Here is a 57030-nt window from a genome sequence, read left to right on the forward strand (position 1 = left end):
GCGGTGAAGGCTCGGCAGATCGAGCCGGATCAAAAGGAACTGGAACTAATCGACGGATTGGCGTCGCTTCAAAGCGACTACATCACGTTCAACCTATGGAATGTGTCGCTCGGCGGTAAGGTCCCTGGAGGCGGTGGCGTAATCACCCAAGCGGACGGTACGAAGTGGACCGTGCAGAGCGTGAAGAAGGCTCAGTGGGGAGCGCAGCATCGCTGTCTTTGCATTAAGCAGGTAACGTAAATGGCGACGACGACGGAAACAATCGAGGCGAGCGATTTGACGGCGGCGCTCAACACCTCGCTGGATCGAATGATCGCTGACGACTTTCGCTCGCCGCTCGAGGAAATGCTCGACATCTTCCACAAGGGCGTGGAGGAAAACTTTCGTAGCGAGTCGTCGCCAGACGGAGTCAGCTGGGCGCCGCGAAAATACGCCGGCGACGGTCACCCGCTGCTCTTCCTGACAGGCGCCATGTTCAAAGAAGCGATGTTCGGCACACTCAACTTCGCCGACAAGGCGGCCCGCCAGATCATTGACCGCGAAGACGTTCCATACGCCGGCGTTCACAACTTCGGATTCCCCGAACGCAACATTCCGCAGCGTGAGTTTTTTGGCGCCAGTGAAGAGCGACTAAAGGAAATGGACCCAGTTATCGCCGACTACGGCCTGGAGTTTTTCTAGTGGCTAGTTCTCTGGAAACGATTTGGGACGCGGTTTACGCCGACATCTTGGCGATGGGGCTGACGGGGATTACGTCGGCCAACATCAAGCAGCAGCAATTTCCATACAACCCAATCGCCAAATCGCTATCGTCGGGGATATTCGTCTGCCCCGAAGATGAGGTTCTGCCAAACTTCGGCAGCAACGAACGCATGGAGATCCGCTACGGCGTCAGCATCACGATGATCCAGGCGTCGAATCAGGCTCTCGGCAAAGGAGCGCTGGGAACGCTTCTCACCTGGCGCGAAGCGATTCGAGGCCGCTATCACGATCGCCTGCCGATCAACGTCGCGGGGGTTCATCGTTTTTATTGCGAACAAGGCATGACGGTCTTGCCTGGCGCTTTTCTGAAACAATTCGACGCATCGGCGCTGATCATTCGCGCCGTCACCTACGAGGGCTAAACAATGGTCACCAACGTCTCCGGATTCCAAACTCAGTTCGGTCTCGGTCCGCAGCATGCCAGCAACTTGGCGACGCGACAGTTCGAGCACTTTGGTTGCTCGATCGACAAGCAGGAAAACATCGTCATTACCGATGGCATGATCGGCAAGCGGTCTCCGGTCGGCGATTCGGCCCAGTTCGGCGTCTATACGGTCGGCGGTTCGGTCAGCCTGCAACCTCGCCCTGACGAGCTGGATTTCCTTCTTCCGTATATTCTGGGCGCCGCCGAGGGGACCGACGCCCTGGCCGACGTCTTCGCCCTAGCTGACACGCTTCCTGATCTGGTCGCAACGGTCGACCGAGAAATCAAGGTCCAGACCTACCGCGGACTGAAGGTCAATCAAGCCACGTTCCGCAGTTCGGCCGGCGGCACGCTTGGGCTTGATCTCGACCTGCAGGGAAAGCTGGCCGACGCCGATGCGAATCAAGGCACATTCCCCGACATCCTGTCGACCATCTCGGCGAAGCGTCCGTACATCCACCACCAATCGACCATCACGGTCAACGATGTTGAGATCGAGGTCGACAACTCGGTGATCACGATCGACAACGCCCTGGACCTCGGCCAGTTCAACAACAGCCAAGCCCGGAGCCTGATCGTCGAGGGCCCTCGCGTCATCACCTGGGCGTTCGACACCGAACTGGACGACGCCGCCCTGGCGAACCTGATCGCCAACGCGGCCCGCGGCGTCACCGGATCAACCAGCTACACCAACGGCACCGACACGCTCACGTTTACGTTCGGCCTGTTGCAAAAACCCCGCACCCAAATCCCGATCCAGGGCAAGGGCGTGATCCGGCCGAGTCACCAATTCATCGCCTACGAAGACCTGGCGAACAGCGAACCGCAACTGGTCGTCACCAACACCAACGAATAGGAGTCACCAACCGCCATGAGCGAACAATTTTTCATCGACGACGGCTACGATCAGGAAGGCTTTATTGCCCAAGTCGCCGGCGTTCACGGTCCGATTGAGTTCACCTATCGGCCGATGATCCAAGCCGATCGCCAATCTCACTACGACTTAGTGATCAAGAAGAAGCTGCCGGCCGATCGCGCCATGGCAAAGACGGTTTCCAAGCACTTACAAAGCTGGTCGCTCGAACGTGACCCGACGCCGGAAAACCTCGCCAAGCTGCGATCGCCGATCCTGGAAAAGCTCCACGCGATTATCAGCGGCGAAGCTCCGAGCGAAGCGGGTGAAGGGGATGGGCTCACCTCTGCCGAGCAAGACGAGGACGACGTAAAAAACTCCGGGTCGGCGTCGCCCTGATCCTTGCCCATCCTAGCGCCGCCGTGATTGATTGTGACGACTGCCAGCAGTTCGTCTACGACCTAGAAAAGGGGGAGCGAGCTACGGTGGCGATGGGGCCAGATCGGGTGCAGACGCCACAGCGACGACTACCAGGCATGAAGCTGCAGTGCGGCCAATGCCCAAAGAAGTCGCCGCAGAACGCCAAGCGGCTCGAGTTGTCGGTCAAAAACTGGAAAACCTACCAATTGTGGAGAGAGGTGAAAGCGACTCACGGCCGCTGTCTCACCGACGAAATGGCGAGGGATTCGATTATTCGCCGCAACCTCGCGATCCTGGACGCTCTTCACGAAGTCCATGAACGCAACACGCAGCAGAACCAAAGTCTGCAAACGCTCGCCCTCCTGGCACTGAACAAGGCCCACTGATGACCGCGCCCAACGCTGAACGATTCGTCCGCTACACCCTGACCGCCATGGTGGACCCATCGGCGAAGAAGACGGTAACGGAATTCGGGGCGGCGTTTGAGCGAACCCAGAAGGGCATGACGGCAACGGCGAAGATGGAGGCGAAGAAGCGGGCCACGAATGAGGAGAAAGAACGCCAGGCCAAACTCAAGGCCGAAGAGAAGGCGGAGAAAGACCGCCTCAAAGTGGCCGAGCGCGAGGCGAAAGAAAAGAAGCGACAGGCCGACAAGGAGGCCCGCGACGCCGAGAGCGCCACCGCCAAGCGGCTAAAAGACGAAGCGCGCGCCGCCAAAGAGGAGGCGGAGATTAACGCCCAGCGAGCCCGAGAAGCGGAGCGGGTCGCACAAGCGAAGATCCGTGCCGAGCAGCAAGCCGCCGCAGCGGCCGAGCGGGAATCACTTCGCATTGCTCGCATCAATTTTCGAGCAAACGAGGTCGCGAAGAAGCAGGCGGCCGATCTGGCGCGAGCGAGAGAGGCGGCCGAGCGCAGGATCCGGCGAGAGCACGAAAGCACCGTGGCGCTGTCTGGCGAACTCAGCAAGCGGATGACCGACGGTTTCCTTAAGGCCGGTGAAGGTATAGCGACAATGGGCCGTGGCCTGGTCGCCCTCGGGATCGCTGGCGAGGAGGACCTTGAGAAGCTCGTTAAGACTCTAGCGCGCGTGCAAGGAATTGTTGAGCTAACGAAGGGAGGAATTGAGACCTATCGCGGGCTCCGCGAAGGGGTCGACGTCTATCGGCGGTCTGTCGAGGCGGCGGCCAAAGCCGAGGCGATTTTGGCTGCGATTCGTGGCGCTAACAGCCGTGGCGGCAAGATGCCGCGCGGCGCCGGCTGGGAGTCGATGGGATGGCGAGGAATGATGGGGAGCGGTGGCTTTGGTGGAATGGCGATCGGTGGTGGTGCAGCAACTCTCGCCGGTGCTGGCGCCGCTGCTATTGCCGGCGTTGGTTTCGCAGGCGCCCAGGCGGCTCAATCATTTAACATCGGCGGATCCGCGGACCGACTGGCGGAGGCTGGATGGTATGACCCTGGGACTTTGACGGGATGGCTTACCGCTCAACGTGACGCGATGTCGATCTCCAGCACCTTTATGGGCGACAACTACGATACGATCGATGCTCAAAATCAAGCCCGTCGATCCGTCGCAAGAACGGGACGTTTGCAAAAAGCCCGAGAGGCACTAATCGCCCAGCAGCAGATGGACCAACAGAGAGCGGTTCGCCTTCAGCAAGAGTACGACGTCGAGCAACAACTGCGACAGAATCGATCAAGCAGCGAAGATCTACTCTCCCAGCTAGGCGGCCCCAGTCCCGATGCGGTCATGAATCGCGCTCAATCGGCAATGCGTTACGCCGATCAGCAGCAAGCCGAACTGGCCAGAATGCGGTCCGGCAACATCGTCGGCCAGCGACAGCAATTCAGCGATGGGGAAGTTGCCGTTCAGGAGCAACGGACCCTGCAGGCGATCAATGATGCGGTACGGCTACGCCGCGAATCGCTCGAAATTGCCAAGCAGACCAATCGCGAAGAACGCGACGCCGCCGAGCAAACAATTCGCAAACTCAACACGCAGATTGAAAAACAGCGGCAACTACAGAAGGAATCGGAAGACAGGTTGCTATCGGCTCGCGAACGCTTCGGGCAACTCTCTGAGGGCGAACAGAAGCGGGCGATCGCGATCAAGCAAAAGGCGGACGCCAGCGGCTATGCGGCACTGACCCGCGAAGAACGAGCAGTTCTCCGTGGGATCGGAACCGAGGGGGCGGAATCGATTGCCCGACAGGGCGACGTAGCGGCGGCCAATGCGGCCGGGTTTGATCAGTTCTTTGGCGGCGCGGAACGCAAGAAGATCAAGGATGCGATCGCGGAGCAAGCCAAGCTGGAAGTTGAGGTCAAGGCTCAGCGGCAAGTGGTCGTCAAGCTCGAGGCTGATGATGAACGACTTATTGAGGTAATCCGCGAACAGTTCGGAACGCTACTAGAAGCCCAGGAACAAATCACCGAAGAGAAGATCAAGCGAGCCCTGACCGACTTACGAGCGGAACAAAACAAGACCCTGAAAAACTCCCTTCCACCGATCAACTAGCCATGTACCTAAAAATCGGCAACTACACGCACCCGATCGGCGAACCGGCCTTGCAGATTGGCAAGCGTCCGGTTTTGTCCGAAGGCGGAATTCCGTTGTCGATCATCGAAACATGGTTGATCAATGGCCTCATCGTCGGCAGCGGCCAGGCGGACATTGACGCCAAGGTTGCCGCCCTGGTCAGCGCCTACAGTCAGCGAAACTTCGACGCTGTTCTGTTGCTCTCTGATGGCGCAACAGCCAGCCAGCACGTGATGCGCCATCGTGACTCGATGGGCGGCATCCGGGTCATTGCCGGCCCCAGCTTCCCTAACGGCGGTGGCGCTGAATACGCTACAAAGCGAACTTTTTCCGTCACGCTCGAAGCGGAATTTCCCGAAGCCGCAGCGACATCCCTACTCAGCTTTCGCGAATCGGTCACATTTGGCGGCGGCGGCCCGCGAACCGCTTGGACCGAAACGAAGCTCGGTCCACCTCGACCGCAGCTGGTGCGACGCCAGACCATCTACCGAGCAACCCAAAGCGGCCAGGCGGTCGGCTATCGCGTCTACCCGACTTTCCCCGGTCTACTGCTGCCGGAACGCTACGCCCTTGAGCCTCCATCGCTGACCTACGGCGGCGGCAAGAATCGCGGCAACGGCCTCTTTACCGACTACACGCTCAGCTGGGAGGTCCGCTATCAATCGGATCGCCCCTTGGTGGCAACCCCTCATTTACGATAACGGAGCATAGGCGATGGCACTATTTGTTTGGCGCGGCGACGCGCAGGGGAGAGCCCAGGTCTCGAAGATCGTGGCGGAATTCGTCGAAGCTGGCGACATCGTGACGCTGACAATCAACCGGAAAGACATCGCCTTCACGGCGCTGAGCGATTCCCTGGCGCCGATCTACGAAGGATTGATCGCCGCGATCGAGGAAGCGGATCTGCCCGAATTGGCCGACATCACGGCCGAGGTGGTGACAGACGATTCCACTCCCTACCTGAAGCTGACCGGCGCCGCAGACGGTCGCCCGTTCACGATCACCACCGACGCGTCGAACGGTTCACTCGGCGACGTCGCGATCAGCACGACCACGTCAGCATTCGCGGGCTCGAACGAAAAGCAGACGGTGACGCTACCGGCCGGCGTCACCGGCGGTACGTTCACCCTGACGTTTGATAGCCAGGAGACCGGCAACATCGCCTACAACGCCAGCGCGGCCACGGTTCAGACTGCTCTGGAGGCATTGTCGAACATTGATAGCGGCGACGTGGAGGTCAGCGGAGCGGCCGGCGGACCGTGGACGATCGAGTTTAAGGCGACCTACGTCAACACCGACGTGCCGCTTCTCCTTATGGACTCGTCGAGCCTGACCGCCGGTACGGTGAGCATTGCCGAAATTGCCAAAGGCCAGGCGGGCACGAACGAAATCGTTCGCGTCACGATGACCTACTCAGCATCAAAGCCATCTGGAACGCCTACCGAGTACGCGATGACATTTGGAGCATCGAACCATATTTTTCGGTGGATCGACTTTAGCGATCTCGACACCGCCGCGAAGTTTAAAACCCAGATGGAGACGCATCCAGATATTAATTCGTCAAATGTCACGGTAACGCTAGTTTCGTCAGCATTTCGCGAACGCGTTTACGATGTCGAGTTCACAGGCTCGCTTGGCGGGTTCAACTGGGATATCACCTTCTTCGAAGCGTCGGGCTACGGCATCGGCAGCGGCGCAACCACGCAGCAAGACGGCAGCGCAACCGGCACCAACGAACGCCAACAAGTCACGCTGACCGGATCGCCAGGCGGCGGCACCTTTACGCTCACCTACAACGGGCAGACCACCGGCAACATCGCCTATAACGCCAGTGCGGCGATGGTTGAGACGGCGCTAGAGGCGCTCTCGAATATTACCAGCGGCGACGTTTCGGTGTCGGGTGCGGTCGGCAACTGGCTGATCGACTTCGAGAACAACCTGGCGGCTACCGATGTTCCCCTGATGACTGGCGACGGAGCAAATCTTACTGGTGGCGCCGGGGCGATTTCGGTCACCCAGTCGGCGGCGTCGCCGGTAAATGAGCGGCAGACCGTCAGCCTTTCCGAAGGCGTCACCGGCGGCACATTCACGCTCACCTATGCCGGCCAGGAGTCGGGCAACATTTCCTACTCGGCGGCGGCGTCGGCGGTCGAGACGGCGCTGGAGGCGCTATCCAACATCGGCGCCGTGGGGGTGACTGGCCCCGAAGGCGGCCCCTGGATCGTCGAATTCCAAGGCGGCCTGGCCGCAACGAACGTCGCGCTCATGTCGGGCGATGGCGCCAACCTGACCGGCGACAACTCCCAGACGCTCACGATCTCGTCTTTGACGACGCCGACCGGACCGCACCACTGGAGCGAACCGGAAAACTGGGATCAGAATAGCGTCCCGGTCAATGGTTCCGATGTGCGGATTGAAAACACCGATTCCAGCATTCTCTACGGCCTGGGACAATCGGCCGTGACGCTCGACAGCCTGGACGTGCGGGCGAGTTTCACCGGCTCGATCGGGCTGCCGAACTACAACGAGGCGGGATTCTATGAATACCTGCCGACCCATCTGGCGGTTGGCGCGACTGTGGCCTCGATCGGCAAGGGGGAAGGAAGCGGGTCGTCATTGGTTCGACTCGACACCAGCAGCGCTCAGACCGCCGTGACGGTACATTCCACCGGGGGCACATCGTCAACGAACGGCTACGCGGTCGAGTGGGTCGGGACGAACGCCAGCAACACCATGGTCGTTTACAAAGGGTCGGTCGGGGTCGCGATTGACGCCGGTGACGTCGCGGTGCTGGACTCGCTCAACGTCAGCTTTGTCGACAGCCGAGACTCGGATGCTCTGGTTGCACTTGGCGACGACGTGACAGTCGGTGACATCGTCAAGAACGGCGGCGAATTGACGATCGGGGGCAAGAGCGGAACCGCGATCGATTCGATTCAAAACACAGCCGGGGTCTTGCGCATCGAAGGAACCGACGCGGTCAGTCAACTGTACGTCGAAGGAGGCGAGGTCTACTACTGGACTAGCGGCACACTCGGTGGCGATACGGTGGTCGACACCGACGGCCAGCTGATTTTTGACGGCGACATGCGTGACAAAGTCGTCACTAACATAATCATTGTTCGCGGCGACTCGGCGAACGTGATCGACACCAACGAAGTGGTGCAGATTCTAACGCTTCGCTTCCAAGGCACGACGCGACTATCGGATCTCGGCAACGACATTATCGTCACGCGCGGCGCTGACGTAACCACTCTTAACGGATTCCGAACCGTGGCATCAACAGTCCAACAGCAAGAAGTCGATGTAACCAGCACGCTGCAGTCGATTGGCGATTTGCTGGATGACGAGAGCTACACTCATCCAGCGGGCAAAACGGCGGCCGATATCATCCAGTTCGACGTTTCGCACGCGACCGCCGATGTGGATGTGCACGACGCCAGCAACGATATAGACGGCACGACGACGACGGCGACCACCGGCGTCACCTACTGGCCGATTCTCGGCGCTGCGGCGCTCGCGATGCGGCTCAAAACCGCGTCAACAGCAACCTGCCTGATTCGCATCTGGTACGCCTAGGAGTCAAACGTGGTAATTCATCTCGGCGAAATCGACAATGGCGGCAGCGGTGGCGGCGGGGCCGTGACCAAGACTGGCAATCAGGGGCTTGCCGTCACATGGACGTCAGTTACCGAAATTACGATTGGCGTTGGCTGGTGCAACGACAACGAAGGCAACTTGATCGAGGTCACGACGCCGATCGTGCTGGACGTATCGGAGAGCGGCGATTACGCGAGCGGCGATTCACGAGCAACCAACACCTGGTATCACGTTCTTCTCGGGCTTGATGGCGGGTCCGTGGTCGCCTGTCTGTCGGAAACGCTAGAACTGCCGAGTGGCTGGGATACATGGCAGATGCGAATCGCGATCCGTCTCAATGCGACGAGCGGCGGACAAATTGAAGATTGCGAGTTTATCGGAAGCTACGTGCATCGTGGGCCAGATGACTACGCCAACGACTTGTCAAACACCTCGCCAGGAACATCGCAAACTATTCGCGCCTGGTGCCCTCCAATGGTTTGCCTCGCGAATATTGCAATGCGATTTAGTAGATCCAGCGAGCAGGTTTACACCGGGATAGTAGACGTGCCGCCTTACGCCAAAGCGGTTTTTCGCGAAAGCATTAACATCGAGCGCGCGGCAGTTATAAATTCGAGTGGACAATACACCGTTGTTCAAAATGTGGCTGCGTCGTGGGAAAATTTTCAGACCGGAACAGCTGGCTTTTACTATCCTGCTTTCCAGGCGGTGAATTATGAATAAGACAATCAGCAACAGTCGAGGCATCGCCAAAGTGGCCGACGGCATTGCGACCGAATGGGCAACATTGCACGAGAGGAATCACTGCAACCAATTCTTTGGTAACAACGTGGTCGCCGATCCACTGCCTGATGGCTACCTGTTCGCCGACTCGCTTGATGAAGCGCAGCAGCTACTTGACGCCGCTAACGACACCAACCACGCCGCTATTGCGACCAAGCTGACGGAGATCAACGACGCCTACGATCAGCGTCTCAATGCAGGTTTTCCGGTCGTGGTGGGCGAGACCGACTACGGTTTCTCACTACGGATCGACAAAGACGCCCGCAACGAATTCGACGCGCTGTTGACCGGCATCAACACGCAGCTGCTGCTAGGAATCCCAGCTTCCAGTATCACGGAGACGATCTACGGCATCGACGAAGATTCGCCAGATGGTCTCGATGACGGCCACCAAGTCACCGCAATCGAGTTCGTGGCGATCTTTTCCGCCGGCAAGGCCTACTACCAGAGCTTGCTCAAGGCTCGAAAGAGCTATCAGCAGCAGGCCCGCAGCGGCGACGTCGACTTCACGCCTTGGGGAGAGCAATAGTGGGCTACCCTGAAGCGACATTTACTTACCCCGGAATCAGCAACTTCAACGAAGTTCGCTACACAATGAGCCACGGAATCAGCCCTGGTCGCATCACCGTGCGCGGAACTTTAGAAGACATCACGCCGCGAACGGAGGGAACCGCCGTTTTCCGTTACGCCGGGACCGCGATCCAGATTCCCGGCTGTCGTGTCGACTCGCTTCAACTTGAAACCGGCGGCGACGGCAAAACGATGATACGGGCCGAGATTTTCGACCAGCGATGGCGGTGGCGGTTTGGTCACATCAGCGGCGAATACAACCGCCGTCGGCGCGGGGGCGACGAAAACGACCCGATCGCGATTGAGCCCGACACCAAAAAGACGCCGCAGGATCTCGCCAGGCTTTGCCTAGAGGCGATGGGGGAGCGGCGCTATGACGTTTCCAAGATGCCGAACGTGTCGCGGCCCTATGTCAACTGGGATTACAAGCTCCCCGCCGTCGCGCTGAGCGAACTGGTCGACGCTTGCGGATGTCGCGTGGTGCTGAAGCATGGCGGCCAGGTCTCGATCGAGCAGGCGGGCGTTGGAGCCGGGCTGCAAATCAATCAAGCGGCGATCAGCGGCGAGGCGGTCTACGATCCGCCCGAACTGCCGGCCGCGCTGAAGTTCGCCGCGGCGCCGTCGAAGTATCAATACGACTTTCGCCTAGAGCCGATGGCAATCCAGCCCAACGGCGACGTCGTCAGCTACGTCGAGGCCGATTACATTCCGCCCAGCGGCTGGGAGACCGAGCCGGTCTTGGAAATGCCGAACGTGGAGAAAAAATACCGCGATCTGGCGAAGTCGTGCATTTGGAAGGTTTACCGGATCATGGCCGGCTTTCAGCTGAATGGCGAGCCGAAAACCCCTGAGAACGTCATTGAGTCGATCGAGGAGATCCTGCTGCTTAACGAGCAACTCGAAGTCGACGAGTTCCCTGGCGGGTTGAAGGAGCGACGGCTACCGTGGGTCTATGGGCAATACGACGATGGCGCCAGCACGCTCCCGCCTCCGCCGCGCAACAAGGTTCCGAACCCGAATCTGAACAAAGAACCCAAGACGCTCTACCGTCGCGGCTTCACGGTCGACACGGAACGGGGGCTGGTGATCTTCTCCGAACCGGTTCACCAGTGGCAGTTCGACAAGGCGTTGAACACCAATATCGCCATTCCGCCGGTGATCCGGTTGCGGGCCGCTTTTCATCGGCGTGACATAATGACGCGGGGGCTGATTCGCTTTGAGCACATGCGGGGCAAGCCGGCGCGAGTGAAGGATACGCAGGTCATCACGCGAAACGACATCGGCCGGGAAGCTTACGTGCTCTATCAACCAAGCGGCGGCGAAAAGCTGATCACCAACGAGACGGAAGTCAAAAAGCAGGCGGAATATTACCTCGATGCCGCCCAGAAGGAACTGGAGGCCAAGCAGCCCGGTTCGCTTACCTATGATGGTTTCGCGGCAATTCAGCCCGATGGAGCAATCCAGCAAGTCACCTGGTCGATCGGCAGCGATGGCCGCGGCGCCACGACCGCCAGCCGAAATCAGGAGCTGGAAAACGCCGACATGAGCTACCGCGAAAAGCAGTTTATTCAGCGAACCGTCGAAGGCATCAAGCAGGATCGACTCGCAGCCCAGAAAGAAAAACCGTGACGCTCAAGCCCGTTAACACGAAGATCTTCGTCAACCGCGATCGCTATAGCCTCTTGCCGTTCGCCGTCATGGTTCCCGAGGTCGCGAAGAGCGCCGTAGAGCTGGACGGCGAAAGCGGCGTGCTTAGGCTCGCTCGCCCCGAGGCGTCGCCGATCCAAGACGCCGGCCTGTGCTATCTCAATGGGCCTCAGATCACCGGACCTACGCTATCCGGTAGCTGCTCCCAAGGCGTGATCGCCCAGGCGTTGATTCGACAGGACGACAGCGACGGCGTCGACAACAAGGCTCTGATCGTACCTGGCGCTCTGGTTGGACCGGTCGAGAGTAGTCAGGGCTTGGCGGCCGGCGGCGCCGCGTATCGCTTCCTGGGGTTCGAGGGGTGTCCGATCGACGCGCCGGTTGATCCGCAGCGGCCGAAACACAAGTTTCGCATCGGCTGGGTGGCACCCAGCTTCTCGCAGTCGGCCCGGTTCTTCAAGTGCGAAGAATTGCGACATCAGTACGTTTATCCCTACAGCGGCGCCGGACTAGTCTTTGAGAGTAACCGCGCTTCGTTAGCTGGCGGAGCAACCCGACCGATCGTTAGCGGGTTTAACTACCGCGCGTTCGATCCGTCGATCAGCCCAGAATCATCGCCAGACTTCCGTTCCGTGAAATGGGGAGCACCAAGCTTGCCAAGCGAAGTTTCAGGCGACACGCTTACGCCGATCGATGCAAGCCAGAAGGGGGCGGCGCAGTTGCGGTGCGTCAATGCAGGTGTTTTTCAAATCGGCTTCACCGCCTCGATCAAGCCGGTTCAGGCGGGTAGTGACGTTCGTGGTATGACATTCGGACTGCTGGTCGAGCGATCCGCTTACAAGTACGAGAGCGGCGTCGACTTGACCGACAATGAAAGCGGCATCTTTCGCACTGACTACCAAGAGGGGGTCTATGTTCGGCCCGAAAACTGGGCATGGTTCGAGGAGGTCGACAGCTACTTCTATTCCGTCAGCGGCCAGACGATTATCAATGCGAACGTCGGGGACCGAATCCATGTCGTCAATGCGGCAACAGGGGTTCTGGAGGTCCGCTATTTGAATGTGTGGGGTCACACACTGCCGGCGTCGGGACTCGCGTTTGGCTAAAACGGATCGTCGACACGCGGACCGTCAAAAACAAAAGCTCTTCCCGTTCGTTCACGATCGGCCCCCAGTGATGATTCGGCGAAAGATGGCGACGACTGGCGGGTCTGGTTCGGCGTCCGATTCTGGCGTCGGCTCTTGGAACTTATTGCAGTTGCCACGGGAATTTACATCCTGGCACGCGGGGCTTGGCAAAAGGAACTTGTACTTCTCGAAGCCGCCGCGTTCCACGTAGGCCGTCTTGCCGGTCGCTGGGTCGCGGATCTCGATTCGCTGGTTGCTCGGTTCGGTGCAGAGGTTCATGCCATCGTCAGGGGGGCCAAGGTGAACCCACCACCGGCAGTCGGCGCAGCAGACTTGGTTGAACGGGTCGTATTGGACGGGCTTGGTCATAGTCGCTGACTGTTCGCCATGATGCAATTGCAGGAACCAACAAGGGCCGAGACGACAAAGAACGCCAGGATCATGTAGTAGATCTTGCTTGTATAGTCGACCTTCTCGCCAACGACGCGGCAAGATTCGATCTCGTATTTGTCGCGAAGTTCTTCGGCTAGGGCGTATTCGTCCAACGCCTTGTGCGTAAACACCATCCGCATTCCGGTCACCTTTGAAGTCCCGGTGACCTCATAGGTGATTGTCTTCACGCGAGCCTCGGGAATTTCCAGGCCAAGGAATGTATCCGGACCAATTTTTTCGACCGACTGGACTTCAAGCCCTTTTTGTTGCGCCTCAGCAATCGCGCGGGCCTCGCTCGTCGTTTCGACCCACTGGCGATTCGTTTCGCCAGTTGATTTATCACGCACCATTAAGTTGAATTTTGGCATACTGGTTTCCGCAAAAGAGTCGACAAACGCACAACCTATCCAGCGTTTGAGGTCGCCGCAACTCTTTTGGGGCCAGCGCATAAAAAAACGCCGGGGGCAAATTGCTTTCGCTCTCTCTTTTCAGAAAGGGCGCCCCCGGCGATAAAATTGTAGCCTAACGCTCCTCTAGCCGCGACAGGCGGCCGAGAGCTGAAGCGCGCATTTGGCAAGGATCAATTGGTTGATCGACACCCCCTCCGCTTCCGCTTCGACCTTCAGGGCCGCGTGAAGGGATTTCGGCAGCCGCAGCGAAAGAGTCCCCGACGCGTCCGCCGTTCGCTCGATAAATTCGTCCCGATTTCCCCCCTGTCGCGACCGGATCTCCTCCCAAAGCCTTTGCCAGGCGTCGAGATCCTGCAGCTGTGTCCGTTCCGCAGGAGTCGGGAATAATTGGCTGAGTGCTCCGCCGATCCCGCCAACAGCGTTCCAGAGCGATTCCCAGCCTGTGGTCGACTCGATCGCTTGGTCAACAACACGGGTAAAATCTCTCACCTTCTTATCGCTAAGTTTTTTCATCGTCTTCGGCTCCATATCAAAAAATTAAAAAAGGCGGCCGGGGGCTTTCGCCCCCGACCGTCGCCGCTAGTCGACGATTTCCAGAATTTGAACCCCATCGAAAAAGACGACCTCGAAGAACATTGCAAGTTGACCGGTTCGGCGTCCGATGCCGATGACCACTTGCTTCGCTTCCTCGTATTGGCTTCGATCACAGGCGACCGAAACTTTTAGGAGTCGGTCAGAATAAATCTTGCCGGAATCTAACCAGCTGCCATCGACCGTTCCCTCGGAGGTGAACCCTCCGAAGCGAGTCGCGATTTCCGCCAAGATCTCGTTGATCTCGGCTTGGGAAACCTCGGAACCATCGTTCCGATTCAGGGGGATCAAAGTCGTGAATTTCATTCACTTGGTCCTTTCTGAAAAGTTGTCAAACAGCGAAAGCAATTAAGTAATATGGTACCACATGCGGTATTGTTTGCAATACCAAATACGGTATCGCGCTGCGATTTTCAGAAAAGAATTTCGGGGCAGACGAATGACACCTCTGGTCCCCCCACAAAATAATGGGAATCAGTGCTTGCAATCTGAACAACTGCACACTAGATTAAGACCCGCAATCGAAAGAATCGTTACCAAGCCAGCACCGGGTTGCTGCCGGCCGCGTCAGCCGTCGACGACGCCTCTACCGCTCCACTCTTGAGCTATCGCCGTTTTGCTATCACCAAACCATCTGCGCTAGAGGTACGCACGCCAATGATTCACGCTGAAATGATTTCATCCCCTTCGTCTGGGTGCCGCAAGATCACTCAATTTCCCTGTAATTTCCCGGACGCCAGGATTACCGCCGTCGAAATCTGGAACCGCGACGTACTGGTCGAGCGGCTCGAGGTGGATGGAACCTTCACCTGGCCGCGCGAGTGCGTCGAAAGGTTCAACCGGATTCACGCGGGGGCTGAGTCTGGGTCGGTGGCGTATGCGATTGTCAGTGACGTTGACGAGCTGTAGGGAGATTGGGCAGATGAAAGATAAAGTCTGGCAAATGATTGTCATTCGCGATGGTCGGGCCGCAGCAACAATGCTTGGATGCTCTCGCGAAATGATCTACTCCAGCGTCAGGGCATTTAACGAGGAAAGCGAGCGGCTCGAGAATGGAGCGAAGGCATTTCCATGCATGGTGTCAGTGACACCGAGCTTGCTCATAAGCAAGAATAAGCGAGCGCTTTTAGAGGTGGCATGATTTCTCGTAACCTATTGCAAGACAATGCATTTGCGAGAAATTGCATCAACAAAAGAAAGGGCGGCCGGACATTATGAGTCCCCTGCTCTAACCGACTGAGCTACTGGCCCACGGCGATTGCGCCATGATGGGCAATCTGCGATAATCCGGCAAATACGTCTTGGCGTTTTTGCGACATTCGTTTCGCCGCCAGGCGTTCGCTTTGCAGGGAGGTCTTCCGCATGTCTTCTGCGGCCGCTTCGATTCAACAGTACTTTGCCGACCTGACCGATCCGCGCACGCGGAAGGTGACTTATCCGCTGGTCAACATCGTCACGATGTCGCTCTGCGCCGTGCTCGGCGGGGCGGATGAATTTGTCGCCATCGCCGATTGGGCGGAGGATAAGAAGGAGTGGCTTTCGCAGTTTCTCGACATGAGCAGCGGCGTCCCTTCGCATGATTGTTTCAACGCGATTCTCGGTGCGCTGAAGCCGGCCGAATTCGAGAAGTGTTTGCTGAGTTGGATCACGGCGCTGCAGGACATTACCGACGGACAAATCATCGCGATCGACGGCAAGACGTTGCGGCGCAGTTTCGACGCCGCCAGCAGCAAGGCGGCCATTCACATGGTCAGCGCCTGGGCGACCGCTAATCATGTGAGCCTGGGTCAGGTAGCGACCGACGCCAAGAGTAACGAGATCACGGCGATTCCGAAATTGCTCGAAATCATCGAGGTTTCCGGCTGTTTGGTGACGATCGACGCGATGGGTTGTCAGAAAGAGATCGCCGCCAAGATCGTCGACGCAGGGGGCGATTATTGCCTGGCGATCAAAGGAAATCAGCGTTATCTGCATCAAGCGATTCGCGATCACTTCGTCGCCGCGATGGAAGTCGACTTCAAGAAGCTGAAAGTTCATCGTCACGAAACGCACGAGAAAGGGCATGGCCGCGAAGAGTCGCGCTACTATTATCTCTGCCCGATCGATGCGGATGATTTTCCGTACGCCAGCAAGTGGAAGAAGTTGAAAGCGATCGGCATGACGATCAACATCGTGACGCAAAACGGCAAAGAGACGAGCGACGTCCGCTACTATATCGTTAGCAAATACCTCACGGGCAAACGCTTCGTCGAAGCGGTCCGCGGTCACTGGGGTATCGAGAATTCGCTCCACTGGCAACTCGACGTAACGTTCGGCGAGGACCAAAGCCGCATCCGAAAAGGAAACGCCGACATCAACTTCAGCCTGCTGCGAAGAACGAGTCTGAGCCTCTTGAAGAACAACAAAACGGCCAAGGTGGGCGTGAAGAACAAGCGGCTAAAAGCGGGGCGGAACGACGCCTATCTGCTGGAAGTGTTGCTGGCGACGTGATTTATGGTGCGATCGCCGTGGCTTGAAGGGCTGGACGCTCTACAAATCCTCAAATCCAGGGTTTGAAATGTATTTCCCCGACAGAAATGTCTCGAAAATGCTGATCGGCGGTACGTTTTTTACGTGGGTGCGGCCCGCGTCGGGGCCGAATGGCCTCGAGGATTTCGCCTACTTGGCCGTCAGTTACTTTTCGCGCCGGCAGGGAGAATCGGACCTTGATGCACTTCATCGCGTCGAACGTCAAACGAATATTGGAATCGACGGCACCTCGCGAAACGGAATTAGCGTTTCGTCGCAAGAAACGACGTTTCAAGGCATGGTCGCGCTGGAACGAACGTTTCATGGAGATTTGAGGTCCATGAATATCGTTTCGACGATTGTGGCTCATAAGAGCGGCATCTTCGCCATTTCAGGCGTCGGCCACAGCTCTCGCTATCGCCTGACGCAACTCCGCGCCATGCGCGACTCCTTTCGGATCGTCGAGCAAACGGATTCGGACGACAAGATGAATGAGCCGGCGCTAATCGACTTTACGTCGATGTCTGGAGCCTCAGGGCGCATCGGGTCGCAGCTGTTTAGCCCAGAAGGAGAGCCAATCTCGTTACAGCTTCCGAGCGGTGAGATCCATGCGGAAGAGGTGGGCGGCTTTCGTCAATATCGTTGGACCGGACCGCTGCGTCAGGGACCGATAAAAGGCGTCGCCGCCGAAATCAAGCTGTTTGTGGTTCCGCGTTCGCCCAACCTGAGTGAAATAGAGGCAATTGAAGAGGCGAAACAGCGCATTCGACCAATGCCGCCCGATTCAATTCAAGTGGCGAATGTAAGCGACATAACGACTACGTGCGACGGTCACGAAACTGCAAGTACGACCTTTGAGATTCCCGCCCAGAAGACTCGCAACCACGTGGCCTACATAGCAGATTCGTCGGCAGTCTATGTTCTCTTGGCGGTTGGCGCCGATGACTCTTGGCCGAACCGAAAATGGGACGAAGTGCTCGCTTCGGTTCGATTTTCGAAATAGCAGTCGCGCCGATTAGCTTCGACGCTCCAATGAGTCGATGAACGGCCAGAGCAATAAGTCGGCTGACGGAGACTCGTGAGTGTTCCCGCCTACCACAACGGGAACAACCCCTTCACCGACCCCGGCGAACTCGTCCGGCCCACTTCTTTGCCGTCGCGGACGTAAACGAACGTCGGGATCGAGCGGATGTTGTACTTCATCGCCAGGTCCTGGTCGTTGTCGACGTTGATCTTTTTGATTGGGTAGCCTTCGTCGCGCAGTCGCTGGTAGGCGGGTTGGGCCCGCTTACAGGCGCCGCACCAGGGCGCCGAGAAAAAGTAAACCTTGCCTTCGATTTCGTGCGGCTTGGGGGGCTTTGGCAGCTCGAATTGGTCTAGTTTGTCGGCGTTCATAACGACGACCACGCCAATCGGGGCCAGAAAAGTGAGCAGGGCGAGCAGTAAAACGACCGGTTTGGGCATCAGATCAACACTCCGGCGATGCGAAAACGGGAGATGAGAACTTCCAACCCTAGTATTTCGTTCGCCTCCTGGCCCTTATTGGGAGCGGCCAGTCACCGATTGGGCCGCTTTCTCCTTTCGCCGATCGGTGGAATCGGAACAAGCGGCAAAACCGCGCCGCGGGTTAGCGGCGATTGGTTGTCGAACGAAACGCGATCGCTGCGGATCCCAATCTCGCAATTCAGATGGCAATTTCGCGCCGCGGCGGTCCAATTCGGAGCGACGAAGGGGTGTCGGAAGGGCCCGTTTTCAGATTCTCGCGAACTTTTTTGGCGGCGTTTTCTCCTTGTTTTCTTGGGAAAAACGTAAATCGTGATGAAAAACTTGTTCGGGACGTGCGTGGCCCGTTGACGCCCTGGTCAGTTCTGGTACTCTTTGTCTCTTCCCAGTTGGTTGCTGACGCGGCCAAGGGGGAAAACAAAACCGAGAGACAACGTTTCTCGGACATTGATCTTTGACAATTTGGTTGTGACCTCTGTTGGGTTCGGCGTGAGACTGTGCTTCGCAGAACTGTTCTTCGGAACAGCTTTGTAGAAGCAAATCACAATGAACTTGAATTTGAATTGTTTTGCAAAGAGCAGTTCAAACACTTTAATTTTGCTCATATGCGTGACGCTTCGGCCGACCGCTAAAGCATATAACAATTGAAGGGTTTGATTCTGGCTCAGAATGAACGTTGGCGGCATGGATTAGGCATGCAAGTCGCGCGAGAATCAAGGAAGCTTGCTTCCGAGAGGACAGCGGCGAAAGGGAGAGTAACAGGTAGTTTATCTGCCCTCGGGTTCGGGATAGCGTCGGGAAACTGGCGGTAATACCGAATAACATCTACGGATCAAAGTTCCGGCGCCCGGGGATGAGACTGCTTACTATTAGCTTGTTGGTGGGGTAATGGCCTACCAAGGCTACGATGGTTAGCGGGCGTGAGAGCGTGGCCCGTCTCACTGGGACTGAGATACTGCCCAGACACCTACGGGTGGCTGCAGTCGAGAATCTTCGGCAATGGGCGCAAGCCTGACCGAGCGATGCCGCGTGCGGGATTAAGGCCTTCGGGTTGTAAACCGCTGTCAGAGGGGAAGAAATTTTGACTGATCCTCAGAGGAAGGACGGGCTAAGTTCGTGCCAGCAGCCGCGGTAAGACGAACCGTCCGAACGTTATTCGGAATTACTGGGCTTAAAGGGTGCGTAGGCGGCTCTACAAGTCAGGTGTGAAATCCCACGGCTCAACCGTGGAACTGCGCCTGAAACTGTAGAGCTTGAGGGAGATAGGGGTGAGCGGAACTGATGGTGGAGCGGTGAAATGCGTTGATATCATCAGGAACACCGGCGGCGAAGGCGGCTCACTGGGTCTCTACTGACGCTGAGGCACGAAAGCTAGGGGAGCGAACGGGATTAGATACCCCGGTAGTCCTAGCTGTAAACGATGAGCACTGGATCGAGGGGACTCCCACATCTTCTCGGTCGTAGCGAAAGTGTTAAGTGCTCCGCCTGGGGAGTATGGTCGCAAGGCTGAAACTCAAAGAAATTGACGGGGGCTCACACAAGCGGTGGAGGATGTGGCTTAATTCGAGGCTACGCGAAGAACCTTATCCTAGTCTTGACATGCTTAAGAATCTTCCTGAAAGGGAAGAGTGCTCTTCGGAGAGCTTTTGCACAGGTGCTGCATGGCTGTCGTCAGCTCGTGTCGTGAGATGTCGGGTTAAGTCCCTTAACGAGCGAAACCCCTATCTCTAGTTGCCAGCGAGTAATGTCGGGGACTCTAGAGAGACTGCCGGTGTGAAACCGGAGGAAGGCGGGGATGACGTCAAGTCCTCATGGCCTTTATGACTAGGGCTGCACACGTCCTACAATGGTGCGAACAAAGGGACGCGAACTCGCGAGAGTAAGCAAATCCCAGAAAACGCGCCTCAGTTCGGATTGCAGGCTGCAACTCGCCTGCATGAAGCCGGAATCGCTAGTAATCGCGGGTCAGCATACCGCGGTGAATATGTTCCTGAGCCTTGTACACACCGCCCGTCAAGCCACGAAAGTGGGGTGCACGCGAAGTCGCTAAGCTAACTCGCAAGAGAGGCAGGCGCCGAACGTGAACTCCGCGATTGGGACTAAGTCGTAACAAGGTAGCCGTAGGGGAACCTGCGGCTGGATCACCTCCTTTCTAAGGAAAACTGGTGAACGACATGGAAGACTCACACTTCCTTCTAGATGCGAGTAATCGCGACTAGACGTATCACCTTGGGACAGTCTCACTCAACTCAGCTTGGTCACAACCATTTTTATACGAAACGGACGATAGAGAAATCTATCGTCCGTTTTTTGCATGCGCTGATCATGATGCAACAACATATCGCTCCATCGCTCGATTTCTACGCTCCTAGCGAGCGCCGGGGTGGTTTGTTGGTTTTCGCGCTTCTTTTTGGGCCCGGCTTCGGGCTCCTCGTTTTCGCCATGGTTCGCGACTATCCACTGGACGAGTCGAATCAGTTTGAATGGGCCGGTTATCTTTTTTCCCTGCTGCCGCTCTCGCTTTTCTTCTTGTTGGCCGCTTGGAGTCGCCGTACCGAGTTCGACCCGGTCTTTCAGGTCGTCTGCGTGCGGGACTATCTGTTTCGATTTTTTCCGGTTCCGGTACAGCAGTTTCGCTTAGCCGAGCTGGAGCACATTCAATGCTCCGCTTCTATTAACAGCAGCTATGCCAATAAAGCGAAGCCCGATCGAAAATTGGGTGTCGTGCTGGTGGCGACCAGCGGAAGCGAAGCGTATTTGGCGCTGCGATTGTGGGATCGGAACTTCGAGGCGTATAAAAAAAACGTCGAGGAATTCGCCGCCGCTGTGGGGCTGCCGCTGGAGGATGTTGAACGCCACGAATAGGTGAACCGTCTGTTCTCCCCGCTTTTGGGCTTCTCGCGGCTGATTCGGCAGGTAAAGTTTCTGAGAAGGAGCCATGGTTGGGTTTTTCCGCCGCGGCCAGCGAGTGTTATTCTGTTTGTAGACGAATTGATCTACTCAGGAGCCAAGTCGATGCAGCGACGTAATTTTCTTCAACTGGCCGGCGCCGCTTTGGGCGGCTGTATGTTGCCGAGCCTGGCTCGTGCCGAGCACACGGCCAAACCGTTTCGTTTCGCCCATTTGACCGACATCCACGTCCAGCCAGAGCTTTCGGCGGGCGAAGGTTTTCGCAAATGCCTGGCGTCGGTTAATTCTCTCGCCGCCAAGCCGGAAGTGATCGTTACTGGCGGCGATATGGTGATGGACGTCTTCGCCCACAATCGCGATCGGGCCGACCAACTTTTCTCGCTGTATGGCGACATTACCAAGGGTGAGACCGACATCGCTTTTCGCCCCTGCATTGGCAATCACGACGTCTTTGGCTGGTCGAATCGCCAGGATGTGAAGCCGGAAGACGCGGCGTATGGCAAAGGATTGGTTTGCGAAAAGTTGGGCCTGGAAAAGACTTACTACGCCTTCGACCAGGGTGGCTGGCGGTTTTACATCCTCGACGATATTCAGATGGCGCCCAACAATCGGTACCAGGCTTATCTTGAAGAAGAGCAACTCGACTGGCTGACCAAAGACCTGGAAGCGAAGCCGGCCGAAACCCCCGCCGTCGTGGTTTCGCACATTCCGTTCTATACAGTCACGACTTTCGATGTCGGCCGCGAAGAAGATCTCGCCTATCGTGTTGGTTATAGCGCAATGTGTCGTGATGCAGGAAAGATTGGCAGTCTGTTCTCGAAGTACAACGTGAAACTTGCCCTCTCCGGACATCACCATTTGCTGGAGCGAATCGAGTACAACGGCGTCACCTACATCTGCGGCGGCGCCGTCTCGGGCGGTTGGTGGCGCGGGCCGCGAAAAGGGGTGCAGGAAGGTTATGGCGTAGTCGATCTGAACCCGGACGGAACGTTCAAATACGAGTATGTCGACTACGGCTGGACCCCGGTTGCCTAGTTTTGCCGCCACCGATTGCTGGACAATAGAAAACCCGGTTCGTCGTGAGAACGAACCGGGTCTCTTTTTTACTCCGGCGCGAACTCTTTGACGGGGGCCCGGCGCCGGAGCAAGTTTCAGTAGATCGAATCGACCCGATAGTGGCAAGAAATGAAAAGATCCCATTGCTCGCGTGACCGCAAAACAATGGGATCTTTTTCAGTGGGCTAGACTGGATTCGAACCAGCACGTCCTTAACGGACACTAGGCCCTCAACCTAGCGCGTCTGCCAATTCCGCCACTAGCCCGGCATTGGCATTACTGTCGCCGTAAGCGACCGTAATGGAACACATTAGTCTAGGAAAACCGTGGTTGCGGTCAAGCGGGGGCAAATTACCGGTCCGGACGGCGTTTGACCACGAAAATCGTCTGATCGCACGCGGTAGGACGGTCGAGCTTGGCCAAGAGTTCACGTCCGGCGGTCAAAATTCGGTCGGCCGGCAATTCCAGGTGCTCGCGGAGTTTTTCCGCAAATTGGGCGATTCCCTCCGGTCCCGCTTCGTCGAACAGATATTCTCGCACCCCGGACGACATCATCGTGATCGCCGAACCCGGTTGGAGCAGGCGTTCGACGTATCGCGGGTCAATGTCGGTGCGGGCGCCCAGCAGGAACGACATTTCCCACAATTCTTCCCAGCCGTCGGGCGTAATCAGTAGCCCGCAGGTTTCGCCCGAGTTGGCGATTTCGATCAGCCCGGTGTCGGGATGGATGACGCCATACGAGAGCGACGCGAAACGATCCCCGGCCGAAGCCGACCAGAAAGTGTGATTTACCCGATTGACCAACGTCCGGGCGTCCGCCGCATAGCGACTGTGCGACTTGACGGCGGTCGCCAGTTGTCCGGCCATCATGGCCGCTTCGAGCTGTCGTCCGTCGACGTCGCCGACCGTGATCGCCAAGGCGCCGTTGTCGAGCATCGACCAGTCGTGGAAGTCGCCGCCGGCCTGTTCGGCTTGTTCGGTCCAGCCAGCCAGGTCCCAACCTTCCAGCAGCGGCTTGATGTGGGGAAGCTGGTGATCTTGTTGGGCGGCGACCGCGTGCAACTGTTGCGTCAGCTGATGCGACTCGGACTTTTCCTGCAGGACGACGTCCAGTTCCAGTTCCGACGCGATTCGCCCGGCGATGATCTCCAGCGTTTGCGTCTCGGCTTCGCTGAAGTCGCGATATTCTTCCGAGAAAATCCAGAGGGTGCCCAGCGGATTGGTACTGGTCGAGATCGGGATGCAGCAGGCCGACGGGTAATTCTCTGGGCAACGCCAATGCGGCAATAACGCGGTGTCTTCCAGTACGACGGCGCTGCCAGCCAACGCTTCCAAGTCGGCGACCGCCGCGGCCAACGGACGCGCTGGTTCCAGGAAGCGATCGGGCGGAAGATTGACGGCGGCCCGCAGTTTCAACTCGCTGGTCGCGTCATCCAGCATGTAGATCGCGGCGGCCGAACCGTGGACATTTTCGATCGCCCCTTTCAACACGCCTTGCAATCGGGTGGCGATGAGATTCTTCGAGTCGACGACTGAAACCGGAATGTTGGTCGCTAGTTCGGCTTCGCGTTGTTCGAGCGCCGATTGCAGTCGCTGCACTTCCGACATCATCGCGGCCAGGGCGTCGGCGATTTTCGCCACTTCGCGAGGCGGGGCGAAATCGGGATCGTCCAAGACCGGCTTCACCAGCAGTCGTCCCGACGTTTTTCCATCGAGGTCGACGACCGAATATCCTTTGCCGGCGGCGCCTTCCTGAAATTCTAGTTGACAGCCGAAAGCTTCGACCAATGCTTCACTAGCGGAAGCGAGTCCTGGAAAGAAGGCCTTCTCGGCGTAGGGCCGCGCCGTTTCTTGTCGGTGAATACGAAGGTAGCTGGGAAAGGGCCGAGCCATAGTTGCGCGCCAATTCTGTCTGCATTTGTCCTTTTCCGCCGAAATCCGTGGCGATTTGAATTCGAGACGCCAATCCATAGCGTCCACTAACCTGCGTCGACTTCCTTCGTCGAACAGTTATGGGAATCGGCGTCACAGCTAGCACGCATTAGCTGCTTTTCCTAATTTCACAGGCCTCGTGGAAAGTCGTACCCATTGGGCCGACTTTTCCTAGGCAGAACCGGAGAAATCGTCACTCTCAGAATTTCGTGATGACCAAACGTGTCCTCGCGCTGGTGGACAAAAAGACAGTTCCAAATTCACCAGGCGGCTAACGAGGGCACGACCATGAAATGGCATTACACCAACGGGCGGCGAATTGATTCGATTTTGGGCAGCGGAGTTCTAAAGCCAAGTGCGGATGGATCGGGGCGGATTCGGCCGGCGGTCTGGTTTTCGACCAATGAGCATTGGGAAGAAACGGCGAATCGTTCGGTTCGTCACATCAACGGATCGTATCTGCGCTGCGATCGTGAGCAGACCGACATGTACTGCGACGGGCTATTTCGATTGGAGGTCGACGTCGCCTGCGATGTTCTGCCGTGGCGTGAATTAGCCGCGATGTGTGGTATTCGGCAGGGCGATCTGCTGAAGATCGAATCGCTGGCTCGGCGACTCGGCAGCGATCCGCAACAGTGGTACGCATCGCTTCGCCCGATCGGCCGCCAAGATTGGACAGCAATTGAGCGTTGGAATGGATTTGCATGGGAGCCGGTCGAAGCGTTCGCATTGGCTCAGGCGGTTACCACGCGATTGGCAGGTTAGCCGTTTTCCTTCAGCGCGGCGATGATGTCGAGGATCGCCTCTTTGCCGTCCGAGAAAAACATCAGCGAGTTGTCCGCGGCGAACAGGGGATTCGGAATCCCGGCGAAACCAGGGCTCAAGCTGCGTTTGATCACAATCACCGTACGGGCTTTGTCGACATCAACAATCGGCATCCCGGCGATCGGGCTATTGGGGTCGGTGTTGGCGACTGGATTGACGACGTCGTTGGCGCCCAGCACGATGGCGACGTCGACTTGCCCCATGGTTGGGTTGATAGCATCCATCTCGCGGAGCTTCTCGTAAGGAATATCGGCTTCGGCTAGCAGCACGTTCATGTGCCCCGGCATGCGACCAGCGACAGGATGAATTGCGTATTCGACATCGATCCCTTTCTCTTCCAGGATGGTCGACATATCACGCACGGCATGCTGTGCCTGGGCGACCGCCAGACCGTAACCTGGCACAACGACGACACGTTGCGCCGCATCGAGGATCATCGCCACGTCGTCAGCCGACGTGGAGCGGACGTTGGCGTAGACTTCGTGGGCCGCCGGACCCGACGCCGCCGCGGCCGACTGCATGCCGCCAAAGATGACGTTCACTAGCGAGCGATTCATCGCTTTGCACATGATCTGCGTCAGGATGAGACCGGAGGCGCCGACTAGCGACCCGGAAATGATCAGCACGTTGTTGTCGATCACAAATCCAGTCGCCGCTGCGGCCAGACCTGAATAAGAGTTAAGCAGAGCGATCACCACCGGCATGTCGGCGCCGCCGATCGGCACAACCAGCGTCACGCCCAGGATCGAGGCGATCACGACGATCAAGATGTAGGGAATCAGGCTCCAGCCTGACCCGGCCATGAAAATCGTGAGTAGCAGCAGGATCGCCACCATCACAATATTGACGACCGCCCCGGACGGAATATCAATCGGCTTTTTGAAGATCTGCAGCTCTTGCAGTTTGCCATAGGCGACCAGCGAACCCCAAAAGGTGACCGCGCCAATCAAGCCTGACAATGCCGCGGCCAGCATCACATCGGGGGCGGTGGACGTGTTGGGACGAAGCAGTTCGGCGCCGGCGACAAACACGGTCGCCGCTCCGCCAAACCCGTTGAACAAGGCGACCAACTGCGGCACGTCGGTCATTTGCACGCGGATTGCTAATACAGCGCCAATGATGCCGCCGACCACCAGCCCGATGATCACGTAGGTGGCGATCATTTTGAGCGCCGCCAGCGTCAACACAATCGCCAACAGCATCGCTCCAGCGCTGATCAGGTTCCCTTTAACCGCGGTGCGCGGATGGGACATGTACTTCAGGCCGAAGATAAAGAGGATCGCCGAAACGACATATGCCAGGTTGATCAGGGCTTCGTACACGGGAAGTTCCTTCGTTGAGGCCGACTCTGGGTGTTATCGCTTCGGTTTGAACATTTCCAACATGCGGTGCGTCACCAGGTAGCCGCCGACCACATTGACTGTCGCCAGGATCACCGCGACTAGACCAACGATCGCCGCCAACGGAGCGTCTCCTGCACTGGCTGCGATCAACGCCCCGACGATCGAGATCCCGCTGATCGCGTTCGAGCCAGACATCAGCGGCGTGTGCAGTGTCGGCGGGACCTTGGTGATCAGCTCAAAGCCGATAAAGATCGCCAGGACGAAAATCGTCAGGCTGGCCGCCAGGGCGTCGTACCGGGTGTACTTCTTCTCTAGCGGTTGCGGCTCGCCATCTACGGGCGACGGCGTGTCGTCGGCGGCTAACTCGGCAGGCGTTTCCACCTCGGCCTTGGGAGACGCTTGGGGGGCGGCCTTTTCGGCAGGCGGTTTCTTACTCGCCTCTGCGGCGGCTGGTTTTTCTTCCGCTTTGGGGGCATCGCCATCTTGGGCGAACGCTGGCGAAACGCTTCCCAGCAACAGCAGTAATACGAGCCATCTCATGATGCGTTTCCTTCGGCAGGCGGCGCGGGTTCGTCATCTTCTAGCGGGATCTTCTCGTTCGGTTCTGGCGGGACGATGGGGGGCATGCCAAGCATCTCGCGAATTCGATTGTGGACCACCTCGCCGTCGCGGGCGACCAGCGTTTCGGCGACGATCTCGTCTTCCGGATCAATCGTCAGTTCTTTCTCTCCCTTTTTCACCAGGTTCAACAGGAACTTGGTAACGTTGCCCGAGAACATCTGACTGGCGTGCTGCGGAACTTCGGCGGCAAGATTGGTCGGCCCCAGAATGAGAATGCCGTCCTTCTCAACGCGAACGTCCGCCTCGCTCGGCTCAATATTACCGCCGCGTTCGGCAGCCAGATCGATCAAGACCGAACCGGGACGCATTCCGGCGACCGCCTCGGCGGTGACCAGCAGCGGCGACTTCTTGCCGGGGATGGCGGCGGTCGTGATGATGACGTCGCACTCTTTCACTGTGTCGGCCATAAACTGGCGTTGTTTCGTATAGAACTCTTCGCCCAAGTCTTTGGCGTAGCCTCCTTTGTCTTGGGCGCCGCTCGACTCAAGCTCGAAGTCGACCGCTTTGGCGCCAAGACTTTCGACTTGTTCTTGGGCTTCCTTCCGTACGTCATAGCCAAGGACTACCGCTCCGAGCCGCTTGGCAGTAGCGATCGCTTGTAGGCCTGCTACGCCAGCGCCGATCACAAACACCTTGGCGGGGGAAAGGGTGCCGGCGGCGGTCATCAGTAGCGGAAAAATCTTGTGCAGCTCGGTCGCGGCAATTAAGACCGCCCGATAGCCGGCGATGGTCGCCTGGGAGGAGAGGATATCCATGCTCTGGGCCCGAGTGATCCGGGGGATTAACTCCAGGGCGAACTGGATCGCCCCCTTTGAGGCCATCTCCTGGATCGCGGCGGGATTGCCAAGAGGATCGCAGCCCCCAATAACGATCTGGCCCGACTTGACCAGCTCGAGGTCGACTCTTCCCTCTTCTGGGTTGGATCCTAGGGAGCGGACCTGGCAGACGATGTCGGCTTGGGTGAAGGCGTCGGCCCGGGAAGCGACAATTTGGGCGCCAGCAGCCTCGTAATCGGCGTCGGGAAAACCGGCGGCGACTCCGGCCCCGGTCTCAACCAGGATCTGGGCGTCCAGTTTCCGCAGCGGGCCCAGGGAGGCCGGGATCAGGGCGACACGCTTTTCGCCCGGGAAATTTTCACGCACGACGGCAATAATCATGATGTTTCCCTAGGTCGTGGGGCGCGGCGCCAAGGGATTTCGGAAGCGGGCGAGCAATGAATACCGCGCAGCACAACTTCAATGGTGGGAAATTCTTACACAGCGGGGGGCGTCTGTGAACCCTTTTTCCTGGAGCGACAGGTCGCCGGTTGCGGGTTTTCTCCCTTTCTTAATTTCAGGTCCGTCGCCACTTGCAGACTAGGCGGTAGGCCGGTAATATACGTGTTTCCCCTGACCAAGCTGGGGCCAGATAGTGCGTTTGCCGGCGGGCTCTACCGCATGCAAGCTGTCGCTGGCGGGGAAATCCAGCGACCGGGTCGATACTCTACGAGCCGTGTTGGACTGTTGAGTCAGGATATACTCGAGCCAAGATAAGACTGAGAGCCAGGATTACTATGTCGACATCTACTTTCGTGGCGAAGCCCGGTCAAATCGAACAGCAATGGTGGCTGGTCGACGCGGAAGATCAGGTCGTCGGTCGTTTGGCGAGCGATTTGGCCGTGATCCTGATGGGGAAACACCGCCCCACCTACACTCCCCACGTTGACACCGGCGATTACATCGTCGTCGTGAATGCCGAAAAGGTGAAGTTCACGGGCAACAAGTGGGACAAGAAAGAATACAACTGGTACACCGGTTATCCTGGCCTGCGGACCGAAACGGCCGGCAAGCGTCTGGAACGCCATCCCGATTGGATCCTGCGTGAGGCGGTCCGTCGCATGCTGCCGAAGAACAAGCTGGCGGTCAAAATGCTCGACAAGCTGAAGGTCTTCGTCGGTCCCGAGCACACCCACCAGGCTCAGCAGCCCGAGCCGCTGACCGGCTTGGCTCAAGTCAAACAAAAGAAACGCAAGTAAGCGATCCAGCAATACAGAAGAGTCTAAGGGATAACTAATGTCGACCGACGAAACGAATGTCGAAACCCCGGACGCGGAAGCGCCGGCTACCGAAGCTCCTGCTACCGAAACTGCCACGACGGAAGCCGCGGCTGTCGAAACTCCCGTAGAAGCCGCTCCGGCTCCGGTGAAGAAGTCGAAGCCGGTTGACGGGGTCATTCTGGGCACCGGTCGTCGTAAGACGAGCGTCGCTCGCGTCCGCATCAAGAGCGGCACTGGCCGGATCATGATCAACGGTCGCTCGCTGGAAGACTTCTTCCCGAACGTCCAAGATCAATCCGCCTTCATGGGGCCGCTGGTCGACACCGAATATGCCGACAAGGTGGACGTTCGCGTCCTGGTCAGCGGCGGTGGAACCTCGGGTCAGGCTGGCGCCTGCCGCATGGGTTTGGGTCGCGCCTTGGCCGCGATGGACGAAGCCGCCTTCCCGGCGTTGCGTGAAAACGGTCACTTGACCCGCGATTCCCGCATGAAGGAACGCAAGAAGTACGGTCTGCGTGGCGCCCGCCGAGGAACGCAGTTCTCGAAGCGTTAATCGCTCGAACGGTACTGCCGAAATTCAGAAAGCTCGTCCCATCTGGAGCGAGCTTTTTTCATGCGTCTGGGCGACGGAAACTGCCCGGGTTGGTCGCGATAGGTCTCCCTGCCGGGGCGGCGCAGCCGCAAGAGGCATCAGGCCGAGGTATGCATGATAACGGTGGCCTCGTAGCCGCCGCGGAGTGGGTTTCGCCCGTTCCACCTTGGCCTGCGGATTGATGCTTCCTGCCGACTTCGTCTGCCCAGAAAGCGGAGCTTTCTGGGCTAACCGGTGGGTGGATGATTGATTACGCCAGGATTTTGGTAATCGGCTTCCCTTCGCTGATCGCCATCGGGCGGCCGATCGACGTGTCGTACATGTGATGGAAGTTGATCCCCAGCGACTGGTAGATCGTTGCGTGGATGTCGGCGATGCCGACCGACTCGGGATGGTCGGGCGTCACCTTTTCGCCCGAGGGATCGGTCTCGCCCAACAGCGAACCGCCCCGGATGCCGCCGCCCGCTAAAGCGACGCTGAATCCATGCGGCCAGTGGTCACGACCGCCGGCGGGGTTGATCTTCGGCGTGCGGCCGAACTCGCCGCCACACAGGACGACGGTACTCTTCAGCAGATCGCGCTCTTCCAGAAGGCGAAGCAGAGCCGCGTAAGCCGGGTCGAGGATCTCGATCCGACCGCTTTGCAGTTGATGGTTGTTGGCGTGCGAGTCCCAGCCGCTGAGCGTGACCTCAACGCAGCGAACGCCGGTCTCAATCAGTTGCACGGCACATAGGCAGCCGCGGCCGAACGGCGTGTCGCCAAAGTCGTCGCGGAGCGATTGCGGCGCCTCTTCGATGTTGAACGCCTTGATCTGCTCAGAGTCCATCATCGTGATCGCTTTGTCGATCGTCGCCAGATGAAGCGTCCGGTTCTTTTCGAGATCCGCTCGGCGGCTGCGGGTAAAGGTGCGCTCGAGAATATCGAGATCCTTCCGCCGCTGGGCGAAGCGTTCATCCGTCACCCGCCGCGGTAGATCTGGCAAATCGCCGAGCGGATCGTACATCTTGAAGGCGTCGTATTTGTTCCCCAGGAACCCGCCATGCGCCGGCCATTGATCGGGAAAGATCGAAACGTGCCGCGGGATCTCGACCCCGGCGCGGCCAAGCTCGTGGCACATCACGGCGCCGATCGTCGGATGGATTAACGTTGGATCGGGGCGATAGCCGGTCTTCATGTTGTAGGTCGCCCGTTCGTGATCCCCTTCTTTGCTGGTGACGCCGCGGAGTAGGGCCACGCGGTCCATTACTTCGGCGGTCGCCGGCATCAAATCCGAGATTTCAACGCCGGAAGAACGGGTTGAAATTCGCTTCGCATCGCCACCGATCATCGTACCGGGATGGGGATCGAACGTCTCTAATTGGCTGGGCGCTCCTTGCATCCACAGCACGATCACCGACTTGGCCGGGGCGCCGGTCTTGTCCGTTTCGGCAGCGGCCGCCAACTGCGCGGCGAGCGGGGTTAGCCAAGGCAATCCGCCGGCAGCTTTCAGCAACGTTCGCCGTGAAAAATGATCGGCGCCGCCGCAGCCTGGGTTGTGAGAGCGATTCATCTGCATGGGAAATCCCTCAGCCTCTAGTGGTTCCAGGCGAATTCGGACGAGTTCAGCAGCACCCAAACCAAGTCTTCCACCTGATGGCGGCGAGCCAGCGTCGAATCTTCCATTCGCTGGACGAAGTACTCCGACTCCTCCGACGTCGGCCGTCGAGTCAGCGTCGTCAGGTAGGCGATCTCGATGCGGGTTTCGTTGTTCGGCGAGAGTTGGGCGATTCGCGTCGCCGAATTGCGAATCAGGTCATTTTTGGTTCGCTGTTTGACCAGGTTGCCGTTCATCATCAACAGTCGCTGCGGAATCGTTCCCCCTTGCTCGGCGAACTCATCCTCTCCAGCGTCGCCGTAACGCTTGAGGAACTCATTGTGCTCGCCGTAGTTGATCAACTGCGTCAGGATGTGGCTCTCGGCGTCCAGCGTCTTTAACGCCGCCGTTTGCTGGATGGCGCCGATCACTTGCTCAGGGCGGAGCCGAGTGACTGGATAGGCGGCCCAAGTCTCTTCGTGTTCAGCCGTGACTGCAAAATCGGCTTGGCTGTCGCGCTGGAATGCCTTGGTGGCGGCAATCACCCGGACCAATCGCTGCAGATCGAAGCCGTTCGCGATAAAGTCGTCGGCCAGCGGTTCGAGGCCGGCCGGGTATTCCCCAGTTTCAAACGAGCCTTCCAGCGGAATGCTGTCGACCGGTTCGACGAGCGGCTTGCCGGTGGTGATCGCCCAGATGCGATTGACGATCGCCCGGGCGAAGGGGCGGTTCTCGGGATGAGTGACCCAGTTGGCGAGTCGCTCGCGCTCGGTAGCGGCGTCGCTTAGCAAGTGCTGGTTGAAGGGAACTTGCGACGGGACGGTCGTCGTCTCGTCGGCGTAGAGGTATTGGTGTTCGTACAGCACCTTGTCGTTGTCGCGGATGCCGACGAATGAGTTTTCCGCCTCGCGAAAGAAGGAAGCCAACTCGTGGAAGTCTTGCTGTTTCAGGTCGCCGCCGAGGTTGTCGTCGTGGCACTGCACGCAATCGATCCGGGTTGCCAAAAAGGCGCGGGTGACGCGGCCCGCCAGCTTCACCGGATCGGGGCGTTTGGTCCCGTCCTGGTCGATCGTGGCGGTGACGAAGTTGACTGCTGGCGTATCGGTCCACAGTCCGTTCTCGGCAATCAGGTCGCGGGTTAGCTGATCGTAGGGGCGATTCTCCATCAGCTGGTCGCTGAGCCAGGTCAGGAAGCGGCGCCCGCGATAAACCAGAAACGGGCCATTCTCGACGCCGACGTAAGCCCGACGGAGGCGTTCAGCGACGAAATCGCCATATCGCCGATCGGCAAACGTCTTTGACAGCCACCACGACAGGCGTTCCTCTTCTGGCCGCGACTCAAAGACGCGGATCTCTTCCAGCGAGGGGACCGTGCCGGTCAGGCCGAGCGAAATCCGGCGAATCAGCGTCAGATCATCCGCGGTAGGCGCCGGCTGAAGTCCCGCGTCCGCCCAGGTTTGCTCAAACTGCAGGTCGACCCGATCGGCGACCGCCTGAATGTCGTTCCGCTCGACCGGACCGAGTGGATGGGCGATCTCGGCCACCTGAGGCGGACGCTGCGGAATGACCAACCCGCCGACCACGGCCGAAACCATGACGCCGCAGATTCCGATGAAGAACAGATTTCTTAGCCAGGCCACGGTTCAATTCCTCCCACATTCCCGTTGTACTAAGTACCTTTGTAAAGGGAAAATGGTTTCGCGGCCAAAAAACTACGCGGTAAGAAACCAGCGGCCGCTTTTTCGGGTAGTTCCACCAGAGGGACGCGCATTTCCCACGGGCCTGCTTTTCGCCAACTTTGACCGAGCCCAGCAATCCATGGCGACAATCTCCGAATCTATCGAAGCCGTTAGTCACGACGACGATCTGGTAGAGAGCCTACCGGCGGTCGTCCGAGGTGCGGTGGCCGCAGCCCCCCCAATTCGCGGTTGGTTTCGCTTTGCCTTCGAGTCGGTCTACGGCGGCGTTGAGTGGCTGTTCGGGCTGGTCTCGATCGTTGTGCTGCTGGCGATCTTGGCGACGATCCCGATCGCCAACATGCTGAGCCTGGGGTATCTGCTGGAGGTGAGCGGGCGCATTGCCCGGACCGGCAAGTTCAGCGAAGGCTTCATTGGGATCCGCAAAGCGGCTCGGCTTGGCTCGATCGCGTTGGGAACGTGGTTGCTGTTTTGGCCGCTCCGCTTTCTGGCCGATCTCCGCGACAGCGCTAATTTGATCGAGCCTGGCGGGCCTGTTCCGCAGCGGATGACTGTCGTGCTGGTCGCGCTAACGCTGGCGATCAGCTTCCATATTGCGTGGGCTTGGTTTCGCGGCGGCAAGTTTCGGCACTTTCTGTGGCCGGCGCCGCTGCGACTTTACCGCCGCGTTCGCGCGGGCGGAATGTTCGGCGAAGCTCGGGACAACTGCTTGGCGTTTCTCAGTTCGCTGCGGCTGGGTTACTACTTTTCGCTCGGCGTGCGTGGTTTCTTCACGACGCTCCTCTGGCTGATCCTGCCGGTCAGCTGGATGATCGCCGCTCGGGGAATCCAAAACCCACCGGCTGCGTTTCTAGTCAGCTTGCCAGGGATGTTGGCGTTCTGCTTTGTGTTACTCTATTTGCCATTCATGCAGGCGCATTTTGCCGCCGAGAACCGCTGGCGGGCGATGTTCGAGTGGCGCGAGGTGCGTAAACAGTTCAAGAACGCGCCGCTTGCCTTTTGGTCGGCGCTGTTGATCACATTGCTATTCGCGTTGCCGCTGTATCTGCTAAAGATCGAACTGATCGACCGGGAGATCGCCTGGTTACCGAGCCTGTTTTTTGTGGCGTTGATGTTGCCGGCACGCTTGCTGAGCGGCTGGGCGCTGGGTAGAGCCCGGCGTCGGGGGACGCCGCGCAATTTCTTCTTCCGGTGGGTTGCCCGGCTGGGGGAGATTCCGGTTGTCGCGCTCTATGTCTTTTTCATGTACCTGGCGCTGTACGTCTCTTGGAGCGGCGCCTACAGTTTGCTAGAGCAGCACGCGTTTCTGGTACCGGCGCCCTTTGTCGGCGGCTAGTAGAGGTAGAATTCGCCCCCTTTTTGCTAGCGGCGGCGGTCGCTGCTACCCCAATTCGCCTGGGCGAGTTAGGATGAAACCTGACGTTCGTTCTCGTCGTTTTATTCGTCCCTGGGACCCGCTATGCCGCGACGCAATCTGACGATCATTTTTATCGCCGCGTTTCTTTCGTTGATATGTTACGGCGCCGCTAGCCGCAATCGCTTCATGCGGCTGTTTGGCGAATCGCTCGACATTATCTCGTACCAGTACGTGCGCCCCATCGACGACGAAACGTTGTTCAACTCGGCGATGGACGGCATGACGATGGAGTTGGATCAAAACTCCACCTACATACCGCCGACCGACTTTACCGACTTCCGCGAGGAGCTGGATCAGGAGTTCGGCGGCATCGGCATTCACGTTATGTATGACGAGGAAAAGAACCAGATGCTGGTGGTGACGCCGGTCAGCGGCACGCCTGCTTACCAAGCTGGCGTCCAGGCAGGCGACGTGATCCTGGCGATCGACGACGTGAAAGTCGACGACGTCGGTTTTGAGAAATCGGTGAAGCGGCTACGCGGCGTGGTTGGTACCGATGTGACTTTACAGGTTCGCCACATCGGCCAGACCGAGCCGGTCGACATCGTCGTCGAGCGAGCGCAGATTCAAGTCGCCTCGGTGTTGGGCGACACGCACGATGAAGAAGGGGATTGGAACTTCTTTCTGGAAGAGGATCCGCGAATTGGCTACATCCGGATCGACTCGTTCGGCGATTTGACCGCGGACGAGTTTTTGATCGCTTGGGAGAGCATCGATGGTAAGGTCGACGGCCTGATCGTCGATTTGCGGAACAACCCCGGCGGCTATCTGACCGCCGCCGAAGAAATCTGCGACATGTTCCTGGACAAGGGAGTGATCGTCTCGACCCGCGGGCGAAATGGACGGATTGAAGACATCGCTGAAGCTTCCTCGGCCGGTACGATTATTCCGAAGGATCTGCCGGTGGCGGTGTTGCTGAATCAATATAGCGCCAGCGCCAGCGAAATCGTCGCCGCCTGTCTACAAGACCATGATCGGGCGGTGATCATTGGCCAACGTTCGTGGGGCAAAGGGACGGTGCAAAGCATCTTCCCGCTCGATCGTCAGCAGCGAGCGCTAAAGATCACGACCGCCACCTATTGGCGCCCCAGCGAACAGAACATTCATCGCTTCCCCGATTTTACCGATGAAGACTCGTGGGGCGTCTCGCCGAACGAAGGGTACGCGGTTCCACTGGCCGACGAAGAACTGAAAAACATGCTCCGCTCACGCAGCTTCCGCGACGTCGATCGTTCGAACATCGCCGATCAGGCGGCTATTGACGCGCGGGAAAAATCGGACGAAGAAATCGAGTTGGAGGATTTCGTCGACCCGCAGTTGCAGAAGGCGGTGGAGTATATTCAATCACGTCTGAAAGACTCGGTCGCGCTGCGCTAGGAAGCGGCGTGACCTCGTTGTCGACGGCGCATCGCGGATAGAGGGTATATCTTTTCAGCGATTTACAAACGCGTTTGTAAATTCTCTCAAAGACTTTTCCGCCAGTTCGCGTCTTGCCGGCAAGGCGATCTTTTCCGTAGGACTCTTCTCACCCGAGAGAATTCGGCTCTTTTTTAAAGTCTTCGCGATTTTCGCTCAAGTTGGCGAAAACGGCGCCGCGGTTGCTTAGATGGAAAGGCATCGAGAGCACACGATGGCCTTCTAGCGGAGCACCCCCTATGGTAATGAATATCGACGCGTGGGACCTGGTTGGGAACCGAACGACCTCTCCCAATCGGGCGTTCATTTCGTCCAGCTACGTCTCGCATCTCCTGAAGACGCTCCATGAGATTGAGCGTTGTGGAGAGCTGGTCGCCGAAGAATCGGACGAAGCGGACATGCCGCTGGAAACGACGACGCCCAATTTTGCGCCGCCGGTTCGCTTCGATCGTTGGTTGACCAATCCCAAAGGGGACGAAGACATTTAAGCTTCGTCCGAGACTTAGGGACTAACAGTCCGTTGATTTTCTCAACGGGCTGCTGGATCGCAGGGATGCGATCCCAAAATAGCGACGGAAGTCGTTATTTTGCGAGCCGCGAAGAGCTATGCTCTGAGCCTGGCGAGGTTGGAAAATGCCACGAGGGCATTTTTCAACAGGCGGCTAAGCCATCGCCAGCGTGCCGATCTCACGCAGCTTGCTTTCGATCTGCTCGCTGGTGAACGGCTTGGTCACGTACGACTCGCAGCCGAGCATGAACGCTTGGACGCAACTGCGACTGTCGCGCGACGCCGTGATCATCACCACTTTCGTACCGTCGCTACCGGCCAGGCCCATCTCATCCTCGGCCGAGCGAAGCGCCCGCAGCAGATCTTTGCCGCCGCTGCCCGGCATGATCATATCGACGAACGCCACATCGTAGCGCTTGTGATCGTCGTTGGCGCCCAAGATCATTCGCAGACCCGTATCGGCGTCGGCCGCTTCGTCGCACTCGCCGAACGGAGTCAACATCTCAGCCAGGATCGCTCGCGTGATGCGATCATCGTCGATCACCAGAAATCGCATCGGGCGAACCGGGGTACCAGCAAAAGATTCGTTGTTGGCGGTGGTCATGAGAGTGGTTCCAGAATGAGCGTGCGCAAAAATCGGCCAAAACAATCGTCGCAAGAGGTCATACTCGGCGACAGGGCGATACGCATTCGATCGTTCGGATCATGCAATACTCTCGTCTGTTCTGGTGCGAATCGGCAGAACGCCAACCGAAGCTGACGCATCGAAACTATAGGACAAGAAGCCCCTAGGGGCCCGAAGTTTTGTCGTGCGAGAGTAGTTTCCGCAAATGAATCTCGACCGATTCGGCCAGTTTGTCCGGATTGTAGCCCCCCTCCAGCAAAGAGACCAGTTTTCCGCCGGAATAGGCGGCCGCTGCGTCGAGTACGATTTGCGACAATTCTCCGAAATCTTCCGATTCTAGGCCGAGATTGCCGACCGGATCAGCTGCATGCGCATCGAACCCAGCGCTCAGCAGAATTAGTTGCGGTTGTACCTTCGCCGTGAATTCTTCCAGCGCTTGGGCGAATTTCGTGATAAAGTCGCGCCGCTCGATACCAAATTTCAGCGGCAAATTGCGGGTATAGCCAAGTCCGACGCCTTGGCCGATCTCCATCGAGTCGCCGGTGCCGGGATAAAACGGGAACCGATGACTGGAGAGAAAACCGACCCGCTCACTCTCCCAGAAGGCGTCCTGGGTCCCGTTTCCGTGGTGCACGTCCCAGTCGATGATCAGTACGCGATCGACGTCCAGGTTCGTCAAAGCGTATTGGGCGGCAATCGCCGCGTTGTTAAACAGGCAGAAGCCCATCGGCATCGTCGGGGTCGCATGGTGTCCCGGCGGACGGACCAGGGCGAGGGCGTTTTTCGCTTCGCCGGCTAAAACGCGGCGAGTTGCTTCAATCGCGGCGCCGACCGCCCGCGTGGCGACATGGTACGAATCGTGAGAAACCGCCGTGTCGACCTCAATACGGCCCCCTCCCTTTAGGGAGAACCCTTCGACCGAAGTCCGCATCGCCGCGGTATGCACCAGCTGGATTTCGGCCGAAGTCGCATGACCCCACTCGGGACGCCGGCATTGGTCGATCAGGCCTGATTTTTCGAGTCGCTCGGTCACCGCGACCAGCCGCTGAGCCGATTCGGGGTGGTGTCCGGTTTCGTGCTCGAGGAACTCGTGATCACTGTAGAGTAGGGTCATGCGAATCGTAGGGGGTGAGCAAAAGGCGTACCGCTTGCATTTAAATTGACAGACTCCCCATTCCGCAAGTAGTCTGAATAGAAGCCGGACCTTTTCCGTACTAAACTGCGGCGGGCAAATCGGTTAGGTTAAGCCTAATCTGGCTAGACCTCCTCCTCTTACTTTTCTGGCATTCGCCGACGTATTCGGATCAGGGTGGAAATCATGAAATTGCACGGATTGGCTATCGCTTTTGCGTTCTCTCTCGTCCTATGTGGCAGCGTTGACGCACAGCAATACAAAGTCATCCCCATGAACGTTCCGGAACTAAACCCGGACGAACCCAAAATGCGGGCCGGGGTGACCACCGCGCGGATTGAGGTGCAAGAGTATACCCGCCGCAAGCCGTTGGATGACGCCGGTAAGCAATTGTTGACTCGTTACTTCATGGGGGCGTACTTTCCCAGTTGGACCGTGCCGGCCAATTGGACGACTGTTGATCAGAAACGCAGCGACTTCATGCGTAACTACAACGGTTCGCTCGATACCCAGATGAGCACGCGGAAGGAACTGAACCGCCTGACGTTGCAAGCGATGTCGGAAATGATCAAGCCCGACTACCATCCGGTGGTCCGTTACAACGCGATGATGTTGATCGGCGACCTGAACGCTCAGGAATATAGCCTGGGAGACAACCTTCCGGTTTGTCCCTACCACGCGTCGCTCGACGTGATGTTGAAGACGCTGGAAGACCCGAAGGCGGACGACGTGGTGAAGGTTGGCGCCATGCTGGGCGTGTTGCGACATGCCCGCTTCGCGCAGAGCGTGCCGAAGCCGGCAGGCGAAGCGGTTACGATCGCCGACATCCAGCGCATGACCAAAGCGGTCGAGCAAGTCATTACCAGCAAACCGACCGAAGGACGTTCGCCCGACGCCCACCAATGGGTGCAGCGCCGTGCGATGGACCTGGTGCAGGCGTTCTCTGGCGGCTACAGCAGCTTGCTTTCTCAGGGAGGCAACCAGAGCGCCAGCGGGGAGATTCGCCAGTCGCTCGAAGCGATCGCCAAATCGCTCGGTGAGACGGTCGAAGATGAAAATGCTGACAAGTCGTTGCGAATTGACGCTGCGTTGACGCTGGCTGCGATGCCGACCGACGATGGCGTGAAGAAGAGCTTCGACCCGAACGTGCAAATCGGCCTGGTCGCCAAGTTGGCCGCCAAAGCGGTTGACGACGACGTCACCTGGTTCAACGACAAAATCAAAGAGATGAAGATGGGCGGATCGTATGGCGGTCCTGGCGGCGACATGATGTACCGTCCAGCTCCAGCGATGGAATATGGCGGTTATGGTGCGGAAGAGATGATGAGCCCCGACGGCAGACCATCGAAGCCGAAGAAATTCGTCAACACCAACCCGCCACTGCATAGCCTACAGTTGACCTTCCGCCGACGCGTCAAATCGGACGTCGACGCACTGAAGGTCAGCCTGGTCGGAAGCGACGGCAAGCTGGAAGACCCGCGCAGCCTGACGAGCGGCTTGATCCGCTTCGTGCCGTCGGCCGAAGAGCAAGCGGCGATCATCGACCTCGCCAATGCGATGGACGAAGTGGTCAAAGCGGCCGACGCCGAGACGGATGACAATAGGATGGGTAACGCTGGCCCCGGCGGCTTCCAAACTTCGACCGGTGCGATGGACCCCTATCTCCCGTACGAAGAACTGGCCAAGAACGTTAAAGACAAACAGGCCAAGGTCGAACGGCTAGCCAACAAGTTGGCGGCTGGCGCTGGCGTCGCCGCGACCGATGCCGCCGCCGACGCAGGCGTGCCCAGCGCCGACATGCCGTTTGGCGCCGTTCCTGGTATGGGCCCGATGGGAGCTGCTCCCGCTGGCGGTCCGAAAGGCCCTGCCGCTCCGGCGACTCCGATGGGAGCGAAGCCGTAGCCGGCGATTGCTCTTGCCTACTGGCCGATAGATAGCTATCAACAGCCGCCGAGGTTTCCTCCTACGAGCGGCTGTTTTTATGCTAGCACTGCGCACATTCGCGATTCTCTTGCCGGTAGCCCTGGCGACGACCGGATGCTTCGCGCTGCGCCACACGGCCAAAACGCCGCCGATTGCTCAAGCGGAAGACGACTTCGACGCTCTGCTGGCCGCATCCAAGCAGACTGTTCCAAACAAGAGCGAAGCTGAACCGCCGCCACAGACCGAGATTTCTCGCAAACTAAAAATCGCCAATGCCGAGCGGCGACTAACGGCGACGATTCAATTGCCGTCCAAGTCAGGTCTCCGCGGCAAAGAGGTAGAAACCGACGGCTGGCGGCTAACCGCGACCGACCGGCGATTTCTGAATCCCTTTTTTCGCCAGCCGCATTGGCGACATCGCGAATTAGATTCGGTCCTGGGCGATCCGCAGCGGGACGAAATCTTGCTGGCCGCCGCCGAAGCGGAGATTCCGCAAATCCAGGCGACCGCCGCGATTGGACAGGCGCGGCTGGGCGTTGTCGACGCCGACATCCTGGTCGAGACGGTCGAAAACCGCGAGCTCGCCACGTCGACCCGCTGCGCCGCACTCGAGATGTTGGCCTTGTCTGGTCAGGCTGCCGCAATTGACCAGCTCTACCAGTCGCGCGACGAGTGGATGGCGCCTTTGGAGACGACGCCCGCCGAGCTGATCAACGCCGAGAAGCTGGAGACCGAACTGATGCACGCCCTGGCAATGCGGAAAAATGTTCGGGATGACGACCGTCTGCTCGAAGCGTTGGCGTCCAATTACGACGATGTCCGCGCCGCCGCGCTCGATGCGATGTATCTCGATTGGCACGGCACGTTGCCGCCGGAGGCCCAACTGCTGTTGGAAGACAAGTCCGAGATGGTCGCTTCCGCCGCTCGGCGAACCGCGGCGCCTTTCGATGTGCTTTCCCGCTGCTACGCATCGGCTTCGATGAGCCGCCGACGCGACGCCGTCTATGGAATGGCCCGATTGGGAGATCAGGCCTCACTCGACGCGTTGGGTGGGATCGACGACAACGCGCCGGTGGTCTGTCTGATTGCAGCGATCGACGTCTGGGTGATCCAGGGCGAGTTCGATCGGATCGCCGATTTCGCATTGCACGACGAGCATCGCGTCCGCTGCGCCGTTGCCGAACAATTGGCGCTCGATCGGGATCGGCAGATGCAGGCGATCGCTGCGAAACTGCTGAACGACTCAAGTCCCCAGGTACGTGATAGCGCCCTCGATTCGCTCCAACAATGGCCGCCGCAAGCCGCGACCGAGGTGATGCTCGCGGCGCTACAGACCAGTGAATCTAGCTACGCCAGTAAGGCGATCGCCAAACGACTCGCCACTCTGCTTGGCGAGCCGCTACCGGCAGTCGATGAGACGCCGCAGCAGACTCTCGCCCGGCTTCAGAAAGCGACGCGGTCCAAGTTCGGCGAATCGACCGAAAGTGTCGAGTCCCCCCTGAAGCGAGATATCTCACATCAGGCTGCGCTCGAAATGCTCATGCTCGTCCACCAATACGAACAAGCTGCTGCGCCCGCGGAAGCTTCCGCCATTCGTCGGCAGCTGTTGAATGATCGCGAAACGTTGCTGGAGACGCTCGACTACCTTGCCCCTGAATTGCAGCACGTGCCGCTTCCCCGCCTGCGGTCGACCATTCTGCCAGAGCTGAACGCCGACTTTGCCGACTGGAAACAGGCTCAGGAGCAGAACGATATGCTGCGGGTATCGGCGCTCCGATCGCTGGCTGCAGCAAGTCGCAAGCACAAGCTGAATCAGTACCTGCTGGAACAAATTGCCCTCGCATGTCGCTTGGATGCCGCCGAGGAGGAAATGCACGCCATCCTCGAACTCGTCCAGCAGGACAGTCGCCCAGCGGCGACCCGGATCGTCGGCTTGGCGCTGCACCATCGGGCGGCGACGATTCGCCGTCAGGCTGTCGCCTGGTGCGAGCGGTTTACCAATTACGGCTATGGGGAAATTCTTTCGACCATGGTCAGCGACCAGGATCGTGGCGTTCGTCTGGCATCGGCGATGACGCTGCGGTATTACCCCGGCCCCTCGACCGAGCTGGCGCTGAAGCAGACGCTGGCCGACGACGACGCTGAACTGGCGGTTACCGCGGCTGGATCGCTCGCCTATTTGCATAGTGCGGATGGCGTCGACGCGTTGCACCGCTTCTCGCTCGATCGTGTCGAAAGGACTCGTCGACTCGCCGTTCAGGCGATGGGAACCAGCGGTGAAGAGGCGTTTATCCCGACGTTGATTCGGCTACTAGGCGACTCGAAAAGCGTCCAGCATGCGTCGCTGGAGGCTTTGCCGCTAGTCGTCGGCGAAGATGTCGCCGCCCGAGAAAAAGGGTTCCGCGACGTCAACTCACAAGTCGCCGCCTGGCAGTCGTGGTACGCCGTAACAGTCCGTTGAGAAAATCAACGGACTGCTAACCCAAGAGATGGCTTATTCCGCGGGGATCGCCGCTGCGGTTTCTTTCTGCGGCGCCGCCAGCAACATGCAGCCAAGGGCGTACGTGCCGAAGATCGCTCCACAGAAGACGAGATCACCGGTCAGCGTGTAGCGGAAGAAGGGAAGGGCGGCGACGTAACATTCGACCAGCCCAGCCAGGTTAGGTTCGTACATCGGCAACCCCAAGCCGGCCGCGGTTGCGGTCCAGACGGCGAAGTTGCTCACCAGGAAGAACAGCACTGCGCCGGCAATCGAAGCGCCCCCGACCATTAGGCCAGTCGAAAGTTTGGCCAACCAACTGTTCAACTGCGGCTGAAAGCGGCGGACGGCGATTCCCAGGAAGACCGGCAGCGACAGCCCGGCATACACGGCCAACATCACGGGCCAGGAATAGGCGCCAATGACCAGATCGCTGAAAGTGGTAATCCCGATCGGAACCAGCAGCGCCCAGCGAACGTTAGAGAGCTTGTACCCGGCGAACAGGGCGAGAGCCGCGGTCGGAGCGACGTTCGGATAACCGACCAGCATCCAGCGGAGCGATACCCCAAGGGAGACCAGCAGCAGGACCAACAGCAGTTGTTCAACGGTTTCTTTTTTCATCTTCTGCTCGCATCGACACATGAGTAAGGCCCCATCTTACACGTTTATTCGTATCGCTGAAATCGCCAGAGGATGACGTCGTTGGGCGCGACTTCGACCAGTTCACAGCTTTGTTTCGCCAACTTGTCGTTGATGCGGAGAATCCAATTTCGCCCATTTCCCTCGTTTTTTTGCCTGTCGAGCGAAAAAACGAACCGCGTCGCGCCCGATCCACGACTTTGCAGCGCGAAACCGCGGGGATGCTTGCTGGCCGCGGTGGTGACCGAAAAGGCGTTGGCCTCCTCCTTCCAGGGAATCTGCGTGTACCGTTTTTCGCTGCCGTCGCCGAAATCGAGGACGACCTGGACCGTTTTTTCAGGTTCTGCTGCGAGCGACGCGCCGGAAACCGCGGCTAGCGTCAAGACAAGTCCGAAAAACAGGCAGCGCGAAACCATGCGGCAACATCCTTCTAATTAGGGCGAGTGAGCGACGGGCGATCATTTTAGCCCGAAACGCCGCCGCTCGCGAGACAGTTGGGGCGGGTACACGGCTTGCCTGAAACGCTATAATTCCTTCGATGAATTTACCTTACGTCGCTGCAGTATCGCACCGACGATTTGGATTACTCGCGCAGAAGGACGCCGCTCGATGTTACCGACCGCAACGATTGAGCTTTCGTTTCCCCAGGCCGGTATCGCCCAGCTGATCTTTAACGACCCAACCAAGGGCGCCAATATTCTCAGCCGCTCGGTGCTGGACGAATTGGAGAAGCACCTCGACGAGATCGACGGTTGCGACGACATTTACGGCTTGGTGATCGTCTCGGGCAAGCCAGAGATCTTTATCGCTGGCGCCGATATTCGCGAGTTCGTCGCGTCAGTCGACGCCCCCAAGCAGGAGATCGCCGCGATGAGCCAGCGCGGGCAACAGTTGTTTGCCCGACTGTCTAGCAGCCGCTATCTGAGCGTCGCCGCGATTGACGGCGTCTGCGTCGGTGGTGGCGCCGAATTGGCGGTCTGGTGCGATCGCCGGATTCTCTCGACCGGCCCGAAAACGGAACTCGGCTTCCCCGAAGTCAAACTCGGCATCTTCCCCGGTTGGGGAGGAACGGTTCGTTTACCCCGAATTGTGGGGCTAAGCAACGCAGTCGAAATGATCACCAGCGGCGATTCGGTCGCCGCCGCCGCGGCCGCCAAAATGGGCCTGGCTGATGATGTGACGTCGCCGGATGACCTGGTCGCCGCCGCGATTCGGATGATTGACCAAGAAAAAGAGACGAAGAGCTACCTGCCGGAGCGCGAAGTCCGCAGCGGCGCGATTTCGCTCAGCGAGACGGAGCTTGGCTTCCTGGGAGCGACCGCCTCGGCCTATATCCAAGGCCAAACCAAGGGGCAGTATCCAGCGCCGTTGGCGGCGCTGGAAGTATTGCTCGGCGGCGCGATGATGGATGCGGCTGCTGCGCTGGAAATGGAGGCGACCGGCCTGGCGGGACTGTTCGGCACGCCGGTCAACGCCGCGCTGATGAACGTCTTCTTCCTGACCGATCGCAACAAGAAGGATGTGGGAGTCGAGGACTCGCACGTCGAAAAGACGAAGATCAACTCGGTCAGCGTGATCGGCGCCGGCATCATGGGCGCGGGAATCGCCGCGGCCAACATTCGCCGCGGCGTCTTTACGACGATGGCCGACGCCAACGAAGAGGCGCTCCGCCGTGGCGTCGCCGGCGTGCTCGACGAAGCGTCGTACGATCGCGATGTCGGTAAGAAGACGGTCGCCAAAGCGGTGGAAGGCGCCGCGCTGCTGAACGGTTCGACCAGCGACGCCGAAATCACCTCCGCCAAGCTCGTCATCGAGGCGATCGTCGAGAATCTGGAAGTGAAGCGGAAGATCTACGCCCGGCTAGAACCGCAGCTGGCCGACGATGCGATTCTCGCGTCGAACACGTCGACCCTGCCGATCACCAAGCTGGCGGAAGGGCTGGCCAAACCAGAACGCTTCGTCGGCATTCACTTCTTCAACCCGGTTCGCAAAATGAAACTGGTCGAAGTGATCCGGGGCGAGCAGACCAGCGACGAGACGGTCGCTTCGGCGGTCGCCTACGCCAAGCGGCTCGGTAAGTTCCCGATTGTGGTGAACGACGGTCCTGGCTTCCTGGTGAATCGCCTGCTGTTCCCGTACATGAACGAGTCGCTCGCTCTGCTGCAAGAAGGGGTCTCGATGGAGCGCATCGATAAGTGCGCCAAAAAGTTCGGTATGCCAATCGGACCGATCGCGCTGTACGACATGGTCGGCATCGACACCGCCTTTTACGCCGGCCGCACGATGTATGACGCTTTTCCAGATCGAACGCTCGCCTCGCCGATTTTGCCGGCGCTGGTCAAAGCGGGCCGCCTGGGGAATAAGACGGGACAAGGCTTCTACAACTACGAGAATCGCCGCGGAAAAGCGGAGCCCGATCCGGCGGTGGCCAAGTACATCGATCCCTACATTCGCGGCACGCCTCGCGACGAGACCGACGCTCAACTGACCGACCGCCTGTTCTTGCCGATGTTGCTCGAGGCGACGCGTGCGATCGAAGCGAAGATCGTTCGCGACGTTCGCGACATCGACCTTGGCTTGATCTTCGGACTGGGCTTCCCGCCGTTTAAAGGTGGCCTGATGTTCTGGGCCGACACAATTGGCGCGGCGAAGTTGGTCGAGCGACTCAAGCCTTGGGCCGACCTCGGCAGTCGCTACCAGCCGACCGAACTGTTGTTGGAGTTGGCCAAGAGCGGCAAGAAATTTTACGAACTGTAATCACGATCGATTTCCGCCGTGATCGGCGGTACCCATAGCAAAGGAAGACGGCGATGACGCAAGCCGTAGTGATTGATGGAGTTCGCACGGCGATCGGCCGAGCGCATCCCGAAAAGGGCGTGTATCGCGACGTCCGCAGCGATGACCTGGCGGTCGCTTGCGTGCGGGCGCTGTTGTCGCGGACCGGCGTTGATCCGCAGGAAATCGAGGACGTCATCTTTGGCTGCACGCAGCAGACGCTCGAGCAAGGCTTGAACGTCGGCCGCCTGATTGGCCTGATGGGCGGCGTCGCTCACACTGCCGGCGGCGCGACGATGAACCGCTTGTGCGGCAGTAGTCTGCAGGCTCTTAACCAGGCTGCCCATAGCATCTTGGCCGGGGGCGAAGACGTCCATATCGTCGGCGGGCTCGAGCACATGCAGCACATCCCGATGGATCATGGGCTCGACCTCAATTCGAAGCTGTTTCAGCAAACGTCCAAAGCGGCGCTGATGATGGGGATCACGGCCGAGTTCCTCGCCCAGACGCAAGAGATTTCCCGTGGCGATCAAGACGAGTTCGCCCTGGCCAGCCATAAGAAAGCGACTGCCGCTTTCGCCGCCGGCGAGTTCGAGAAAGAGATCGTTCCGATCTACGGCCGCAACGAGGCCGGAGAGCGAACGCTGATCACGATGGATCAGTGCGTCCGCACCGACGCGTCCATTGAGGCCCTTGCGATGCTGCAGCCAGCCTTCATGCCGGGCGCCGGAACGGTGACCGCCGGCAATAGTTCGCCGCTCAACGACGGCGCTGCGGCGCTGCTGATGATGTCCGACAGCAAGGCGAAAGAGCTGGGTTTGAAGCCGTTAGTCCGCGTGGTGGCGACTGCCGTCGCTGGCGTTGATCCCAGCGTGATGGGAACTGGCCCGATTCCGGCGACGAAAAAGGTGCTGAAGCGGGCCGGGCTGAAGCTAGAAGATATCGACTTGATCGAACTGAACGAGGCGTTTGCCGCTCAGTCACTCTCCTGTATCCGTGGATTGAAGCTCGATGTCGAAAACGTGAACGTCCGTGGCGGGGCGATCGCCATCGGGCATCCGCTTGGCTGCAGCGGGGCGCGAATCGCGACGACGTTGATTCATACGATGGTCGATCGGAGCGCCAAGTATGGACTCGCGACGATGTGCATCGGCGCTGGGCAAGGGATCGCGACCATCTTTGAACGGATCGACTAAACGATGGCGGCCCCGATTCAAGGCGATTCGATGTTCGAGCTGTTTGTTCGCCGCGTGGCGATCAGCGGCGAGGCGCCAGCGCTCTGGACATACGAAGAGGGCCAATTTCGAAGTTGTACCTGGAACGATTTGGCGGCCGATGTCGCTGCCGTCGCCGCTAGCTTACGGCGGCTTGGCGTTTCGCCGGGGGAGCGAGTCGCAGTCGAATTGCCGAACTGCCACGAGTGGATCGTCGCCGATCTGGCGATTGCCGCGATTGGCGCCGTTAGCGTGCCGCTGCACGTGACCTACAAGAGCGAAGAGCGAATTCGCTTGCTTGAGCACTCGGGCGCGAAGCGTTCGATTCGCGCTCTCGGCGGCGAGCTGTTCGAGCCGGCCTATAACAACGACGACGTCAGCCTGGTCGATTTGATTGGCTGCAGCGAAATCGAATCGTGGGAGTTTCTCACCGTCGACGCAGCGCCGCTCGCCCCGTTTTCTTCGCCAAAACCAGAGGACCTGGCGACGATCGTCTATACCAGCGGAACCACGGGGCATCCGAAAGGCGTAATGCTATCGCACCGCAATCTGGCGTTTGACGCGCTAGCGCTGGTCGAAGCGTTTGACGACTCTTCCGAAGATCGTCGGCTGACGTTTCTGCCGTTCAGCCATTTGTATGCCCGGACCTGCGATCTCTACACGTGGATCATTCTCGGTAACGAACTCGTCTTGGCCCGCTCACGCGAAACGATCCTGGACGATTGTAAGCTGATGCGGCCGACGTTGATCAACGGAGTTCCGTACTTCTATCAGAAGGTGGCTGACGCGGTTCGAGCGGAAGGGAAGATCGACCAGCCGGGAACGCTGCAAAAAATGTTGGGCGGGCGAATTAAAATGTTCGCCTGCGGCGGCGCACCGCTGGCGGACTACGCAGCTGATATTTTTGCCAAGCAAGAGTCGCCGGTACGCAACGGTTATGGCCTGTCAGAGTCGGCGCCGGTCATCTCGGCTTCATCGCGCCGGATCTATCGCCCCCGCAGCGTCGGTCGGGCTTTGCCAGGCGTCGAAGTCCGTATCGCCGACGATGGCGAGGTTTTGACGCGTGGCCCGCACGTGATGCAAGGGTATTACAAGGACGCAGCGGCTACCGCCGAAGTGATCGACGGGGACGGTTGGTTGCACACCGGCGACTTGGGGCATCTGGACGACGATCAGTTTCTATTCATTACGGGGCGGAAGAAAGAATTGATCGTCACGGCGACCGGCAAGAAGGTCGCGCCGGCGCAGATCGAATCGGCGCTCGCCTCGGATCCGCTGATCGCTCAGGCAATCGTCGTCGGTGAGGGTAAGAACTTTCTGGCGGCGCTGGTCGTGCCCAATCCCGAGGCGCTGCGAGAGTTCATCCGCCAGAAACGGCTATGGGTGTTCTCGAAGCGGGGCGCATTGCGGCATCGCAAAGTGCTGGCCGTCTATCGCGAGCGGATTGATCGCCTGTTGGCCGACCATCCCAAGCACGAGCAGATCGTGCGGTTCACGCTGTTGGGACGGGGATTTACGCCGGACTCGGGCGAGATGACGCCCAAGCTGTCTTTGCGCCGCGAGCTAATCCAGCAAAACTGCGCGGCCGAAATCGCGGCCCTCTATCGATAGCCGCCGCAGCAGTGTCGTAACGAATAGGAGATTCCTGCCGTTTGTAACCCTATGGAAAATATGGGGTTATGCCGCAAATGCCCTGGACGGGCCCCGTGCCGATTGGCGTTTGTGCGGTAAAATGGAGTACACCCTTGGAAGGAGACCGCCGATGTCTATTCAGTTGCCTGAAGGTTCGCAAACCGAGAACGCCCCCGAAGAATCATTCGCCGAAACTGCGCTCAAGCTCGGGGGCAAAAGTGCGGAAGAGGCTCGTCGTACCGGCGCCATCGACAGCGCCGATGACCAGGTTGAAAAGCTATTCCAACCGCAGTACCAAACGGTCAACAGCCCCGCACACCGCGTCGTCTGGGATCGCGGCTTTGACATCAATCTCTTTCTTCCCAAGGCGGAAGAAACTCCGGCCGAGCTGAAAAAGGTGATGGACGACTCGATCGCCGTCGTCAACAAGTTCAAGGCCGAGAAGAAGCTCCACAACGAAGAGGGAAAGATCACTCGCGAGGTGATGGACGCCCTCGGCGAAGCAGGCTATTGGGGCCTGTTGGTTGACAAACAATACGGGGGCAGCGGGGCGCCGTTTCGCAGCTTCGCCCCCTTTCTAACGCGGATGGCAATGGCCGATCCAACAATCGCCGGACTCGCTTCGGTGCATGGTTGCATTGGCGCCGTCGATCCGGTCGGGACGTTCGGTGACGAAGAGCAAAAGCAACGCTGGCTGCCGAAGCTCGCCAGCGGCCAGCGGCTATCCGCCTTCGCGCTAACCGAGCCGTGCGCCGGATCGGACCTGACGGCGCTTCGTACAACTGCGGTGCTCGACGGCGACGCATACGTGGTCAACGGCGAAAAGCTGTTCATCACCAACGTGACGCCGGGACGCACCATCGGGCTGGTCTGCTTGATCGACGACAAGCCGGCGGTGCTGGTCGTCGACCTACCCGACGCCGAGAACGACAACTTCCAACTGCGGAAGTATGGCCTGTGGGCGCTCAAGCACACCTACAACCGCGGGATCATCTTCAAAGATTTCCGGGTGCCGAAAGAAAACCTGCTAGAGCCGATCAAAGGGAACGGCCTGACGATCGCCTACCACGGTTTGAATCTGGGACGCATTTCGCTCTGTGCGAACGCCGCCGGCACGATGCGGTTGATGTTGGCCAGCATGTTGCCGTGGGCCAAGTTTCGCGAGACCTACGGCGAGCCGATCGCCAAACGAGAATTGGTGCAGCGCCGCGTTGGCCGGATGGCTGGTTTGATTGTTGCGGCTGACGCGCTGGTCGCGTGGTGTTCGACGTTGATCGACGCCGGCTACCGGGGCGAAATGGAATGCATCATCGCCAAGATCTTCGGTAGTGAGGCCCAAAAAGAAGCGGCGATAGAGCTGTACATGAAGACCCACGGCGGTCGCTCGTTCCTGCATGGCCACATGTTTGGAGACAACGTCCACGAGTATCTCGCTCCCTGCATTTACGAAGGGGAAGGGGAGATGCTGGGGATGGCGTTCTTCAAGTCGCTGGTAAAACAGCATGGCACCACCTACTTCGAGGCGGTCGGCAAGGCGCTCGCCAAGGCGGGCATCAAAAAGCCGAATCCGCTCAATCCGGCCCATGCTTGGGCGTTGAAGGGAGCGATCGCGCCCTATGCCGGGTGGCTGATGAAAGAGTACATGACTCCGAAACCGCGGCCCCATTTCCCGGAAATGCCAAGCGAACTGAAAAAGCACGTCGAGTTTGCCGCTGACAAGCTGCAATCGCTGCCGCTGACGATCTCCGGCGTGATGCGCAAGCATCAGCTGAAGCTGGCCGATCGCCAATGCCGCATGTCGCTCCTCTCGGGCCAGGTGCAAAAATTGATTACCATACTATGCACCAGTTTGTACGCGTCGCAGCAAGAGAACGAGTTGGTCCGCGAAGCGGCCGACATTATCTGCCGCGAAATGACCAACGAGGTCCTCAGCAAACCGGTCAGCGATCGCCATTTCCGCCGCGTGACGCGGCTTGGCGCCGCGATCGCCGAACAAGGCTTCCCAGGCGTCGATGGGGCGCCGGACGAAATCTTGATGAAGTACGACAAGTAGAGAGTAGCAAGGGACTGTGCCGGTGAGTAACTTTGGCGTCATCTTGCCGGCGGCGGGTCGCAGTACGCGATTCGGCGATCCGCGGCACAAGAAAGTTTACGCTCCCCTGGCCGGCAAAGCGGTCTGGCTACATAGCGCCGAACGGTTCGCCGCTCGCGCCGATGTCGACCAGGTCATCGTCGTCATCTCGCCCGAAGATGAAGCGTCGTTTCGGGCCGACTATGCTGCCGATATCGAGCGTTTGCACTTGTCGGTTGCCCTCGGCGGCGCTGAGCGGAGCGACTCGATCTCTAACGCCATCGCGCTGCTGGACGAAGATATCAGCATGGTCGCAGTACATGATGCGGCCCGGCCTTGTCTCAGCGATCAGTTGATCAACGACGTTTTCGCCGCTGCCAACGAGCATGGCGCCGCGATGTTGGCGACGCCGGTCGCCGGCACGCTGAAGCGAGTCTTTGATGATCGGACGATCCAGGAAACCGTCTCCCGGGCTCACATCTGGGAAGCCCAGACTCCGCAGGTTTTCCGCCGCGATTGGTTTACCACAGCGTACCAGTCGCGATCTGCCAATGCGGTAACCGACGACGCTCAATTGCTGGAGCAGATTGGCAAGCGGGTCGTCGTCGTCCCCGGCTCGCAGCTGAACCGGAAGATCACGACGCGGGAAGACCTGCTAATCGCCGCTGCGACCCTCTCTTTCTTGTAGCGATGGGTGAAGTAAGCGCTGTAGGGTTGGTTTCGCTCGATCGGCCCAATTCGCTTACGCAACCCACCTTGAACTTGCGCACGCATTGTTGGGTTTCGCTTCGGTGCACCCAACCTACGCCGGAGGTGGCTGCTGGCTTGTCCAGCCGTGGCGCCCGTTGGGCGATAGAATGGCGGCAATCCGCTCGCCTTTCCTCGAAGGCCTGGCGAACCTAAAATGGCCCCTTGGTTCCTCACTCTTGTGGGCCGTGCTCGCGACGACTTAACTAGCCGAAAGCTGACGATGAACGATATTTTCGCCGACCTGAAGTGGCGTGGACTGATTTTTCAAACCACTGCTGACGATCACCTTCCCAAGTGGTTGAACGAAAAGCCGCGATCCGTCTATGCCGGCTTTGACCCGACCGCCGACAGTCTACATGTCGGCAGTTTGTTGCCGCTGATGCTCCTCCGCCGCTTTCAAAAGGCAGGCCACCGCCCGATCGCGCTGGTGGGGGGTGCGACCGGTATGATCGGCGATCCGAGCGGCAAAAGCGCCGAGCGAAACCTGCTGTCGGTCGAACAGTTGGAGAAAAACGTCGCCGGCATAAAGGCCCAAGTCTCGAAGCTGGTCGACTTCGACGATTCGCCCGCCGGGGCCAAGCTGGTCAACAACTTCGACTGGATGAACACGTTCACCTACCTCGAATTCTTACGCGACGTCGGCAAGCATTTTCCGGTTAACGTGATGATGGCGAAGGACTCGGTCCGCAGTCGCCTGGAACGGGAAGACGCCGGGATTAGCTACACCGAGTTCAGCTACATGCTGCTGCAGGCGTACGACTTCGTTCATCTGAGCAAAGAATATGACTGCGAACTGCAGATCGGCGGCAGCGATCAGTGGGGGAACATCACGGCCGGTACCGAACTGGGACGCCGCATGTTCCAGAAGCAACTATACGGCATGACCTGCCCGCTGCTGACGAAGGCGGACGGCACGAAGATGGGGAAGACCGAGTCAGGCGCCATCTGGTTGTCGGCCGATCGGACCAGCCCGTACGCGTTTTACCAATACTGGGTGAATGTCGCCGACGACGACGTCAGCAAGTGCCTGCGTTTTTTGACCGAGCTGGAGCACGAAGAGATCGAGTCGCTCGACAAGTCGCGGGCCGACGAGCCGCACCAGCGCGCCAGCCAGAAACGCTTGGCCGAGCATCTGACGCAGCTGATCCATGGTGACGAAGGCTTGGCGACCGCCCAGCGGGCGACCGATATTTTTTTCGGCGGGACGATTGAAGACATGAATGACGCCCAGCTGGGCCAGATCTTCGCCGACGTCCCCAGCAGCGAACTATCGCGCGAGCGACTTGCCGGCGAAGGTCTCGGGGTTCTCGACGCGTTTGTCGAAGCGGGCCTCGCCAAGAGCAAAGGGGAAGCGCGTCGCGTCGTCACCCAGGGAGGCGCCTACGTCAACAACATTCGCGCCGAGAGCGTTGATCAGTCCCTGACCGAAAAAGACCTGGCCAGCGAAACCGTCCTGGTGCTGCGGAGCGGGAAGAAGAAGTACGCCCTGTTGCGGTTCCAGGGGTAGCACGTGCGCCAGCCGTACATGGCGCCAGCTAGATCGCGCTGACGCTGCTAGCGGAACCTCAGGTCTCAATTGACCTGGTACGGCCTCGCTCGTACTATTCGGTGGCCTTCTCCCAATGGGGCGTTCGTACGTAGCTGGGTGTCGATTCTGATGAAATTGTCGTGGAAGATTGCGACCGGTTTGGTCCTGGTGCTGCTGGTTGCGATCGGCGGGATCGGCGTCTATCTTTACCAGGCGTCGCGGCATGTGCCCCAGTTCTATACCGAGGCGCTCGAGATCGAGCCAACCGCCGCCCAAGAGACCGGTGAGATCCTCGAAGAGCAGGTCTTCGCGTTCACCAATGGCGTCCGCAAGCCGTCGCGGTGGCAGTTGCGTTTGACCAACGAGCAGATCAACAGTTGGCTGGCGGCTGACTTGGAAGAGAAATTTCCGAAGCTGCTGCCGAAAGGCATGCACGATCCGCGGATTGCGATCGGCGAGCGACAAGTCAAGCTTGGCTGTCGATTTGAAGGACAGCAATTTCACTCGGTGCTCTCGCTCGAAATTGACGCTTACCTGGTCGAAGACGAAGAGAACGTCGTGGCGATTCAGATTCACAACGTCTCGGCCGGTTCGTTGCCTTTTCCGCTGGGCGGTCTCTTAGATGAGATTTCTCGCCGCGCCGAAGAGGCGCAGATCCCGCTCCGCTGGCAGCAGGTCGATGGCGATCCGGTCGCCTTGGTGACGGTGCCCAACTCGGGAGACGAGATCGACGGGACGATCCATATCGATACGCTTGAACTGCGTAAGGGTGAGATCCTACTGGCTGGCGAAACGATCAAAGACTACAAGGCGCCGGTCGAGCCGAGCGAGCCAGTCGCGCCAGAAGCGGCGTCCGATCAAGAGATCAAAACGGCCAGTCGCCCCGCCAACACGCTACCGTAAAGATTGACGATGATCGCCTCTTCGTCATCGCGGACCAGCTCATACTCACCCCGATCGATGCGCGTGACCGATCCGCGGTTGCCAGAGACTTCTCCCTCGTAGTCGAGATAGTCCAGCCGGTGCGGGAAGATCGCTTTGCCGTGGACTGGCCTCAGTAGGTCAGGCTTCTCGGCCAATCGCCAGGTGCGCAGCTGTTCTCCTTCTTCGAGCATCAGGTCGTAGTGGCTGACGTCGTCGTGATCGGCGGGAAATTCGTGGTAGAGCAGGACGAAGCGTTTCATGCTCGTATTGTACCGGAAATGGCGCCGGACGATGTGACGCGGCGGCCGGGCGGATCGCGATCGTCTTAGCTGATCAGGCTTTCCCAAGCAGTGACCAACAGTTCGGCCGCTTCTTCGATTTCCTCTTCCGAGGTGTACCAGCCGATGCTCAGTCGAACCGTGCTGGCCGCGGCGTCGTCTCCCAGGTTCAACGCTTTCAAGGTGGGAGAACTGCCTGCTTGCCCGGTAAATTCCGACGAAGCGGTGTAGGCGCTGATCGCGTCAGCCTGACGTAGCAGACGAGCGCCGATCACGCCGGGGAATTGCACCGAGAGGGTGTTGGGCAAACGCTCCGCCTTGCCGCCGTGGATGCCCAGGCGATCCCTGATGCCGGCCGTCAACCGATCCTGCAGCATGTCGCGCAGTCGGGCTTGCGCTTCGGACGACTCGTCCAGGCAGCGGCGGACTAGATCGGCCGCGGCGCCCATGCCGATCCAGGCCGGCACGTTTTCGTGTCCACTCCGCAGACCGCGTTCTTGTCCTTCGCCATAGATCAGCGGGGCCAGCGGCGTTCCATTGCGGACGTAGAGCGCTCCGGCGCCTTTGGGGCCGTAGAACTTGTGGGCCGACAAGCTGAGCAAATCGACTCCCAGTTCCTGCACCTGGACCCGAATCTTGCCGCATGCCTGAACCGCATCGGCGTGCAGCAGCACGCCATGATTGCGACAGATTTCGGAGATTTGACGCATTGGTTGAATCGCGCCGATTTCGTGATTGGCCAGCGTCACGCAAACCAACCGCGTTTGCGGGCGAATCGCCGCTTCGACTTCTTCGGGGTCGACCACGCCGTTCCGGTCGCATTTGACGTAGGTCAGCTCGACTCCCAACTGCTTCAGAAAGCGAGCCGTTTCGGTGACCGCCGGATGATCGACGGCCGAGACGACCAGGTGCCCGCCGATATCGCCCGGATTGCGGAAAAACGTACCCTGGATCGCCAGGTTGATCGCTTCGGTGCCGGAAGCGGTAAAGACGATTTCCTCGTTCGTGCCGCCGATCAACTTGGCGACCTGGCCGCGCGCGTCTTCGAGCGTCTCTTCGACGATCCGGGACGGCGGGTAGTCGTAGTCGGGCGTGGCGTAAAACTCGGCCAGAAACGGCAGCATCGCCTCCTGCACGCTGGGCGCGATCGGAGTGGTCGTATTGTGGTCGAGGAAAATTCTTCGCATGAGTCGCTACGTTTTGGGGAGAGAACCGGTAAAACCGAACTCATTGAACATCTTGGTCGGCACGACGGCGGTGATCTTGATGCAGGAAATCGACCCGTACGGGATCAGAACCTGCCGTCCCCCCATCGCATCGGGGGTGGGACGTTGCAGAATCATGACCTCGTCGTCGAACATGAATCCGGAAAAAGGGATCTGTTCGTTCAGTTCGGTCACGACGATTCCTTGTTGCGGCATCTTCGCGGGCCAAGCCTTTAACAGGCGTAACCAGACGTTTTCGGTGTCAATTGCTACCGTCATAACGATTATCCTTGCGAAAGAAGCGGCGCTAAAAGTTGATTGCCCCCACTACTGATGGGGCCCAGCCCCAAGGTCAAAGCGGGACCGGCTTTGGCGCGGACTACGCAAACATAGGTCGCGTTTATACTTAGGGATTCATGAAATCTGCGCATCGGGGCAACCAAAGACTCGACATCTACCGCTATTTTTGCGATAGTAAAAGCGGCTTAGCTTATCGCGGTTGCTCCTCAAAATCTCTCTCCACCGAAGAGGTTACGTCATGTCTTCTCCGCTTCGTCGCGGTTTTACGCTCGTTGAATTGCTGGTCGTGATCACGATCATCGGCATTTTGGCGGGCTTGTTGCTTCCGGCGGTTTCGATCGCGCGCGAAGCAGCCCGCAACGCCTCGTGCAAAAACAACTTGAAACAAATCGGCGTGGCCGTCATGAACTTCAATTCGGACAAGCATCGGATGCCGTCGGCGATGTCGTTCGTGCCTACGAGCGGCTCGCCTACCTACGCCACCCCAATTGTCAATTGGCCGGTTCCGCTTCTTTCCCAGTTGGGACGCAATGACCTCTCCGATCTCTATAGCGAAGGTTACCGAACCAGTACCCCAGCAGCGGCTGTTGCGGCTCTTAACGGACAGGTGCTCCCAATCCTGAACTGCCCGAGCGATCCGGTTGACGTTATTGATGTCGACTCGAACCCGATCGGTTATTTTGCGAACGGTGGGATTAAGAATGACTACTCGGTCACTTCGTCGACGAATGCGATTGAGATCGAGGCGAACGGTGCGTGGAGCGACAACGCCCTTACCCCGGGGAGTCTGACGGCGCTGATTGATCGCATGAAGGATGGTTCCACCAATACCATACTGCTGGCGGAACGCATCCAAACGGGGCAAGACATTGAATGGAACGAAGTGAATGCGCCTGGCGGCGCGCCGAATGATTACGAAGCGGCGGTTTTCTGGTATGACAGTTTCGCCACGACGAACACGCCGATTAACAGCGTATTGGGTGATCCGGTCACGGCTTCCAACTCGCTTCCCTCCAGCAACCACTTCGATGGAGTTAACGTCTGTTTCGTCGATGGATCGGTGAAGTTCGTGGATGACAACATCAACGGTACCGTGCTTGGTCGCCTGATGTCGTCCAATGGCGCCAAGGCCAACTATACGCCGGGTACGCCGTCCGCCGCGCCGAATCCCAGTTGGCAAGCGACGCCGATTAAGGGCACTGACCTGAGCCTGTAACAGCTCTCCCAGTATCTGCACTACAATGCAAAGCGTCCTCTTTCACCAAGGAGGACGCTTTTTTCGTTTTCTGAAGGTTGTCGCCGCGCATGATTGATACTGTTGAACCCCGGCCATTTGAGTTCCCCTCGTTCCATCAGATCTTCATGCATCAAGCGCTGGAACTAGCCGAGCAGGCCGCGCGAGAGAAGGAAGTGCCGGTCGGGGCGATCATTGTGCATGAAAACAAGGTGATCGCCGCCGCCTACAAC

Annotated in this window: 54 protein-coding genes, 1 tRNA gene and 1 rRNA gene (2 of these 56 cut by a window edge); 36 read left to right on the plus strand and 20 right to left on the minus strand. The window is 58.8% G+C overall.

Going from position 1 to position 57030, the window contains the following annotated elements:
- The 13 genes in view from Enr8_RS20815 to Enr8_RS20875 are tightly spaced (at most 23 nt apart) and all read left to right on the plus strand, a layout consistent with a single transcriptional unit that may run on beyond the window.
- Positions 1 to 240 carry the 3' portion of a hypothetical protein gene (locus Enr8_RS20815; protein WP_146435387.1) on the plus strand. Its footprint begins 99 nt before the window's first position, so 240 of the gene's 339 nt are visible here — the last part of the coding sequence; the start codon falls outside the window, past its left edge; it ends in the stop codon at positions 238 to 240.
- Positions 241 to 681 (plus strand): phage virion morphogenesis protein, encoded by a 441-nt coding sequence (locus Enr8_RS20820; RefSeq protein ID WP_146435390.1) that lies wholly within the window; start codon positions 241 to 243, stop codon positions 679 to 681.
- Positions 681 to 1124 (plus strand): hypothetical protein, encoded by a 444-nt coding sequence (locus Enr8_RS20825; RefSeq protein WP_146435392.1) that lies wholly within the window; start codon positions 681 to 683, stop codon positions 1122 to 1124. The genes Enr8_RS20820 and Enr8_RS20825 overlap by 1 nt, the downstream gene beginning before the upstream one ends.
- A gap of 3 nt (positions 1125 to 1127) precedes the next feature.
- Complete coding sequence (locus Enr8_RS20830) at positions 1128 to 2042, plus strand: phage tail tube protein (RefSeq protein WP_146435394.1); 915 nt, start codon at positions 1128 to 1130, stop codon at positions 2040 to 2042.
- A 15-nt stretch (positions 2043 to 2057) separates the two neighbouring features.
- Positions 2058 to 2438: a hypothetical protein gene (locus tag Enr8_RS20835; RefSeq protein WP_146435396.1), complete on the plus strand. Its 381-nt coding sequence runs from the start codon at positions 2058 to 2060 to the stop codon at positions 2436 to 2438.
- Positions 2439 to 2461: 23 nt separating this feature from the next.
- Entirely contained in the window at positions 2462 to 2845 is a 384-nt protein-coding gene (locus tag Enr8_RS20840) for a hypothetical protein (RefSeq protein ID WP_146435398.1), read from the plus strand.
- Positions 2845 to 4971: a coiled-coil domain-containing protein gene (locus Enr8_RS25580; RefSeq protein ID WP_186767775.1), complete on the plus strand. Its 2127-nt coding sequence runs from the start codon at positions 2845 to 2847 to the stop codon at positions 4969 to 4971. Before Enr8_RS20840 ends, Enr8_RS25580 begins: the two co-directional genes overlap by 1 nt.
- A gap of 2 nt (positions 4972 to 4973) precedes the next feature.
- Positions 4974 to 5693, plus strand: coding sequence for a hypothetical protein (locus tag Enr8_RS20850; protein ID WP_146435400.1), 720 nt, complete (start codon positions 4974 to 4976; stop codon positions 5691 to 5693).
- A gap of 13 nt (positions 5694 to 5706) precedes the next feature.
- Positions 5707 to 8571, plus strand: coding sequence for an autotransporter outer membrane beta-barrel domain-containing protein (locus tag Enr8_RS20855; RefSeq protein ID WP_146435402.1), 2865 nt, complete (start codon positions 5707 to 5709; stop codon positions 8569 to 8571).
- Between the two features lie 9 nt (positions 8572 to 8580).
- Positions 8581 to 9315 (plus strand): hypothetical protein, encoded by a 735-nt coding sequence (locus tag Enr8_RS20860; RefSeq protein ID WP_146435404.1) that lies wholly within the window; start codon positions 8581 to 8583, stop codon positions 9313 to 9315.
- A complete protein-coding gene (locus Enr8_RS20865; protein WP_146435406.1) occupies positions 9308 to 9904 on the plus strand; it encodes a hypothetical protein in 597 nt (198 codons plus the stop codon). Before Enr8_RS20860 ends, Enr8_RS20865 begins: the two co-directional genes overlap by 8 nt.
- A complete protein-coding gene (locus tag Enr8_RS20870) occupies positions 9904 to 11574 on the plus strand; it encodes a hypothetical protein (protein ID WP_146435408.1) in 1671 nt (556 codons plus the stop codon). The genes Enr8_RS20865 and Enr8_RS20870 overlap by 1 nt, the downstream gene beginning before the upstream one ends.
- Positions 11571 to 12698: a hypothetical protein gene (locus tag Enr8_RS20875; RefSeq protein WP_146435411.1), complete on the plus strand. Its 1128-nt coding sequence runs from the start codon at positions 11571 to 11573 to the stop codon at positions 12696 to 12698. Before Enr8_RS20870 ends, Enr8_RS20875 begins: the two co-directional genes overlap by 4 nt.
- Before the next feature lie 51 nt (positions 12699 to 12749).
- Here Enr8_RS20875 and Enr8_RS20880 read toward each other — a convergent pair whose 3' ends face one another.
- From Enr8_RS20880 to Enr8_RS20895, 4 genes are all read right to left on the minus strand, one after another.
- Positions 12750 to 13088, minus strand: a complete 339-nt coding sequence (locus Enr8_RS20880; protein WP_146435413.1) for a hypothetical protein — start codon at positions 13086 to 13088, stop codon at positions 12750 to 12752.
- Complete coding sequence (locus Enr8_RS20885) at positions 13085 to 13519, minus strand: hypothetical protein (RefSeq protein ID WP_146435415.1); 435 nt, start codon at positions 13517 to 13519, stop codon at positions 13085 to 13087. Before Enr8_RS20885 ends, Enr8_RS20880 begins: the two co-directional genes overlap by 4 nt.
- Before the next feature lie 165 nt (positions 13520 to 13684).
- Entirely contained in the window at positions 13685 to 14089 is a 405-nt protein-coding gene (locus tag Enr8_RS20890) for a toxin-antitoxin system HicB family antitoxin (RefSeq protein ID WP_222434922.1), read from the minus strand.
- 51 nt (positions 14090 to 14140) lie between these two features.
- On the minus strand, positions 14141 to 14458 hold the full coding sequence (locus Enr8_RS20895; RefSeq protein WP_146435417.1) for a hypothetical protein: 318 nt from the start codon (positions 14456 to 14458) through the stop codon (positions 14141 to 14143).
- Between the two features lie 351 nt (positions 14459 to 14809).
- Here Enr8_RS20895 and Enr8_RS20900 point away from each other — a divergent pair, with 351 nt between their 5' ends.
- On the plus strand, positions 14810 to 15061 hold the full coding sequence (locus Enr8_RS20900; RefSeq protein WP_146435419.1) for a hypothetical protein: 252 nt from the start codon (positions 14810 to 14812) through the stop codon (positions 15059 to 15061).
- A gap of 332 nt (positions 15062 to 15393) precedes the next feature.
- On the opposite strand, the gene Enr8_RS26455 is transcribed toward Enr8_RS20900, so the two are convergent.
- Positions 15394 to 15516, minus strand: a complete 123-nt coding sequence (locus Enr8_RS26455; RefSeq protein WP_261342478.1) for a hypothetical protein — start codon at positions 15514 to 15516, stop codon at positions 15394 to 15396.
- Between Enr8_RS26455 and Enr8_RS20905 the strand changes: the two genes are divergently transcribed.
- Positions 15515 to 16642, plus strand: coding sequence for an ISAs1 family transposase (locus Enr8_RS20905; protein ID WP_146435421.1), 1128 nt, complete (start codon positions 15515 to 15517; stop codon positions 16640 to 16642). The two genes, Enr8_RS26455 and Enr8_RS20905, sit on opposite strands and share 2 nt — an antisense overlap.
- Positions 16643 to 17000: 358 nt before the next feature.
- The gene (locus Enr8_RS20910) at positions 17001 to 17663 is read left to right on the plus strand and encodes a hypothetical protein (protein ID WP_146435423.1); all 663 of its coding nucleotides are present in this window, start codon (positions 17001 to 17003) and stop codon (positions 17661 to 17663) included.
- An 89-nt stretch (positions 17664 to 17752) separates the two neighbouring features.
- On the opposite strand, the gene Enr8_RS20915 is transcribed toward Enr8_RS20910, so the two are convergent.
- Entirely contained in the window at positions 17753 to 18124 is a 372-nt protein-coding gene (locus Enr8_RS20915) for a thioredoxin family protein (RefSeq protein ID WP_146435425.1), read from the minus strand.
- Between the two features lie 680 nt (positions 18125 to 18804).
- Here Enr8_RS20915 and Enr8_RS20920 point away from each other — a divergent pair.
- The 3 genes from Enr8_RS20920 (at position 18805) to Enr8_RS20930 (ending at position 22108) form a co-directional block, all read left to right on the plus strand.
- Positions 18805 to 20315 (plus strand): 16S ribosomal RNA (locus Enr8_RS20920).
- Positions 20316 to 20362: 47 nt separating this feature from the next.
- Positions 20363 to 21028 carry a hypothetical protein gene (locus Enr8_RS20925; RefSeq protein ID WP_146435427.1) on the plus strand — a complete coding sequence of 222 codons (666 nt, stop codon included), beginning with the start codon at positions 20363 to 20365 and terminating at the stop codon, positions 21026 to 21028.
- Between the two features lie 150 nt (positions 21029 to 21178).
- Complete coding sequence (locus Enr8_RS20930) at positions 21179 to 22108, plus strand: metallophosphoesterase family protein (RefSeq protein WP_146435429.1); 930 nt, start codon at positions 21179 to 21181, stop codon at positions 22106 to 22108.
- A 202-nt stretch (positions 22109 to 22310) separates the two neighbouring features.
- Here the strand turns inward: Enr8_RS20930 and Enr8_RS20935 are convergent.
- Positions 22311 to 22395 (minus strand) — tRNA-Leu (locus Enr8_RS20935).
- 85 nt (positions 22396 to 22480) lie between these two features.
- A complete protein-coding gene (locus Enr8_RS20940; protein ID WP_186767776.1) occupies positions 22481 to 24022 on the minus strand; it encodes a PP2C family protein-serine/threonine phosphatase in 1542 nt (513 codons plus the stop codon).
- Between the two features lie 327 nt (positions 24023 to 24349).
- On the opposite strand from Enr8_RS20940, the gene Enr8_RS20945 reads away from it, so the two are divergent.
- Positions 24350 to 24826 carry a hypothetical protein gene (locus tag Enr8_RS20945; protein WP_146435433.1) on the plus strand — a complete coding sequence of 159 codons (477 nt, stop codon included), beginning with the start codon at positions 24350 to 24352 and terminating at the stop codon, positions 24824 to 24826.
- Here Enr8_RS20945 and Enr8_RS20950 read toward each other — a convergent pair.
- Genes Enr8_RS20950 through Enr8_RS20960 form a run of 3 tightly spaced genes read right to left on the minus strand, consistent with a single transcriptional unit; the run spans position 24823 to position 28007 of the window.
- Positions 24823 to 26208 carry an NAD(P)(+) transhydrogenase (Re/Si-specific) subunit beta gene (locus Enr8_RS20950; protein ID WP_146435435.1) on the minus strand — a complete coding sequence of 462 codons (1386 nt, stop codon included), beginning with the start codon at positions 26206 to 26208 and terminating at the stop codon, positions 24823 to 24825. The genes Enr8_RS20945 and Enr8_RS20950 overlap by 4 nt on opposite strands.
- Positions 26209 to 26241: 33 nt before the next feature.
- On the minus strand, positions 26242 to 26769 hold the full coding sequence (locus Enr8_RS26720; protein ID WP_146435437.1) for an NAD(P) transhydrogenase subunit alpha: 528 nt from the start codon (positions 26767 to 26769) through the stop codon (positions 26242 to 26244).
- Complete coding sequence (locus Enr8_RS20960; RefSeq protein WP_146435439.1) at positions 26766 to 28007, minus strand: NAD(P) transhydrogenase subunit alpha; 1242 nt, start codon at positions 28005 to 28007, stop codon at positions 26766 to 26768. The genes Enr8_RS26720 and Enr8_RS20960 overlap by 4 nt, the downstream gene beginning before the upstream one ends.
- Positions 28008 to 28402: 395 nt before the next feature.
- Here Enr8_RS20960 and rplM point away from each other — a divergent pair, with 395 nt between their 5' ends.
- Positions 28403 to 28864 carry a 50S ribosomal protein L13 gene (rplM, locus tag Enr8_RS20965; RefSeq protein WP_146435442.1) on the plus strand — a complete coding sequence of 154 codons (462 nt, stop codon included), beginning with the start codon at positions 28403 to 28405 and terminating at the stop codon, positions 28862 to 28864.
- Between the two features lie 37 nt (positions 28865 to 28901).
- Entirely contained in the window at positions 28902 to 29438 is a 537-nt protein-coding gene (gene rpsI / locus Enr8_RS20970) for a 30S ribosomal protein S9 (protein WP_146435444.1), read from the plus strand.
- A gap of 289 nt (positions 29439 to 29727) precedes the next feature.
- On the opposite strand, the gene Enr8_RS20975 is transcribed toward rpsI, so the two are convergent.
- Positions 29728 to 31026 (minus strand): DUF1501 domain-containing protein, encoded by a 1299-nt coding sequence (locus Enr8_RS20975; protein ID WP_146435446.1) that lies wholly within the window; start codon positions 31024 to 31026, stop codon positions 29728 to 29730.
- Positions 31027 to 31049: 23 nt separating this feature from the next.
- Entirely contained in the window at positions 31050 to 32690 is a 1641-nt protein-coding gene (locus Enr8_RS20980; RefSeq protein ID WP_246120186.1) for a DUF1549 domain-containing protein, read from the minus strand.
- A gap of 178 nt (positions 32691 to 32868) precedes the next feature.
- On the opposite strand from Enr8_RS20980, the gene Enr8_RS20985 reads away from it, so the two are divergent.
- The 3 genes from Enr8_RS20985 (at position 32869) to Enr8_RS20995 (ending at position 36068) form a co-directional block, all read left to right on the plus strand.
- A complete protein-coding gene (locus Enr8_RS20985) occupies positions 32869 to 34083 on the plus strand; it encodes a DUF4013 domain-containing protein (protein WP_186767777.1) in 1215 nt (404 codons plus the stop codon).
- A gap of 123 nt (positions 34084 to 34206) precedes the next feature.
- The gene (locus Enr8_RS20990) at positions 34207 to 35541 is read left to right on the plus strand and encodes a S41 family peptidase (protein ID WP_146435452.1); all 1335 of its coding nucleotides are present in this window, start codon (positions 34207 to 34209) and stop codon (positions 35539 to 35541) included.
- A gap of 278 nt (positions 35542 to 35819) precedes the next feature.
- The gene (locus tag Enr8_RS20995; RefSeq protein WP_146435454.1) at positions 35820 to 36068 is read left to right on the plus strand and encodes a hypothetical protein; all 249 of its coding nucleotides are present in this window, start codon (positions 35820 to 35822) and stop codon (positions 36066 to 36068) included.
- Positions 36069 to 36242: 174 nt separating this feature from the next.
- Here the strand turns inward: Enr8_RS20995 and Enr8_RS21000 are convergent, their stop codons facing one another.
- The gene (locus Enr8_RS21000; RefSeq protein WP_146435456.1) at positions 36243 to 36692 is read right to left on the minus strand and encodes a response regulator; all 450 of its coding nucleotides are present in this window, start codon (positions 36690 to 36692) and stop codon (positions 36243 to 36245) included.
- A 184-nt stretch (positions 36693 to 36876) separates the two neighbouring features.
- Entirely contained in the window at positions 36877 to 37827 is a 951-nt protein-coding gene (locus Enr8_RS21005) for a histone deacetylase family protein (RefSeq protein WP_146435458.1), read from the minus strand.
- A gap of 291 nt (positions 37828 to 38118) precedes the next feature.
- Here Enr8_RS21005 and Enr8_RS21010 point away from each other — a divergent pair, with 291 nt between their 5' ends.
- The gene (locus Enr8_RS21010; RefSeq protein WP_146435460.1) at positions 38119 to 39747 is read left to right on the plus strand and encodes a hypothetical protein; all 1629 of its coding nucleotides are present in this window, start codon (positions 38119 to 38121) and stop codon (positions 39745 to 39747) included.
- A gap of 79 nt (positions 39748 to 39826) precedes the next feature.
- A complete protein-coding gene (locus tag Enr8_RS21015; protein WP_146435462.1) occupies positions 39827 to 42229 on the plus strand; it encodes a HEAT repeat domain-containing protein in 2403 nt (800 codons plus the stop codon).
- 33 nt (positions 42230 to 42262) lie between these two features.
- On the opposite strand, the gene Enr8_RS21020 is transcribed toward Enr8_RS21015, so the two are convergent.
- The gene (locus Enr8_RS21020) at positions 42263 to 42868 is read right to left on the minus strand and encodes a DUF6580 family putative transport protein (RefSeq protein ID WP_146435465.1); all 606 of its coding nucleotides are present in this window, start codon (positions 42866 to 42868) and stop codon (positions 42263 to 42265) included.
- A gap of 44 nt (positions 42869 to 42912) precedes the next feature.
- Positions 42913 to 43302, minus strand: coding sequence for a DUF4430 domain-containing protein (locus Enr8_RS21025; RefSeq protein WP_146435467.1), 390 nt, complete (start codon positions 43300 to 43302; stop codon positions 42913 to 42915).
- A gap of 193 nt (positions 43303 to 43495) precedes the next feature.
- On the opposite strand from Enr8_RS21025, the gene Enr8_RS21030 reads away from it, so the two are divergent.
- From Enr8_RS21030 to Enr8_RS21060, 7 genes are all read left to right on the plus strand, one after another.
- Positions 43496 to 45643, plus strand: a complete 2148-nt coding sequence (locus Enr8_RS21030) for a 3-hydroxyacyl-CoA dehydrogenase NAD-binding domain-containing protein (protein WP_146435469.1) — start codon at positions 43496 to 43498, stop codon at positions 45641 to 45643.
- Positions 45644 to 45696: 53 nt separating this feature from the next.
- The gene (gene fadA, locus Enr8_RS21035) at positions 45697 to 46857 is read left to right on the plus strand and encodes an acetyl-CoA C-acyltransferase FadA (RefSeq protein WP_146435471.1); all 1161 of its coding nucleotides are present in this window, start codon (positions 45697 to 45699) and stop codon (positions 46855 to 46857) included.
- Between the two features lie 3 nt (positions 46858 to 46860).
- Positions 46861 to 48486: an AMP-dependent synthetase/ligase gene (locus Enr8_RS21040; RefSeq protein ID WP_146435473.1), complete on the plus strand. Its 1626-nt coding sequence runs from the start codon at positions 46861 to 46863 to the stop codon at positions 48484 to 48486.
- Between the two features lie 151 nt (positions 48487 to 48637).
- Positions 48638 to 50560 carry an acyl-CoA dehydrogenase family protein gene (locus tag Enr8_RS21045; protein ID WP_146435475.1) on the plus strand — a complete coding sequence of 641 codons (1923 nt, stop codon included), beginning with the start codon at positions 48638 to 48640 and terminating at the stop codon, positions 50558 to 50560.
- A gap of 22 nt (positions 50561 to 50582) precedes the next feature.
- A complete protein-coding gene (gene ispD / locus Enr8_RS21050) occupies positions 50583 to 51266 on the plus strand; it encodes a 2-C-methyl-D-erythritol 4-phosphate cytidylyltransferase (RefSeq protein ID WP_246120187.1) in 684 nt (227 codons plus the stop codon).
- 282 nt (positions 51267 to 51548) lie between these two features.
- Positions 51549 to 52835, plus strand: a complete 1287-nt coding sequence (tyrS, locus tag Enr8_RS21055) for a tyrosine--tRNA ligase (protein ID WP_146435480.1) — start codon at positions 51549 to 51551, stop codon at positions 52833 to 52835.
- 150 nt (positions 52836 to 52985) lie between these two features.
- A complete protein-coding gene (locus Enr8_RS21060; RefSeq protein ID WP_146435482.1) occupies positions 52986 to 53759 on the plus strand; it encodes a hypothetical protein in 774 nt (257 codons plus the stop codon).
- On the opposite strand, the gene Enr8_RS21065 is transcribed toward Enr8_RS21060, so the two are convergent.
- From Enr8_RS21065 to Enr8_RS21075, 3 genes are all read right to left on the minus strand, one after another.
- A complete protein-coding gene (locus Enr8_RS21065; protein WP_146435484.1) occupies positions 53714 to 54040 on the minus strand; it encodes a DNA polymerase ligase N-terminal domain-containing protein in 327 nt (108 codons plus the stop codon). The two genes, Enr8_RS21060 and Enr8_RS21065, sit on opposite strands and share 46 nt — an antisense overlap.
- A 65-nt stretch (positions 54041 to 54105) precedes the next feature.
- Entirely contained in the window at positions 54106 to 55245 is a 1140-nt protein-coding gene (locus Enr8_RS21070; RefSeq protein ID WP_146435486.1) for a cysteine desulfurase family protein, read from the minus strand.
- A 6-nt stretch (positions 55246 to 55251) separates the two neighbouring features.
- Entirely contained in the window at positions 55252 to 55542 is a 291-nt protein-coding gene (locus Enr8_RS21075; protein WP_146435488.1) for a hypothetical protein, read from the minus strand.
- A 259-nt stretch (positions 55543 to 55801) separates the two neighbouring features.
- Between Enr8_RS21075 and Enr8_RS21080 the strand changes: the two genes are divergently transcribed.
- A complete protein-coding gene (locus tag Enr8_RS21080) occupies positions 55802 to 56779 on the plus strand; it encodes a DUF1559 family PulG-like putative transporter (RefSeq protein ID WP_146435829.1) in 978 nt (325 codons plus the stop codon).
- 89 nt (positions 56780 to 56868) lie between these two features.
- On the plus strand, positions 56869 to 57030 hold the 5' end (the start) of the coding sequence (gene tadA, locus Enr8_RS21085; RefSeq protein WP_146435490.1) for a tRNA adenosine(34) deaminase TadA. It continues 339 nt past the right edge of the window; 162 of the gene's 501 nt are visible here — the first part of the coding sequence; the start codon lies at positions 56869 to 56871; the stop codon falls past the right edge of the window.

Source organism: Blastopirellula retiformator, assembly GCF_007859755.1.
In the GTDB taxonomy this organism is placed as follows: Bacteria; Planctomycetota; Planctomycetia; order Pirellulales; family Pirellulaceae; genus Blastopirellula; species Blastopirellula retiformator.

Bases quoted from the DNA above. Each gene is read 5' to 3' on its own strand.
- Enr8_RS20990 (WP_146435452.1), top strand. From the start codon at position 34,207: ATGCCGCGACGCAATCTGACGATCATTTTTATCGCCGCGTTTCTTTCG.
- rplM (WP_146435442.1), top strand. From the start codon at position 28,403: ATGTCGACATCTACTTTCGTGGCGAAGCCCGGTCAAATCGAACAGCAA.
- Enr8_RS20915 (WP_146435425.1), bottom strand. From the start codon at position 18,124: ATGCCCAAACCGGTCGTTTTACTGCTCGCCCTGCTCACTTTTCTGGCC.
- Enr8_RS21060 (WP_146435482.1), top strand. From the start codon at position 52,986: ATGAAATTGTCGTGGAAGATTGCGACCGGTTTGGTCCTGGTGCTGCTG.
- Enr8_RS20895 (WP_146435417.1), bottom strand. From the start codon at position 14,458: ATGAAATTCACGACTTTGATCCCCCTGAATCGGAACGATGGTTCCGAG.
- Enr8_RS25580 (WP_186767775.1), top strand. From the start codon at position 2,845: ATGACCGCGCCCAACGCTGAACGATTCGTCCGCTACACCCTGACCGCC.
- Enr8_RS20900 (WP_146435419.1), top strand. From the start codon at position 14,810: ATGATTCACGCTGAAATGATTTCATCCCCTTCGTCTGGGTGCCGCAAG.
- Enr8_RS20865 (WP_146435406.1), top strand. From the start codon at position 9,308: ATGAATAAGACAATCAGCAACAGTCGAGGCATCGCCAAAGTGGCCGAC.
- fadA (WP_146435471.1), top strand. From the start codon at position 45,697: ATGACGCAAGCCGTAGTGATTGATGGAGTTCGCACGGCGATCGGCCGA.
- Enr8_RS20905 (WP_146435421.1), top strand. From the start codon at position 15,515: ATGTCTTCTGCGGCCGCTTCGATTCAACAGTACTTTGCCGACCTGACC.
- Enr8_RS21010 (WP_146435460.1), top strand. From the start codon at position 38,119: ATGAACGTTCCGGAACTAAACCCGGACGAACCCAAAATGCGGGCCGGG.
- Enr8_RS21045 (WP_146435475.1), top strand. From the start codon at position 48,638: ATGTCTATTCAGTTGCCTGAAGGTTCGCAAACCGAGAACGCCCCCGAA.
- Enr8_RS20960 (WP_146435439.1), bottom strand. From the start codon at position 28,007: ATGATTATTGCCGTCGTGCGTGAAAATTTCCCGGGCGAAAAGCGTGTC.
- Enr8_RS20910 (WP_146435423.1), top strand. From the start codon at position 17,001: ATGAATATCGTTTCGACGATTGTGGCTCATAAGAGCGGCATCTTCGCC.
- Enr8_RS20830 (WP_146435394.1), top strand. From the start codon at position 1,128: ATGGTCACCAACGTCTCCGGATTCCAAACTCAGTTCGGTCTCGGTCCG.
- Enr8_RS20940 (WP_186767776.1), bottom strand. From the start codon at position 24,022: ATGGCTCGGCCCTTTCCCAGCTACCTTCGTATTCACCGACAAGAAACG.
- Enr8_RS20835 (WP_146435396.1), top strand. From the start codon at position 2,058: ATGAGCGAACAATTTTTCATCGACGACGGCTACGATCAGGAAGGCTTT.
- Enr8_RS26455 (WP_261342478.1), bottom strand. From the start codon at position 15,516: ATGCGGAAGACCTCCCTGCAAAGCGAACGCCTGGCGGCGAAACGAATG.
- rpsI (WP_146435444.1), top strand. From the start codon at position 28,902: ATGTCGACCGACGAAACGAATGTCGAAACCCCGGACGCGGAAGCGCCG.
- Enr8_RS20850 (WP_146435400.1), top strand. From the start codon at position 4,974: ATGTACCTAAAAATCGGCAACTACACGCACCCGATCGGCGAACCGGCC.
- Enr8_RS21065 (WP_146435484.1), bottom strand. From the start codon at position 54,040: ATGAAACGCTTCGTCCTGCTCTACCACGAATTTCCCGCCGATCACGAC.
- Enr8_RS21075 (WP_146435488.1), bottom strand. From the start codon at position 55,542: ATGACGGTAGCAATTGACACCGAAAACGTCTGGTTACGCCTGTTAAAG.
- Enr8_RS21025 (WP_146435467.1), bottom strand. From the start codon at position 43,302: ATGGTTTCGCGCTGCCTGTTTTTCGGACTTGTCTTGACGCTAGCCGCG.
- Enr8_RS20995 (WP_146435454.1), top strand. From the start codon at position 35,820: ATGGTAATGAATATCGACGCGTGGGACCTGGTTGGGAACCGAACGACC.
- Enr8_RS20880 (WP_146435413.1), bottom strand. From the start codon at position 13,088: ATGACCAAGCCCGTCCAATACGACCCGTTCAACCAAGTCTGCTGCGCC.
- Enr8_RS21030 (WP_146435469.1), top strand. From the start codon at position 43,496: ATGTTACCGACCGCAACGATTGAGCTTTCGTTTCCCCAGGCCGGTATC.
- Enr8_RS20985 (WP_186767777.1), top strand. From the start codon at position 32,869: ATGGCGACAATCTCCGAATCTATCGAAGCCGTTAGTCACGACGACGAT.
- Enr8_RS21040 (WP_146435473.1), top strand. From the start codon at position 46,861: ATGGCGGCCCCGATTCAAGGCGATTCGATGTTCGAGCTGTTTGTTCGC.
- Enr8_RS21080 (WP_146435829.1), top strand. From the start codon at position 55,802: ATGTCTTCTCCGCTTCGTCGCGGTTTTACGCTCGTTGAATTGCTGGTC.
- Enr8_RS21015 (WP_146435462.1), top strand. From the start codon at position 39,827: ATGCTAGCACTGCGCACATTCGCGATTCTCTTGCCGGTAGCCCTGGCG.
- Enr8_RS21070 (WP_146435486.1), bottom strand. From the start codon at position 55,245: ATGCGAAGAATTTTCCTCGACCACAATACGACCACTCCGATCGCGCCC.
- Enr8_RS20975 (WP_146435446.1), bottom strand. From the start codon at position 31,026: ATGAATCGCTCTCACAACCCAGGCTGCGGCGGCGCCGATCATTTTTCA.
- Enr8_RS21000 (WP_146435456.1), bottom strand. From the start codon at position 36,692: ATGACCACCGCCAACAACGAATCTTTTGCTGGTACCCCGGTTCGCCCG.
- Enr8_RS26720 (WP_146435437.1), bottom strand. From the start codon at position 26,769: ATGAGATGGCTCGTATTACTGCTGTTGCTGGGAAGCGTTTCGCCAGCG.
- Enr8_RS20885 (WP_146435415.1), bottom strand. From the start codon at position 13,519: ATGCCAAAATTCAACTTAATGGTGCGTGATAAATCAACTGGCGAAACG.
- Enr8_RS20925 (WP_146435427.1), top strand. From the start codon at position 20,363: ATGCGAGTAATCGCGACTAGACGTATCACCTTGGGACAGTCTCACTCA.
- Enr8_RS20930 (WP_146435429.1), top strand. From the start codon at position 21,179: ATGCAGCGACGTAATTTTCTTCAACTGGCCGGCGCCGCTTTGGGCGGC.
- Enr8_RS20945 (WP_146435433.1), top strand. From the start codon at position 24,350: ATGAAATGGCATTACACCAACGGGCGGCGAATTGATTCGATTTTGGGC.
- Enr8_RS20855 (WP_146435402.1), top strand. From the start codon at position 5,707: ATGGCACTATTTGTTTGGCGCGGCGACGCGCAGGGGAGAGCCCAGGTC.
- Enr8_RS21020 (WP_146435465.1), bottom strand. From the start codon at position 42,868: ATGAAAAAAGAAACCGTTGAACAACTGCTGTTGGTCCTGCTGCTGGTC.
- Enr8_RS21005 (WP_146435458.1), bottom strand. From the start codon at position 37,827: ATGACCCTACTCTACAGTGATCACGAGTTCCTCGAGCACGAAACCGGA.
- tyrS (WP_146435480.1), top strand. From the start codon at position 51,549: ATGAACGATATTTTCGCCGACCTGAAGTGGCGTGGACTGATTTTTCAA.
- Enr8_RS20820 (WP_146435390.1), top strand. From the start codon at position 241: ATGGCGACGACGACGGAAACAATCGAGGCGAGCGATTTGACGGCGGCG.
- Enr8_RS20890 (WP_222434922.1), bottom strand. From the start codon at position 14,089: ATGGAGCCGAAGACGATGAAAAAACTTAGCGATAAGAAGGTGAGAGAT.